The sequence below is a fragment of the Pollutimonas subterranea genome, from assembly GCF_002849655.1.
Classification (GTDB): Bacteria; Pseudomonadota; Gammaproteobacteria; order Burkholderiales; family Burkholderiaceae_B; genus Pollutimonas; species Pollutimonas subterranea.
The window spans coordinates 114,954-172,624 of sequence record NZ_PDNW01000001.1 but is presented as its reverse complement, the minus strand read 5'-3'; the positions used below and the strand labels follow the sequence as shown (position 1 = coordinate 172,624).

Here is a 57,671-nt window from a genome sequence, read left to right as displayed (position 1 = left end):
AGCGCCGTACCGATATTTCCGTTGCCTCCCGCGCGATTTTCGACGATAACAGGTTGACCAGTTTGGGCGCTGATGCTGTCGGCAAAAATTCGCCCAAGAGTATCGACCGCTCCGCCAGGCGGGAACGGTACCACCAGCGTAATCGGCTTTTCCGGAAATGCCGCACTGGCTGGCGCGACTACCGCCCCCAAGGCAATGACAGCCCCCATAGCCACCATACCCAACGTTCGACTGAAATTCATTTTCATTGTTATGTCTCCTCTGTGCTTTTGTTTACGGTGACGGCGTGCGGCTGCTTCAACACAGATGCTGCACCGGCCTGTGGAAGAATATTATTCCTTGGCGCGCTCCATTGAAAAGAGACATTTCCGCCTAGCTGTTATTCCAGTAAGGAATAGCGCCGCATGAATTAGACCGTACTCCAGAACGAAATGTGACTACCGCAGCTCAATCCCGTTTCGGCGTCGAGGCGTGCAGAAGTTCCTGCAGAAGCTCGGTGGTTCGCAAGACCAGCGTTGTCGGTGGGCGTTCGGCCGATGTGGCAAGTGCCAGAACACTACACATGCTGGGCCCGACAATACGACGCGTCATCACGTGGTCCAGGGCTTCAGCGGTAGTGATGGCATGCCGAGTTGCAATGGCATAGCCTTCGTTTTGGGAAACGAGACTCACAATGGTTGCGACCGCGTCAATCTCGACGGCAATCATTGGCTTGAGCCCCATATTGGCGAGCCGCGTCTCGATCATCATGCGCAAGGGATGCGGTCGGCAAGGAATAATCAGTGGCAACTCCGCAACTTTACGCATTGGTATGGAAGGCCCGCTGGCTGCCTGCGTACGCTTTTTGTACGCCAGCAACAGAAGGTCGTCTTCTCGGATGGGAATAATGTCCAGGCTGGGCGAAGGAACCGGGTCGTGTAGCAAGGCAATGTCGATACGTCCCGATAACAGCCATTCGTGCAAATGGACAGTCAGGCCTTCGGTAATACACAGATTCGCCTTGGGGTAGCGCCTGCGAAACTCTTTGACGAAGGGACTACTCAGTGATCGTCCGACAGCATAAGGGAAACCGATAGTCACACGGCCCAGAGGGCTGCCACGCGCGTCTTCCACGTCGTGGCGGGCATGTTCGAATTGCATCTGGATTGTACGACCATGGGCCAGCAGACGTTTGCCTGCCTCGGTCAGGAGTACGCCACGCCCATTGCGATAGAACAGCGTCTGCCGAAGTTCGACTTCCAGGCGTCGCACCTGCCGGCTTAATGCGGGTTGTCCCACGCCAAGCACCAAAGCTGCCTGCGTGAAGCTGCCCAATTCAGCCACGTAAATGAAGTATTCGAGCTGCCGCAAATCCATTCCACTGGCCTTTGAGGAGGATTATGGCGTACCTGGAACCATATTCGTCGTTGGTTGTTATAAGCCCCAAGGCAGGCAAGGCAGGATGAGCATCATCCACAATGCCAAACAAATTTGGCTGTGCCAAATCATAACGCAGGCCTATTGCTAGCAATAGTGAAATCGCTATTCACGACCGAGCTCAGGCCGGCCCGCATTCCATGATATTGTCGAATCCTTGCGTACCTGCCTTCCTGGATGCGTTCAACCCTAAATCCATCACCGCCTCTCGACTATGCAACCTGTCCTGCCCGCTTTCCTGATCGCCCGCTGGTTATTGGTACTGGTCGTACTCGCAGGCCTTTATTTTCTTAGCGGCTTCCTGGTTCCTGTGCTGGCGGCATTGATCGTGGGATTGGCAAGCTGGCCCCTGTACCAGCGCCTGCTGCGGCGCTGCAACGGACGCAACGCGATCGCCGCCTCACTGGCCCTGGCCATCGTCATCGTCGTACTCATCGCCCCCTTATCATTGGCATTGACCTATGCCATCCAGGAGGCGAGCAGTTTCATAGGCTGGGCTCTGGATGCCAATCGCAATGGCATGCCGACGCCTGACTGGATCCTGGCCCTGCCCCTGGTGGGCCCTCGCCTGGCGGATTATTGGGTCACCTATCTGGGTGAGCCTCATGCGCTGGGAACCGTCGTGGAAATGGTCAGCGGCGAGCATCTGGGCAATATCTATCGCATGCTGCTGGCCGCCACAGGCGATATCTTCCGGCTATTGCTGACGGTCGTCTTCATGCTGATTACCTTGTTCTTTGTCTACAAAGACGGCATCCGGATCATGGGTCAGCTGGACATCGTGGGCGAACGCATTCTGCCCACGCGCTGGAAACGCTTTTCACGTGTAGTGCCGGCAACGATCAACTCCACCGTCACAGGCATGGGCCTGATTGCCCTTGGTGAAGGCGTGGTACTGGGTTTGGCTTACTGGGTAGCCGGCGTGCCGTCGCCAGTGCTGCTGGGCGTCGTGACAGGCTTCATGGCTTTGATACCCGGTGGTGCCCCCCTTTCGTTCACCCTCGTATCCGTGTACCTGGTTGGCTCGGGTAATCCGATGGCCGGCCTGGGCCTGTTCGTATGGGGTGCGGTTGAACTGTTCATCGTCGACAAGACCTTGCGACCGCGCCTGGTCGGCGGTCCTGTCAAGCTGCCGTTCCTGCCGACCTTCTTTGGCTTGATCGGGGGCGTCAAGACCATGGGCCTGGTGGGTCTGTTCATTGGCCCGGTGCTCATGGCGCTGCTGGTGGCAATCTGGCGCGAGTGGATACTTGAAGACGACCATAATGCCACTACGCCGCGGACTCCACGGCGGCCTACCCCCGAGCAGCCGGCAGAGCCCACGTCGGCATTACTGGCGCATCCGCCCGGCAAATCAAGATAATGCATTCTCCGCCATATGGCCGAGCGAAGCAGTAAGCGACTTTTCCGTGCGAGCCTGAGTGCCGCCGCACACCGCGATCTACCTCTCTGTCGACAACAAAATGTACGCCAAACAGCCTAGCCTGAGCTCCCTAATTCTAGGAGCTTAACGCTTACGGCTGATGGCTGGCCGAAACTCAAATCTGCTACAAGTTGTACATATTTTGAACCTATGGTGAAAGGCGGGGCAACAGCCTCTGTGCGGGCCGAAACAGTACTCGATCGGCCCTCCAGTTCCCCTCCGTATTCGCCGACTTCAAAAAAAGAAAATCATTGCAGATTTGGGGGGAAGACACATGCATTGCCACGTCGACAAGTCGTCCGAGGTATCGGGCTCACCGTTCCATTTCGCGGGCGCCGATGACACACCGGAGAGCCCAGCGGCCTGGTACGTTGCCTACACGGAATCGCGGCTGGAACAGTTGGCTTCCTTAAATCTGCAGCAACAAGGGTTTCTGACGTACCTGCCTATGTATCGCGGCATCCCGAAACGTTCGGTGAAGTCCAAGGCAAGCATGCCCGGTAAAGCAGCTGCGAGCCTTGAACCGATGTTTCCACGTTACCTGTTTTTCAAACCCGCCAGCCAGAAGCAATCCATCAGCAGCGTCCGGTCTACGCGCGGGGTAAGCGCGGTCGTGAGGTTCGGCTCTTACTTTGCACAAGTTCAGCCCGAAACTCTAGCCGCCCTGCGGCATCACGAAGAGTTCGGCGCCCCGCAAGACCTCTCAGACCGCATGCTGCCGCAACGCGGCAGCCGCGTCAAACTCCTGGACCCGGCACTCAATGGCCTGGAAGGCCTTGTGGATTCAGTGTCGGCCCAACGAGTGATTGTGCTGATGGAAATACTGGGCCGACAGACCCGAGTCAGGTTACGACCGCATCAAGTGGAACCAAGCTAAGGCGTTTCAAAGATAGTGCTGGAAAAAAGGCCTCGCCGGGGTGAGCGAGGCGCGACAGTCCTACCCCACTGACCCCATGTTTCAGTCATTGCAGTAGTAGAAGACCAAGTGATCTTGCCTCTGTGGCAAGAACACTGCGGCAGCCTGTTCAACGTTTGTCAATGAAAAGTGGATCCGATGAAACAATGGCATATTTTTCCGCGCTGGCATGCAGTGCCGCGCCTCGCCTCCGTCAGTGCGATGATAGCCACCTTCGCGCTGCTGTCTGCATGCAGTATGTCGCCTGGCATGCATATGGGCAAACCACAGGATGTGGCCAAGGCTCTTGAAGAAGAAGGTGCGCCGCCGGGCGCGCTCATGACGATATCTCCACAGCTCATCGAGCAGCAGCGTTCCGTCCGCGACACGACGGTCAACCAGCAGATCAGGCAGTTCTTCGGTGCGCCGGAAGAATACAGGGTCGGACCGGGCGACATCCTGAACATTGTTGTGTGGAATCATCCGGAATTGAGCTTGCCAATGGCCGGCTCCAACGTATCCACCAACTCGCTCAACATCGCGGACGTAGGCAACGGCTACAACGTCAGCCCTGACGGACTTATCCAATTCCCCTTTGTAGGAGCAGTCAAGGTGGCGGGCCTGACCGAATATCAGATTCGCTCCATGCTGACCCGCCGGATGAGTCCCTACGTCAGCGAACCACAACTTACGGTCCGAATCCAGGCCTATCGAAACGGGCGCATCTATGTCGATGGTGAAGTGCGGACGCCCGGATTACTGACCATGAACGACATCCCCATGACCTTGCCAGAGGCGATCAATCGCGCCGGCGGGCTTACACCGGACGCGGACCGATCATCGATAGTCTTGACGCGCAACGGCGTGGCAACCCAGATCAGCATGCCGCAGCTGACTCGCAATGGCATCAATCCGGCGCAGATCTACTTGGCCGACGGCGACCTCCTGCGTGTCATCAACAAGAATGATTCAAAGGTGTTCATGCTGGGTGATGTACACAGTCCGCGTGCCCAGCCCCTGCAGGATGGCGAGCTGACACTGGCACAAGCACTTGGTGAGGCGAGCGGCATCAATCCGGAAACCGGCAACCCCAGGCAGGTCTACGTCATCCGTAAAGGCGTCCAGGGGAACGCCGAAATCTATCATCTCGACGCCAGTGTACCTACCGCCCTGGTCCTGGCTGCCGACTTCGAGCTGAAAGCCCGCGACATGGTGTTCGTCGACCCTGCTCCGATCGTGAGATGGAACCGCGTCATCAGCATGCTGCTGCCCAGTTATGGTGCCGTCAGCGCCACCCGGGACATGACACGATGAATCGCCCAGACATGAACAATCCCTACCCATTGGCTCCTGCCGGTCAGTCCTCGCCTATCATCTTTGCCCAACCCTACGGCGCCCAGAATAACAGTGAAGACATCAATTTCCTGGGCCTGCTCGATACCGCGAGGAACGCCCGATGGTTGATCATCAGCACGGTCATGACGGCCTTGCTGATCGGCGGGGCCTATGCGCTGTTCACCCAACCCATTTATCAATCCGACGCATTGGTCCAGGTCGAGCAGAATCGCAGCAGTCCGACCGGCACCAACCTTCTCAGCGAGCTGTCGTCTATTTTCAACGTCCAGTCTCCAGCGACCGCTGAAATCGAGATCCTGAGATCCCGCCTTGTTGTCGGCGAGGCAAGCGATAAATTGCAGCTGTATGTCGATGCAACGCCCAACTACGTGCCCATCGTCGGCCGATGGCTTGCCAAGCATGCCACCGACCTGTCGAACCCGCGGCTGTTCGAGATGGGAAGCCACGTTTTTGGCGGCTATGTATGGGGCAGGGAATCCATAAAAGTCGCCCAGCTTGACGTCCCTCCGAAACTGGAAAACAAGAAGCTCACGCTCACGCGTACCGCAACGGGCTATACCCTGCATGGACCGGAGGGCGAAATGCTTGCAGCGGGCACTATCGGAGCCGTCACGCTGATCAATGCGGGCGACCAGCAGGGCCGCATGGTGATCAGCGAACTGGCCGCCAAGGCAGATGCCCGCTTTACCTTGATACGTCGATCACGCCAGAACATCATCCAGGAACTACAGGACAAGCTGGTGATCGATGAAAAAGGCAAACCTTCCGGCGTGCTTTCCATGACGCTCAACGGAACGGATCCGCTGCGGATCACGAACATACTCAATGCGATCGGCGTCGCCTATGTGAAACAGAATACGGAACGCAAGGCCGCTGAAGCAGAAAAATCCCTGGACTTCCTGGAGGGCTTCCTACCCCAACTCAAGACACAGATGGACGAGTCCGACAACAAGTACACCGCATTCCGGGATGCCCATGGCACCTTCAATCTTGGGACAGAAGGCACGCTCTCTTTGAATACGTCGGTCGCCATGCAGACCAAGTTGTTTGAACTTCAACAGAGACGCAGGGAATTGAGCGCCCAATTTGGAGCATCGCACCCCACGATCCGATCCCTGGACGGACAAATCACAGCGCTGGAAGCCGAAGTCGCCAGGCTTACCGCACACATCAAGACACTGCCTGAGCTGGAGCAGCAGCTGCTCAATCTCATGCGGGATGTGAAGGTCAATGGCGAGCTGTACGCCAGCTTGCTCAATAGCGCGCAGCAATTACGGCTGGTCAAGGAAGGCAAGGTCGGCAACGTGCGTATGGTGGACACAGCAGTGGTGCCCGACCTGCCTGTGCGCCCTGACCGGCCCCTGATACTGGCCGTTTCGGCATTACTCGGACTCCTGCTCGGCATCGGCCTTGCCTTCCTGCGCAGCTTCCTTCGCAACGGTGTCAAGGCGCCCGGCGACATCGAGTCGACGCTGGGAATGAGTGTCTTCGCCACGGTACCTCGAGTGACGCCTGGCGCTGGCCGCCGATCAGGATTCAATGGGGGCCGAGGCGTCAAATATGTATTAGCCGAAAGCTCACCCGGCGATCCCGCGATAGAAAGCCTGCGCAGCTTGCGCACCGCCCTACGCTATGCGCTGCAGGATGCCGAAAACAACATCATCATGCTGACCGGGCCGACGGCGAATATCGGCAAAACATTCACCAGCGTCAATCTGGCGGCGGTACTCGGAGCTGCCGACAAGCGGGTACTGCTTATCGACGCGGACTTCCGCAGCGGCAGCATGCATCGATATTTTGAACTGGAGCGGTATAACGGATTCAGTGACCTGATTCACGGCAGTGCGACCCTGCCCGAAGTCTTGCACAAATCGGTCATGCCGAACGTCGACCTCATCACCACTGGCGTGCTCCCGCACAACCCCGCTGAAGTGCTGTTGTCTCCCAACGCAGTTCAGCTCCTGCACCAGCTGGCGGAACGCTACGACGTTGTCTTGGTGGATACCGCTCCAGTACTCCCGGTGTCCGATGCAATGGCGCTGGCGCCTCATGTGGGAACTGTCTTTATGCTGGCCCGGGCACAGGTGAGTACCTTGAGCGAGCTGGAGGAGTCCGCCAAACGCTTGAACCAGGTCGGTGCACAAGTCAAGGGCGTGATCTTCAACGATTTCGACGCGTCGAGCCAGCGCTTCAGTTCGCGCTACGGCAGTTATCAACATGGCTATGTCCCTTACGGGAGCAATGTCCCCCGATGAACGGCAATAAAGAAAAATACAAGAAGCTGTGCACCGAGGAGCCGTCCATTCCGATCTTTTCACAAGATTGGTGGCTTGACGCGACAGCAGGCTCCCATAACTGGGATGTTGCCCTGGTGGAGAACCGGGACAACATCGCTGCGTGCATGCCTTATGTGACGAACAAGCGGGCCGGCTTGAAGATATCCACGGTACCGCCATTGACATATTGCCTCGGGCCATGGCTGCGACCGGTACCCGCCAAACAGGTCAATTGCATCAGCAGACAAAAAGACGTAATGGAGAAATTGATCGAACAGCTACCCGCATTCGATCATTTCAAACAGCAATGGCATTACAGCCAAACAAACTGGCTGCCGTTCTACTGGCGTGGCTTTGAACAAACAACGCAATACACATACGTGCTGAGCCTGCAGTCCGATGCCAAATCCACTTGGCAAGGATTGCATGAAAGCACAAGACGGGAAATCCGAAAGGCCATGGGGAGGGGCGGCCTTTGCGTGCGCGATGACCTGTCAGTGGATGAGTTCCTTCCATTGCATCAGAAGGTTTATGAAAGGCAGAACCTGCCCATGCCCTACTCCGAAGATGTCGTCAAAATGCTTGATGAAGCGTGCGCACGCCGCAATCGCCGCAAGATCTTCATTGCAGAAGATCAACACGGCGCCCGACACGCCGGCGTCTATTTGATCTGGGACGATACCAGCGCCTATTACCTCATGGGCGGCAGTGATCCCGAATGGCGCAATAGCGGTGCGATGAGCCTGTGCATGTGGGAAGCCATCAAGTTTGCCTCCACGATGACGCTGCGCTTCGATTTTTGCGGGTCCATGATCAAGAGCATCGAACGTTTCGTGCAGGCATTCGGTGGACTGCAGACACCTTATTTCGCGGTTTCAAAGACACCGTCGAAGCTCGCGGCATCCATCCTGTTCATCAGGTCACTGGCAAACTCTCACGCAACACGATGACCAGCATGAATACCTTCACGTCGACACGGGAAAGCGCGATCTCATGGCTCAATACGATTCTGTGCGAACGCCTCAGCAAACACCTGAAGCTTTCGAAATGTAAGCCAGGGCACCTTCTTATAACGGTGCACGGTAGTGGGGCCGGCATTCGGATCAACTCTGAACCTGCGACCTTCTCGCAGGCGGGCTCCGGCTTACCCTGCGGCAGTTGGGATCCACAGGCTGAAGGCTGGCAATCCGCCCTGTGCCTGCCCTTACCCACCCCGGGAGCGACAACCATTTCCGGGCCGCTGATCGAGAAGACCGACACCGGCTATGTCATTCACTATGACATTCTGGGACTGGTTTACTGGATGCTGTCGCGCCACGAGGAAGTGGGCCGCATCGACCTGGACAAACACGGGAGATTCCCGGCGCGTTCCTCGCATGCCTTCAAGCACGGCTATCTGGAACGACCAATCGTCGACGAATGGCTCGCGATACTGGCTCAGGTGGTTCAGCGCACATGGCCGCAACTGGAACTCGTCAAGTCTGAATTTTCGGTAAGGGTTTCGCACGATGTCGATACGCCCGCCCGCTATGGTTTCTCCAGCATTGGAAGATTGCTGCGCACTATGGTCGGCGACGTACTGCGAAGGCGTGAGGTGCTCGAAGCGCTACGCGCGCCCCTGATATGGGCGCAATCGAAAGAGAAACTGCATAGCTCCGACCCCTTCAATACTTTCAACTGGATCATGAGCACTTCCGAGCGCTACAAGATCAATAGCGCTTTCTATTTCATTTGCGGCAAGACATATCCGGCTCGTGATGCGCGATATGACATCCGGCACCCGGCTATCCGGGAGCTCATGCGCCGTATCCACGTACGAGGTCATGAAATAGGCCTGCATCCCAGCTACAACACCTACAAGAGGCCCGACATCATTGCCTCGGAAGCGCGTGTGCTTATGAGGGCCTGTAGCGAAGAAGGCATAAAGCAGGCCAGCTGGGGAGGTCGCATGCATTACCTGCGCTGGCAGACTCCCGCAACGCTATACGGCTGGGAGCAAGCCGGCATGGCCTATGACAGCACGCTTACCTACGCCGACCGCCCCGGCTTCCGTTGCGGTACATGCCATGAGTACCCAGCCTTCGATCCGGTTGCCGGCACGGCGCTTCAGTTGCGCATCCGTCCACTGATCGCCATGGAATGCACCGTTCTCGCACCCCGCTACATGAACCTGGGTTCCGGCGACATTGCCCTGAAAAAATTCATTCAGCTGAAGCAGTCCTGTCGCGCCGTGAACGGCAACTTTACCTTGCTGTGGCACAACACCTTACTGGAGCGTCATCAGGAACGCACTCTTTACGAGCACGTACTGGCTGCGTAGACCACCGCGACTCCCTACACGAAACTCCGGCGCGGTTACCTGATTATGAGCACGGACATGAGCGAACGAAAGAAAAGAATTTTACTGATCAGCTGCTTTTTTTATCCGCAGAATCGAATACCCGTGCTCAGAATCGGGCAGTGGGCCAAGTATTGGGCTTCGGAAGGCCATGATGTCACGGTGTTGACGACAAAAAAATATGCCTTCATGGGTCCGTTTGGGCTGGATCCGAGTCTTCCTGAAGAAGTCCGGGTTGTCGAGGTCCCCTGTTTGCCGCAGTTTCTGGAACGCTCGGCCATGCCGGCCATTGGACACGGCAAGAAGCAAACCGCAGGAAAATCCATAAGTACCGAATCGAGCATCAAGAAGAAAGTACGAAGCCTGCGCGGCTATATCGGCTCCAACGTCGACATTCATGATTTCTGGGTCGGACCCGCCTATAGGGCCGGCATGCATCTACTTGCGGAAAACCGGTACGACGCCATAGTGAGTTCTTATTCGCCACCGGCCGCGCATCTCGTCGCCAGCAAGCTCAAGAAAAAACACCCCGACCTTATCTGGTTTGCCGACTTCCGTGACTTATGGGCAAACAATCACATTACGTCGGCGAAAGGCGTATTCAAATGGATGGAAAGCGCCAGGGAAAATCGCTGCCTGCGCGGGCGTGCCAACGCGATCATCACGGTATCGCGACCGCTCGCCATCGATTTGCAGGCACGCCATCCCGAATTGCCGGTCTGGGTCATTGAAAATGGCTTTGACCCCCAGGAGTTTCCCAGATGGATGCAGGTGGTATCCGCAGGGCCGCAACTGACGGGAAACATCACTATTTGCTATGCCGGTACGATCTATCCAAATCGGCGCGATCCCACGCCCTTGTTCAATGCCGTCAACGAACTGATCGACAGCGGAGAGCTAAGTCCCGAGAAAATCAAGATCGAATTCTATGGGCAAAACGAACAAGAGCTGTCTGAAATAATTCAGCGCACCCGCGCCAATCGGCACAATATCATCAAGATAAAGGGATTCGTCACGCGCCAGGTTTCCCTGGAAGCGCAACGCCGCAGCGACCTGCTGTTACTGCTGGAATCGGGCGAACCACTTGCCAAAGGCATGCTGACCGGCAAAGTGTTCGAGTATCTGGTCAGTGGCATACCCATTCTGGCCGTTGGCATCGACAACACGCATGCCGCCGGCGAGCTGCTGGAGAACACCGGTACCGGCTACTGCTCCAGTGACACGGACGAACTCAAGCGCCTATTGCTGGCAGCCATAGAGCTCAAGCATTTCAGCTTCTACCGACCACGCAAGGACCTTATTGCCAGATTTTCCAGACAGATACAGGCCCGCTCGATTATTGATCGCTTGGCAGCATTCCAGGGAGCGGCATCGTGTTGACCGGGCTGAAGGCGTACTACCTGTGCGCTTCGCTGCTGCTGTTTTTGTTCGCCATCTACTCGAATAAAAACGCCTTGCACGCTTTCGGCTATGGCGTCGCACTGAACATATTTCCCCTGGCCTTATTGCCCGAGGTATCGATGGATATAGCGCGGGTTGCAGGCATGCCACTGGCCTATCTGCCAGTCACCGCCGCAGGGCTCGCCTTGGCGGTACGCAACCATGCACGCCTGCCGCAATCCTACAGACTCTTGCTGACGCTTGCCTTCATCTATTGTGTTTACGCCTTTTTTACCACCTTGATCATCGGCGGAATGACGGTCGCGAACATGGCGTACTGGGCAGCATGGCCGCTGAACTTCCTTATCTTCTTTTCCGCAGCGGCGTTCTTTTCACGGACAGACATACAGACAGCAAATAAAGTCATCAAAGCGACGACTACCATTTTGGTGCTCGGTTGCCTGACGGGACTGGCGCGCTATGGCCTCGGTATTGCGCCAGACGCAAATTTCATGCCGCTGGTGAACCGCAACGGCACAGTCGTGTTCATTGTCATGGTGTTCCCGCTGCTTTTCTATACCTATAAAGAGCAGGAGAAAGCCAGGGGATGGCTGTTGTTCTGCATAGGCTGCATATTCGTCACGCTGGCCTTCACGTTCTCCAGATCGGGAATCATCGGTATGTTGGCGTGCATCCTGCTGTACTACATGCGGCTCACGCTCTCGGGCTTGGCAAAAACGGCAGCCGTTGTTCTTCTGATCGCGACCATTGCGTACAGCGGTGTGGCAGACAAATCACTGCAACGACTTGAACGTGTTCTCGTCACTTCGCAGATGTTGATACATGGCGAAAACCTGGATAGCAGCATGAACGACTACAACCGCGTGATGCTGCTGCAGGGCGCCATCGCCACGGCCAAAGACAATTTCTGGTTCGGAACCGGGCTGGGGCTGCAAAACTACCAGAAGGCCTTTCACAAAGTCAGCGATTACGGGCACGCATCCAAGGCTCACAACTTCTACATTTCTTACTTTGCCGAGCTTGGAGTGGTGGGCTTCTCATTGCTGATGCTCATTCTCTATCTGGTCTCGCGCAAGCTGTACCCACTCTCCAGCCGACACAAAGCATTCAAGGTTTCATTTCTCGCAATGGCGCTGATGATGACCATGAATGAGTACATCCTTATGCCCGAAATCTGGTTTTTCTACGGAATGCTGGCGGGAATGTCTCGCATCGGCGGCTACATGGCGGCGCCTTTCCAGTTCCGTCAATTGCCGGAACAGCTGTTCAATCGTGTTCCAAATCGGAGTCCCCATGTCTAAGAAGTATGGCTCGTTGGAGCGCAGGATTGCCAAATTCCTCGGGCAGTTTCCGCTATTGAAATCGGCCGTCAAGGCCGCCTATGGCCGCCTGGTCTTTCTGCGGAACAGGCCGGCCAGCAAGACGGTATCGGATCACCGGTTTCTACCGGTCGGCGACGGCATCCTGAATACCTTCTTCGGCTACTACGATAAAACGCCGCTATCCAGTGCGGGCTTCCTGCTTTGTCACTCAACGACCCATGCCACAGACCGCAAGCCGGACAGCAGCAAGACGCTGGATATTCTGGTTTTTTCGATCGATGACTTGAAGCAGCCGGTACTGAGTGTAAAGACCCGAGTCTATAACTGGCAGCAAGGCGCCCGCGCACATTGGCTGGATGCCGACGCCTTCATCTTCAATGACTTCGACGCGTCGAGTCAACGTTATATCAGCCGCGTCTTCTCGTTGAAGGAAAAAGGGGAAGTCAGGCGATTCGATTTTCCGGTACAGGACTCCTTTCGCGGCGACTACTTCCTTTCCATCAACTATCGGCGCATCCAGTCTTTGCGGCCCGACTACGGCTACCGCAACATGCCGGGCCTGGACGACCGCGACATGGCAGACCTTACACAAGACGGGATATGGAAAATCGACCAGGAGACCGGAGAATCGTCACTGTTGTATTCCATCGCCGATGTGTGCGAGATCGCACCCGATCCCCGCTTCAATGCCGCCAGGCACAAGATCAACCACGTCATGATCGCGCCGGGCGGCGACAGGTTCCTGTTCCTTCACCGCTATTTTCTGGGCAAGCGAAAGTACGACCGCCTGTTCCTCGCCGCTGCGCATACCCGTGACTTGAAGATACTGGCCAACTACGAGATGGTGAGCCACTGCTTCTGGATCAATGACCATTCCGTGATCTCTTTCATGCGTGGGCCATCGGGCCACGATGGTTACTACGTGCTCAACGTCGACGATGGCAGTATCAGCCCCTACTCCAACGGCAAGCTTGACTCCATGGGCGACGGCCATCCCCACGTCCACGATGACTGGTTCATTACCGATACGTATCCCGACAAGTCGCGTATGCAGCATCTGTTCAAGGCCAGCCTGTCTACAGGCGACGTGCAGGAAATCGGACAGTTCTTCCAGCCTTTTGAATTTCACGGGGAAACCCGCTGTGATTTGCACCCGAGGGTGTCGCCGGATGGCAGCAAAGTTTTTTTTGATTCCGTATTCAACGGGAAGAGAAAGCTCTACGTGTTGCAGCTTCATGCTTGAATCACGTCGCGCTTCCTGATTTCCACTACTCCAGTGGGGTTAAACCATGTCTTTCTCAGTTCTGATGTCGGTCTATCACGCCGAGAATCCCGAGTTCCTGCGCCAGGCGCTTCAGAGCCTGAACGACCAGACGCTCAAGGCCGGCGAAGTGGTGCTGGTGGAAGATGGGCCTTTGCCGGATGCACTGACCCATGTCATTGACGCCTTCCGCAGCGCGCTGAATATCCGCTCCGTTCAGCTTGCCACCAACGGTGGCCTCGCACGCGCCTTGAACGAGGGTCTGAAGCACTGTAGCCACGATCTCGTCGCACGCATGGACAGCGACGATATTTCGCTACCGGACAGGTTCGAAAAACAGATCGCTTTCATGCAGCGCAACACCGATATTGCAGCCAGCAGTACGGCGCTCGATGAATTCGATGAAAATGGCATTGTTTTCTCTTCGCGAATCTTGCCGCTGACCCACGAAGAACTCGCGAAGTTTGCCAAGACGCGCAGCCCCATCAGTCACGCCGCCGCCGTGTTCAGGAAAACGGCCATTGAGGCAGTGGGAGGTTATCCCCCGTTCAAGCGATCGCAGGACGTTGCGTTGTGGTCGCTGCTGATAGTGCGGGGATACCGATTGGCCAATCTGCCCGACAAGTTGTTCATGGTCCGGGCCGGTGCGGGATTCATGGCGCGCAGCGGACTACCTAGTTTCAAGTATGAATATGCGGTTATTTGCTATCAGAGGAAAATCGGCTTCCTTTCAATCTTCGATTTCGTCAAGAATACCGCCATCAGGTTCTTGCTGGCCGTCGCCCCCGCCCGCTTCAAGAAGGCGCTTTATTCGCATGCCAAGCTGGACCTTGGCGCCCTCTGGAAGGCGGCTCCGAAACGAACATTCGACCTCGTTTTCTCGTTCCTGGGCCTGGTTTTCCTATCGCCGCTGATCCTGTTGGCCTGGGTCGCCGCGACGCTGGACACCCGCAGCAATGGCCTTTTCGTTCAGGAACGTATCGGGCGCGGCGGCAAGAAGTTCAACATATACAAAATCAAGACGATGCGTGACCGGGCGGATCCGGGGACATCGATAACCACCTCGTCCGACCAGCGGATAACACGCAGCGGTGCTTTCCTGCGCAATACCAAGCTTGATGAGCTGCCGCAATTATGGAATGTACTGGTCGGAGACATGAGCTTTGTCGGACCGCGCCCCGACGTTCCAGGCTATGCCGATGACTTGCAAGGCGAGGACAGGATCATTCTTTCGCTGCGGCCCGGCATCACGGGGCCTGCGTCGCTGAAATACAAGAACGAAGAAGAAATCCTGGGCCAGCAAGCGGATGCCCTGCGCTACAACAGGGAGGTCATCTGGCCCGACAAGGTAAAGATCAACAAAGAATATATCCGCGAGCACAGCCTGCTTAAAGATATCAAATACATCATCAATACCGTTGCCCGGGGAACACCTGAGTAGTCGACCCTGCAACGCCATCCCTGTCCTGAAATGAGAAGGTGCGCCCATGCTTAACACCCCTTTTCCACCGTGGCCAAGCTTCACGACGGAAGAAGCCGATGCGGTTCGTGAAGTCATATTATCGAACAAGGTCAATTATTGGACCGGTCAGGAATGCCGCAAGTTCGAGCAGGAATTCGCCGCCTGGACCGGCTGCCAGCATGCCGTTGCGCTGAGCAATGGCACGCTGGCCCTTGATGCGGCCTTGAAAGCCCTGGGCATTGGACCCGGCGACGAGGTCATTGTGACGCCTCGTACCTTTCTTGCGTCGGTTTCGTGCGTTATCAATGCCGGCGCCAAACCCGTGTTCGCCGAAGTGGATCGCGACTCGCAGAACATTACCGCCTCCACCATCCAGGCCGTTCTCACTGAACGGACACGGGCCGTGATTTGCGTGCACCTTGCCGGGTGGCCCTGCGACATGGACCCCATCATGGCATTGGCCGACGAGCGCGGGCTATACGTCATTGAAGACTGCGCACAGGCACACGGCGCTCACTATAAGGGCAGGCCTGTCGGTTCAATAGGCCATATCGGCGCCTGGTCGTTCTGCCAGGACAAGATCATGACAACCGGCGGCGAGGGCGGCATGACAACCACGAACGATCAACGCCTATGGTCGAAAATGTGGTCGCTGAAGGATCATGGAAAGAGCTGGGATGCACTGTACAAGCAGCAGCACCCGCCCGGTTTCCGCTGGCTGCATGAAAGCTTTGGGACCAACTGGCGGATGATGGAGATGCAAGCGGCCATAGGTCGAATCCAGTTAGAGCGCATGCCCCGCTGGCATGCATCACGGCTCGCATTGGCCCGACAGATCTGGGCGACAGCGGAGCAACTGCCTGGCCTTCGGGCGCCCATGCCTCCGTCCGATATCACCCATGCCGCGTATAAATGCTATGTTTTCGTCGAGCCCGAAGCACTGGGACCCGGCTGGAGCCGCGATCGCATCATGGAAGAGATCAACGTGCAGGGAGTACCGTGCTACTCGGGATCGTGCTCGGAGGTTTATATGGAAAAGGCATTTGATGCCACCAATTTTCGTCCGGAGCAACGCCTGCCGATCGCCAGGGAGTTGGGGGAAACCGCAATGATGTTCCTGGTGCATCCGACGCTGGGTGAACAGGAAATCGAGAAAACGTGCAGCACGTTGACGCAAGTGATGCGGCAGGCGGTCGAAAAACATGTTTACGTTTAGAAAGTTCAATTTCAGAGGCGAATTCTTCAAGAACGTCATCACGCTGATGACGGGAACCATAGCAGCCCAACTGTTCACCGTTGCCGTCAGCCCTATCCTGACCAGGCTCTACACACCGGCCGATTTCGGGGTCCTGGCCTTGTTCACGGCCATGAACGCCGTACTGAGCATTGTGGCGGCCGCCCGTTACGAAACGGCCATCATGCTCCCGCGTGACGATGGCGACGCCCTGAATATCGTGGTGTTGTCGGGTGCCATTACGCTGATATTCGTTACTCTGCTGCAGGCGGGCATATTTGTATTCGAAGCGCAAATAGTGGCCGTCGCGGACACCCCTTTAATGGGTAAATGGATCCATGCCTTGCCATTAAGCGTGGCCCTGACCTCATGCACGCAGATTATGGTTTTTTGGAATAACCGCGGCAAGCGGTTTCGCCAGCTGGCCACGGCCCGGGCGCTTCATGGAATCGGCATTGGAAGTACGCAATGCCTGCTTGGATACGGAGGCGCCAGTTCAATCGGGCTGATTATCGGGCACATAACAGGACATGTACTGGGGCTGATCGCACTGGTCAAAGCGAATCTTGCATCCATGGCGGAACAGCGCCATTTCGTCAGTTCAACGGCGGTCAGGAGCAATGGCAAACGATATCGACGCTTTCCATTGTTCTCCATGTGGGGCGCACTGTTCGACAGCAGCGCCACACAAGTTCCGCTATTCGTTGTTGCCAGTTTTTATTCGGCGTCCGAGACGGGATTGTTTGGGTTCACCGTAAAGGTGCTGTCCCTACCACTGTTTCTAATTTCGAGCGCAATCTCCGAAGTCTTGTATCAGAAGACGACCCAATTGGACAGCACAAGTCCAGCGGCATTGGGTCGCTATATCGTCGGCATCTTCATCCTTCTAGGATGCATTGCAACACCGTTCTGCGCCCTATTCATGCTGTATGGCGTTGAAATATTCTCCTTTGTATTCGGCCAAAACTGGGCACGGGCCGGCGAGTTTGCTGGCCCGCTGTCGGTGGCGGCCGGGGTACGTTTCATGGTCAGTCCACTGAGCGTGGTGTTGAACCTAAACCACAACGTCAAGAAAGCGGTGGGATGGCAAGTCACTTACTTCTTCACGCTTACCGGAGTACTGCTTCTGTGTTCCCAGCAAAGCATCAGTTTCTTGCTGGATGCCTTTGTGGCACACGAAATCGTCTTGTTCGCCCTGTATTTTGGAATCATCCTCAGGGCAACACGGCATCGAAACACCGGTGAAAGCGAGACTCCCGCAGTCGATGTGCTTGCCACTGGTCAAGCCATGAGCAGCGCGTCGACGAAGTGAAAAAAACAATCACCAGAAACCCAATAGTTTTGGCACGGCCAAGGAGATATTTATGTGCGGCATCACTGGCGGCTGGTGGGCTGAACCACCGCGCGATCTGCATGGAAGACTGGCAAACTCGCTCAGCAAGCTCAAGAAGCGAGGCCCGAACGACGAAGGCAGCGAACTGTTCGACGTTTGCAACGGCCAATTGGCATTGGGGCACACCCGACTGTCGATCATTGACTTGAGTGCCGCGGGGCATCAACCCATGCGTACCCGAGGCGGACGATACAGCATCGTCTTCAACGGCGAAATATACAACTACCGCGAGCTCAGGCAGGAGTTGATCCTGCTCGGCCATGCCTTTCACTCCGACTCGGACACCGAGGTACTGTTGAAGGCCTGGCAACAATGGAACGTCGAGTGCTTGGTGCGCCTGGAAGGCATGTTTGCCTTTGTCGTCTACGATGCCAGCAAACGGACCTTGAGCTGCGCAAGAGATGCTTTTGGCATCAAGCCATTTTATTTCGAACAGAAGCCCGACTCTTTCCGTTTTGCCTCGGAACCCGCCGCGCTGTGCACGCTGCGGCAAGACAGAACCCAGGCGAACTGGCAACGTTGCTACGACTACTTGGTGCATGGCGACTTCGACAATCAGCAACAAACGTTCATCAACGGAATCCAGCAACTACTGCCGGGGCACTGGATGGAGGTCGACCTGAGCAACCCAGCCGCCAGTACGCAACAGACCTGGTGGCAGCCGGACCTCACCCAAACCAGCTCGCTTACTTTCGACCAGGCCGCAGAAGCTGTCCGCGAACAATTTCTTCACAATGTGCGGTTGCACCTGCGCAGTGATGTGCCCCTGGGCGCGGCGCTTTCCGGCGGCATCGACTCGTCGGCAATCGTCTGCGCAATGCGATACCTGGATCCCAGCCAGCCCATCAATACGTTCAGCTACATCGCACCGGGATACAAGCAATGCGAGGAAGGCTGGATCGACCGGATCAACCAGTTCACGGGCGCCAAGGCACATAAGGTGAGTGCCTCCGGTGAAGACCTGGCCCGCGACCTGGACAAATTGATTCATCTCCAGGGCGAGCCATTCACCAGCACCAGCGCCTACGCGCAGTATCGCGTGTTCCAACTGGCTCATGAGAACAACATAACCGTCACCCTGGAAGGACAAGGCGCCGACGAGTTATTGGCAGGCTATGCCGGCTACCCCGGACACAGGATGCTGAGCATGCTCGAGTGCGGCGACCTGCCTGGTGCCGAGCGCTTCGCCAGGAACTGGGCCCGCTGGCCGGGACGCAGCTATGGGCGGGCGTGGCAATACCTGGCAGCCATCACTCTGCCCGACAGCTTGTTCGGGGTCGCCAGCAAAGCGATGGGGCGCAGTTTCACGCCATCGTGGATCAACGCCGAGGCGCTTGCCGATGCGGGCGTCAGCATGGTGTTTGAACGTGAGAAAACGCTGCCCAGCGCCAAAGGCCGCCGCGTCATGGAACGACTCGCGAGTTCATTGACAAACCGGCATCTGCCGGGCTACCTGCGCGAAGGCGACCGCAATTCCATGCAGTTCTCCCTGGAGAGCCGCGTGCCGTTTCTGACCTTGCCCCTGGCCAACCTGTTGTTTTCACTGCCGGAGCATTATTTGATATCCCGCAGCGGCGAAACAAAAAGCGTTTTTCGTGCCGCCCTGCGTGGCATCGTGCCGGACGAGTTACTGGACCGCAAAGATAAGATAGGTTTCGAGACGCCGGAATCATCGTGGTTTATCGAAAAATCCGAAAGCGTTCGACAGTGGTTGCAAACGAGCCATGACATCCCCTTCCTGAATGCGCGGGCCTTGCTGAGTCAGTTCGATTCGATTGCCAGCGGTAAAGCGCCATGTACCACACAAGTGTGGCGTTGGGTCAATTTCCTTAAATGGTACGAACAATCGGGCTGCACCGAAAATGGCTGAGATATCCGTCCTCGACTACGGCACTGGAAACGTCAACTCTGTCATACGAATGATAGAACGGGCTGGCGGACAAGCACGCCGAATCTCTTCACCGGAAGAAGTGTCGGAGTCGGTAAAGCTGATACTGCCCGGCGTCGGCGCCTTTGATTACGGCATATCGCAACTTCATGCACGCGGCCTGATTCCGGCGCTGACCACGATCGCGCTGGAAAGGTCTATTCCAGTATTGGGAATATGCCTGGGAATGCAACTCATGTGCGCGGGAAGCGAGGAAGGCACCATGCCCGGCCTGGGCTGGATCGATGCCCGGGTTCGGCGTTTTTCATTCGCGGACGATTCCAGGCTACGCGTGCCGCACATGGGTTGGAACACCGTTCAGGTGCCCCGGGAAAATCCTTTGCTGGCGACGGACGAGGGCGAGCAGCGCTTCTATTTCGTGCATTCCTATTTTGTGTCGTGCAACGACCCGAACGACCCTATTGCCATCACAAATTATGGCAGGCAGTTCGTGGCGGCGTTTCAACGAAACAATTTGTCCGGCGTGCAGTTCCATCCTGAAAAAAGCCATCGTTTCGGACTAAGGCTAATCAGCGCGTTCGTGGGGCTTCCGCATGCTTAAGCACCGGGTGATACCGGCACTGCTCCTGCGCGATGGCGGCCTGGTCAAGACACGTAGATTCAAAGACGCCAAATACATTGGCGATCCCATCAACGCGATCCGCATCTTCAATGATAAGGAAGTGGACGAATTGATCGTGCTTGATATCGATGCATCGAGGCGCGGCCGTGTACCCGACTATGCAACGATAGAACAGATCGCGGGAGAGTGTTTCATGCCTGTTTGCTATGGCGGTGGAATCCGCTCGGTAGACCAGGCCGCACGGCTGTTCAACCTGGGGATAGAAAAAATATGCCTGCAGTCCGCGGTCTTTGATCAACAGGATCTCATCTCACGAATCGCCGATCGGTTTGGCAGCCAGAGCGTCGTCGTCTCAGTGGATGTCAAGCGTGACTGGCTAAAAAAGCCCATGCTGTATGAAAGCCGTAGCGGGCGCAAGCGCGAACAAGACTGGCTGGACTTCACTCAAGCCGCAGTCAAAGCGGGTGCCGGCGAAATACTTATTGCCGCAGTAGACCGTGAAGGCGCGATGACAGGCTACGACCTGGCATTGGTCCGGCAAGCCGCCGAAGCGCTGAAGGTACCGCTGATCGCCCTGGGCGGGGCGGGAAGCCTTGCTGACATCAAGGCAGTCATCGACGCCGGCGCCTCGGCGGCTGCCGCCGGATCGTTATTTGTACTTCATGGGCCGCACCGGGCCGTGTTGATTACTTACCCGCCCTATGCGGAGCTTGAAAAACTTCAGGAGCACTAGCAATGAGTCGACCGTACCAAGTATGTACCCGTTGTGTCATGGACACGACCGCGTCGGATATTAATTTCGATGCCCAAGGGGTCTGCAATTATTGCAGCCAATTTCTCGTCCTTTCCAAGGACGTCATCCATCAGGACCCAATCGCCAAGAAAGCGGAGCTGGACCACCTTGTCGCCCAGATCAAAGCGGCTGGGAAAAACAAGCGCTATGACTGCATCGTGGGCGTATCCGGCGGCGTAGATAGCTCATGGGTGCTGTATCAGGCTGTCAAGCTGGGATTGCGGCCTCTTGCTGCGCATATGGACAATGGCTGGAACAGCGAGCTGGCACAGCACAATATCGCAAACCTCGTGCAAGGCCTGGGTGTGGATCTGCACACTCATGTCATAGACTGGCCCGAATACAAGAAGCTGATGCAGGCGTTCTTCGACGCCGATGTCATTGATGTGGAGTTGCTCTACGACAATGCGATGCTGGGGGTGAATTATCGGCTGGCCGTCCAGCACAGCACTCAATACATTCTCGCGGGCACCAACCAGGCCACTGAAGGCATGCGCATGCCGCCGGGCTGGAACTGGTTCAAGTATGACAAGACAAACATCAAAGCGGTGGCCCGCAACTTCGGCAAAGTGCAGATGAAGACCTTTCCCGTGATCGGTACCATGGATTATGTGCGGTATCGCGTCTTGAACCGCATTCGATGGACATCATTCCTTGACATGATGCCGTTCAATAAATTCGAGGCGCTTACCGAGTTGACCGAGAAGTATGGCTATAAGCCATACCCTTACAAGCACTATGAATCCATATTCACCCGCTTCTACCAAGGCTATATTCTTCCGAACAAGTTCGGCGTCGATAAACGCCGCCTGCATCTGGGAACACTCGTGGCCGCGGGGCAACTCAGCCGCGAACAGGCACTCGAAGGTCTTGAAGGAATAGCGTATGCCAGCGACGCAGACCTGGAACGCGATAAGCAATACTTCATCAAGAAAATGGGCTGGTCCACGGCAGACCTGTCGGCCTACCTGAGTCGCGACCCAAAACCGCACAGCCTTTACGGAACCGAACAGCCATTGTGGAACTTGTTTCAGCGCAGCTATACAACGCTTTGCCGGGGCCAGGCACGATAATCCGGCGCACTTGGCGCCGGCTTCGTGCTTATGCGGTCACGGCCTGCACGCAAAACGTCTTCACCGCATCGGCAATATCCGCAAGCTCCTGTTCGGTCAAATGCTCACCGATCGGAAGGCTCAGCAGGTGGCCGTCGTTGCGATTGGCGAACATATGCTGGTCCGGCTCGCCCAGGTAGCGGTAAGCTTGAAGCTTGGGTAGTGCAATCGGATAATGTACCCCGGTCTGTATGCCACCCTCTTTCAGGAAAGCTGCCAACGCCTCACGCGATGGGGTACGCACGACAAATAGATGAAAGGCATGGCGGCACTGATCGGCGATACGAGGCAATACCAGGCCATCAATATTCTCGAGCTGAGCCGAATAAAACGCGGCCACCTCATTGCGACGATCTATCCATGCATCAAGATAGCGAAGCTTGACCGTAAGGATGGCAGCCTGGATTCCGTCCAGCCGACTATTGCGGCCCTCGAACTGGTGATCATACTTGTCGATACGGCCATGGTTGGCGATCATGCGGCACTGCCGCGCCAATCGTTCATCATTGCTCGTGATGGCCCCGCCATCGCCATAGGCGCCCAGGTTCTTTCCTGGATAGAAACTGAACGTTCCAGCATGCCCGATGGCACCGACACGCCGGCCCTTGTATTCGGCGCCATGCGCCTGCGCGCAGTCTTCGATAAGCTTCAAGCCCGACTCATGGGCCACTTCCATGAGCGCATCCATGTCACATGGATGGCCGTAGAGATGGACCGCGATGATGGCAACGGTTCGCGATGTAACGCGACTGCGCACATCGGCCGCGTCGAGGGTATAGGTGACGGGGTCCACATCCGCAAACACCACCTTGCATCCGCTACGGGTCACCGCCTCGCTTGTGGCGATAAAGGTGTTGGCGGGCACGATGACTTCGGCGCCGCGAGGAAAGTTCATGGCCTCGAGCACGATCTCGATGGCATCCGTGCCATTGCCCACACTGACGCAATATTCCGCCTGCTGATACGCGGCGAACTTGCGCTCAAACGTCTCCACCACCTCACCGCCTATGAAAGCGGAGTCCCGTATGACGCCTGCGATGGCCTCATCGATTTCGGACTGCATGTGTTTGTATTGGGAATGTAAATCAAGAAATTTGATCATGGAAGTCTCTTATCTTACGTGCGGGACTACCTGCATAAACGCCAGGCGCGACAATATCTCGTGTTACCACTGCACCGGCACCGACTACCACGTCATCGCAAATCTGTACCGGCAGTACGGTCGCGTTGGTGCCTATCGATACCCTGTTGCCTAAACGGGTCGCCATCCACAGCGCCTTGTTGCCGCGCGCAGGCCCGCCGTGGCTGAACAGGTCATTTACAAACTTGGCCCCGTGGGAAACAAAACAGTCTTCACCGATTTCAACCAGTTCACACACAAAGGCATGAGACTGTATGCGGCTCCGGTTGCCAATTTTGACGCCGCTCTGGATTTCGACGAAAGGGCCGACAAACACATCGTCGCCCAGCGTGCAGCCATAGAGATTAACTGGATTGACCAAGGTAACCCGGGCGCCGAACTTGACGTTGGCGACGGAGACGTTTCTTATGCTGGGCTCGTTCACTACGAGGCTCCCAGTTTCGAATATTTGGGACGAAAATGCAGTTTTACTTCACGTCCGGTTTCTATCGATTCGTAGATCGCATTAATGAGCTCCAGGCTTTTTCGTCCTTCGAGACCATCCACCATGTGTCTTTTCTGATTAACGATGCAATCGACGACGTGGCCGTAATAGGCCTGGTGGCCAAACCCATACACGTTGGGTGGGTTGACCGAATACTTTTCCATAACCTCATCGTCTTCAGGTTCCGGTTCGACAAAATTCCAGACCTTCATTTCGTTGACGGCAAATCCCCCGATTTCCACCGCGCCTTTTTCTCCGAGTATGGAAATAGAACCTTCAAGATCCTTGGGCCTTACCGCCGTGGTCGCTTCTATGCAGCCCAGCGCGCCATTGCGAAAATGCAGTATTACGACAGCGGTATCTTCCGCCTCGATATGGGCGAGTGCGGTGCTGCTCATGGCGACGACGCTATCCACCTCGCCCATCATCCATTCAAGCAGGTCTACATGATGGCTGGCCTGATTGGTGAGCACGCCGCCATCAAGCGCCCATGTGCCTCGCCACGCGTCCTGGTCATAATAGGACTGGGGACGACACCAGCGTACGCGTACGGTTCCCATTACGAGCTTGCCGAAACGGCCACGCTCCAGTGATTCCCGCAGTTTCATGACGGGTACATTGAAGCGGTTCTGCTTGACCACGAACAGCTTGATCCTGGCCCGGTCACACGCCTTGATCATGTCGTCGGCGTCGTCGAGGGTAAGGGCCATCGGCTTTTCCACGACAATATGCTTGCCATAGGGTGCAAGTTCCTTTACGTGCCGCGCATGATGTCCGCTCTCGGTAAGCACCACAACAACGTCAATGTCGATCTCGCGCATCATGCGATGCATGTCGATGAAACCCGGCACGTTGAAATGCTCGGCGGTGCTGGCCGCCCGCTCTTCGACAATATCGCAGACCGCCGCAAGCTCGGCGCCGGCAATCTGGTTCTTTCCCAATAATTCGGCGTGTCGCTTCGATATCCGGCCGCAACCGACCAATGCGAATTTCAGTGTCATGCCACCCTCTCGATAGTCAACTCAGTTGCCCGGGAAGCCCGGCCAATGCCGAAGTACTCAATGCCTTTCAAGCCATCATCATGCAGGTCGAAAATATTTCGGCCATCAAAAATGACCGGATTCCTGAGTCTTGCTTTAATTGCATCGAAGTCGGGGCTTCTGAATTCTTTCCATTCGGTTGCGATGATCAGGGCGTCCGAATCGTCCAATGCGACCATGGGGTGCGCGGCATAGGACAACTGGCCATCATGGTGACTAAATACCCGCCGGGCCTCGTCGATGGCTGCCGGATCGTAAGCAACAACCTTCGCCCCCAGCCGCAAAAGCGCCGCAATAATCACCCGGCTCGGCGCTTCCCGCATATCGTCGGTATCAGGTTTGAACGCGAGCCCCCACAACGCGAAAGTGAGGCCGGTCAGATCCGGGCCGAAACGCGCCACCACCTTGTCGACCAGGACGGATTTCTGCCGCTCATTTGCCTGTTCGACGGCGGTCAGCACCTTCAATTCCCCGCCAACCGCTGCCGCCGTACGAAGAAGCGCCTGTATGTCTTTTGGAAAGCAGGAGCCCCCATACCCGCAACCCGGATAGAGAAAATGCCATCCAATCCGCATATCTGAACCTATTCCCTGCCGGACCAGTTCAATGTCTGTGCCCAGCTTCTCCGACAGCAAGGCAAGTTCATTCATGAACGATATCCGGGTAGCCAGCATGGCATTTGCCGCGTATTTGGTCAGCTCGGCAGAGCGCGAATCCATAATGAGCAGGCGATCGTGCTTGCGCTGGAAAGGCGCGTAAAGGGTACGCATGATATGAATGGCATTCGGGTCATCGGAGCCGATAACGATACGGTCGGGGCGCATGAAATCTTCAATTGCCACGCCCTCTTTCAGGAACTCCGGATTCGACACGACGCTGAACTCGATGTCGGCGCTTCGGCGGTCCAGCTCTGCGCGGATCACCGCTTCGACCTTGGTGGCGGTGCCGACAGGCACGGTGCTTTTATCGACGACCACTTTGTAGTCGGTCATGTACTTGCCAATATTGCGGGCTGCACCAAGCACATACTGAAGATCGGCGGAGCCATCTTCATCGGGAGGTGTTCCAACGGCAATTAACTGCAAGGTGCCGAATTCGACGGCCCGCTTGACGTCCGTCGTAAAATTCAGCCTTCCGGCGGCTACATTCTTTTTTATGATCTCGTCGAGCCCCGGTTCATAAATGCATATACCGCCCGCCTCCAGCAAAGCGATCTTCGCGGGGTCGATATCAAGACAAAGAACATCATTGCCGACGTCGGCTAGACAGGCGCCCGTTACGAGCCCGACGTAGCCGCTGCCAATGACCGTAACCTTCATACGTTCTCCTCTCAACTCTGCGCGTGCGGCCGTTAGCGTTGGCGACCAGAGTCCCACCTTCTGTTCGTTAAGTATTTGATACAGACGTTATTGAATGCATCATAGAGAGGAACAATATGTACGCACATCAGGCCTTCGGCTTAATCCGCGCAGCGGTTCGGGAACTTGCCGCGGCTAGACGTCTTAGCCCGTCTGGCGTATGTCTTGCGGTTCACACACTACTTATTATTGGCGTATGAAAAAAGACGTTTCCGAACACCAGCCGGGAAACGATACGAACGAATAAATCAGGCGCAAGAAAAGGAGAGGGGAGGGATGAGCTACATCGCAACCGGCCGCGATCCTGCGGAGTTACTCCCTGCATCATCCAAGCGCAGCACTTTCCGTGGCCGCCTTCTAGCCTTGCCCCGGAGCCAAAAACGCGTCCTTCAAATGGCTGCGGACACTTTGCTTGTCTGGCTGGCCTTATGGCTTGCATTTTACTTGCGCCTGGACGACATGAGCGCCGCGCGGCCTTTCGGTGGACATGCATGGCTGTTCATTGCCGCGCCGCTGCTTACCTTGCCGGTCCTTGCACGATTCGGACTCTATCGCGCCGTCCTGCGCTACGTCGGCTATCAGGCCTTGTCAACCGTGGCCGTCGCGGTAAGTATTTCGGCTTCGTTGCTGGCCGTCGCGGTTTTCCTGTACCCGGACCCGCCCGCCCTTATTCCGCGCTCCATCGTTATCATCTACTGGATGCTCTGCATCATATTCGTCGCGGGTTCGCGCATCGCCCTGAAGCAGTACTTCCGCGGCAAGCCTTTTACTCTCTCATTCCGGCCTGATTCCATTCGTCACGTCGATCGCAATTCCGGCGGAAAAATCCGCGTTGCAATTTATGGCGCCGGCGATGCGGGCAACCAATTGCTGATGGCACTGCGGTTGGGCAATGAGCGGCATGCCGTTGCGTTCATTGATGACGACCCTGACCTGCAGGGCCGCATCATGGCCGGCGTGCCGGTATACGGAGCACAGCAACTCGATGCCTTGGTCAAGGAACGCCATGTACAAGAAGTATTGCTGGCCATTCCTTCAGCCTCGCGCGCAAGGCGCGCAGAGATTGTCGACCTGCTGGCTCCCTACCCTTTCAGTGTTCGCACGGTCCCGGGCTTCATGGACTTGGCCAGCGGCCGCGTAAAGGTACAGGACCTGCGCGACGTGGATATTTCGGATCTACTGGGGCGCAATCCTGTGCAGCCGGACGAAGAGCTTCTGGAGCGGTGCATACGCAACCAGGTCGTCATGGTGACTGGAGCCGGAGGCTCGATAGGAGCCGAACTATGCCGCCAGATAGTGCAAAGCCGGCCCACCACGCTGATCTTGTTCGAACAAAGCGAATTCAATCTGTACAGCATACAAAGCGAGCTGGAAGCTTTCATACATTATTCCGGACAGCCCGATATCAAGATAGTACCGGTACTCAGCTCCGTACGGAACCAGGATCGCCTTTTCGACGTCATGTCGATCTGGCATGTCGACACTGTCTATCATGCCGCCGCCTACAAGCATGTGCCCATGGTGGAGCGCAATATCGCCGAAGGTGTCATCAACAACGTTTTCGGCACCTTGTATTCGGCCCAGGCGGCGCTGAGAGCCGGTGTCAGCAATTTTGTGCTGATATCCACGGACAAGGCCGTACGTCCGACCAACATCATGGGCAGCACCAAACGGCTTGCGGAGCTGATCCTGCAAGCCTTGGCTTACGAGACTATGCCCCGCCCTTACGGGTGGGAGGACGAGCCGGCCATTCACAACCGGACTCGCTATTCGATGGTGCGATTCGGCAATGTGCTGGGGTCTTCCGGGTCGGTCGTTCCCCTCTTCCGCCAACAGATACGCAGCGGCGGTCCCGTCACCGTCACACATCCTGAAATGACACGCTACTTCATGACCATACCGGAAGCCGCGCAACTGGTCATCCAGGCGGGCTCCATGGGTGAAGGCGGCGACGTATTCGTACTGGATATGGGCGAACCCGTAAAGATTGCGGATCTTGCAAGAAAGATGATTGCGCTTTCCGGCCTGAACGTACGCAGTGTGCTCAATCCCGATGGCGACATCGACATCACGTTCGTGGGCCTGCGCCCAGGCGAAAAATTGTATGAAGAACTCCTCATCGGCGACAATGTGAGCCCCACTGAACACCCGATGATCATGCGCGCACACGAGAAACGACTGGATTGGGAGCAACTGAAGCCCATATTGGCCGATCTGGGTAACGCGGTGAAAAACGACAACTATCCGCGTATACAACAATTATTCGTCGAACTGGTTGATGGTTACGTGCCGGAAGACGCGATGGTGGACTGGATACACCTTCAGCATACCGCCGCGAGCCGCGTCACCATGGATAATCAAACTGTGCTGCAGCCCCTGCCGGCAGCCAATGCGCAGTTCGAAGCATGACCCGTGAGTAAAGGTAAGCAATACTGCGCCACGACAGCGGTTGGTTGCATTTGGATTCGTTTTACCCGGGCCAGCTAACAACTGTGAAACGGAAACCCGGACACAATGAGGCACTTAGATTAACAATAAGGTGCTGTCATGAAAAGACTGTTTTTGGCTGGAGCGGCTGCATTGGCAATGCTGGGTTCATCAGCAGCGATGGCGCGGGTCGATGTTGATATTTCCATTGGCGTGCCAGGCGTCATCTACAGCGATCCTGGCTACTATCACCCGCCAGTAAGATATGTAGAGCGCCCCCGCGTGATCGTCGTACCGGAGCGTAGATACCACCGACCGGTAACGGTATATGGTCCACGCCATTATCGGGACGATTATCGTGATGGCCGCCACTACAAGAAGCACCACCATAAACATCGTGGCAAGCACCACCATAAACGCGGGCATCGACATGATTGAACCGCGCCCGTGACAACAAAAAAGCCGCAGCTGCGGCTTTTTTGTTGTCACGAAACCGCCGGCCTTCAGGGCGTAAGGCTTGCCGCTCCACCCATATACGGACGCAGGACATCAGGAAGAGCCACACTACCGTCTTGCTGCTGGTAATTCTCGAGCACCGCGACCAGCGCGCGGCCGACGGCCAAGCCAGAGCCGTTCAATGTGTGTAAGTATTCCGGCTTACCCTTATCGGCACGATATCGGGCCTGCATGCGGCGAGCCTGGAAGGCTTCGCAGTTGGATACCGAAGAGATTTCCCGCCAGGTATTCTGGGCAGGCAGCCACACTTCCAGGTCGTAGGTCTTGGTCGCGCCAAAGCCCATGTCGCCACCGCAGAGCAATACTACCCGGTACGGCACGCCAAGACCTTGCAAGACGGCTTCGGCATGACCCACCATTTCTTCGAGTGCATCGTAAGAGCGCTCGGGATGCACGACCTGTACCATTTCAACCTTGTCGAACTGGTGCTGTCGTATCATCCCTCGCGTATCGCGCCCACCGCTACCAGCTTCGGATCGAAAGCACGGCGTATGCGCGGTCAATTTCACAGGCAGGTCTTGGACGGGGGTGATGGTACCCCGAAACGATCCAGCCAGCGTGATTTCGGAGGTGGAAATCAAATAGAGGTCTTCGCTGGGAACGGCATTGCCCTGCTCATCGAGATTCGGTTCGTTGTCCTGTCCGCCTTTGGTCACCCAGAACATGTCGTCCTTGAATTTGGGCAATTGCCCCGTGCCAAAGAGTGTGGAGCTGTTGACGATATACGGTGTATAGCACTCTTCGTAACCATGCTCGGTGGTTTGCAGATCCAGCATGAATTGAGCCAGCGCCCGATGCAGGCGGGCCATCGGTCCGCGAAGCATCATGAACCGCGCACCGGACAGTTTGCGCGCCGTTTCAAAGTCCAGGCCCAGGGGCTCGCCCAGGCTGACGTGGTCTTGAGGTTCGAACGACAAGGGTTGGGGATTGCCGTTAGCATCGGCCTGCACGTGGCTGGGCAGCCAACGTCGTACCTCGACATTGTCGTCGCTGGATGCCCCGGCCGGCACGCTCTCGTGAGGCAGGTTGGGCAGCGTCATCAACCATTCGCCGAGCTCGCCCTGTACGGCGGAGAGATCCAGTTCGAGTTGCTTGAGACGGACCGGAATTTCCTGCGACTCGGCCATTTCCTTGTTTGCATCTTCACCTTTGGATTTGAGCTGGCCAATCAGCTTGGATACCGCATTGCGGCGGGCCTGCAATGCCTCGGTCTCGACCTGCAGCGATTTCCGACGCGCTTCAAGCTGGCTGAAACGTTCAGTGTCGAACGAGACACCGCGAATGGCCAAGGCCTTGACAACCGAAGGCAGATCTTTACGCAACTGATTGGGATCTAACATAAACAACCAAATGTGGATTAAAAGGAATGGATGGTACCGGTCATAGACCGACAGCGATTTTACCTGCCCCGTACTATTACGCACGGGTGGCGATCATTCTTTGCCGTGATGCTTGTCCAGGTCACGCAGGAATGCAAGCTTTTCCGAGATTTTACCCTCCAGGCCGCGGTCGGTCGGCCTGTAGAACTTCGCCCGCACACCGTCGGGAAAATAATTCTCGCCCGCCGCGTAGCCATGAGGCTCGTCATGCGCGTAGCGATACGCCTTGCCATGGCCGAGTTCCTTCATCAACTTCGTGGGCGCATTGCGCAAGTGCACCGGAACGGGCGCGCTGCCGTGTTCCTGGACGTATCGGCGCGCCGCATTGTAGGCATTGTAGACAGCGTTCGATTTGGCAGCGCAAGCCATATAGACCAAGGCTTGCGCCAAGGCGAGCTCGCCCTCGGGCGAGCCCAGGCGCTCGTAGATGTCGGCCCCATTCAAGGCAAGCTCGGTAGCCCTGGGGTCGGCCAACCCTATGTCTTCCACCGCCATGCGGACAATGCGCCGCGCCAGGTATCGCGGGTCGGCGCCGCCATCGATCATGCGGGTGAACCAATATAGGGAAGCGTCCGGGTCCGACCCTCGCACCGACTTGTGCAAGGCACTGATCTGATCATAGAAGGCATCGCCGCCTTTATCGAAACGACGCAGGTCTTGCGACAAGGATGTTTCGAGCCAGGCGGCATCGACAACGGTACGCCCGGCGCCATGTGCCGATTCCGCCACGACTTCCATGGCATTGATGACGCGCCGCGCATCGCCGTCTGCCCAGCGTGCTAGCTGGTCACGCGCCGCAGGATCGAATTCCAATATGGCTTCAGGAGCCGCATCCGGTGCCGCCGCAAGCTTGGACTGGTTTGCAGCCGAGTTGGCATCTCGATTAAGAATGACGACGGCACGATCGATGAGTTCCAATAACTCATCGATCGACAGTGACTGCAGCACGTATACCCGCGCACGCGAGAGCAGCGCCGAATTGACCTCGAAGGATGGATTCTCGGTGGTGGCGCCTATAAAGGTAAACAAGCCGCTTTCGACGTAGGGCAAAAAAGCGTCTTGCTGGGCCTTGTTGAACCGATGGACCTCATCGACGAATAATATGGTTCGCCGCCCTTGCCCTTGGGCAACCTGGGCCGAGACCACCGCTTCGCGTATGTCTTTGACACCGCCCAATACCGCGGACATCGAAAGGAATTGAGCGTCGAAGCCAGCTGCCATCAAACGTGCCAACGTCGTCTTGCCGACTCCCGGCGGTCCCCAGAAGATCATGGAATGAGGCCGCCCGGACTGGAAAGCCACGCGCAAGGGCTTGCCGGGACCGAGCAGGTGGGATTGGCCCACCACTTCGTCAAGCGTGCGCGGCCGCATGCGTTCCGCCAACGGCGCATAGGACGGAGCACCTGTTGAAGAGGTGAAAAGATCGTGGGAGTTCATCAAGCGCCCATGCTTACTGCATCTTCACTACATCCACGCCATCGGGGGCTACAAACTGGAATTCGCCGGGTGGCAGGGTGGGATTGGCCACGATATCGGAGAGTTCGATACGCGTGGTCTGGCCAAATGAATCCAGCAATTCCAGGCGTGCCGGCAAACTGGCCTTCAAGCCTATGTCGACATGCGTAAACCCTGCGTCAGCGCTGCGAGGTGTGGCGCGCAGCCAATCCAGGCCGTCTTTGCCAGGCAATTCGGTAACGGAAAAAGCCTCGTCCAGCGAGCCGGAACCAAAGAGTATTGCCGCGGGCGATGCCCCAATGGATTGATCCACCTTGCGCTGTGTTACCTGGGCAAGGTCGGGATCGTACTGATAGACCATCTTGCCGTCGGACACGATCAATTGTTCGTAAGGCTTTTTCACGGCCCACTTGAACTGCCCTGGGCGCTTGAAGGCAAATTCACCAGACTGCGGCCGCTTTCCTCCGCCCTTGCTGTCTACAGTTTGCTGTGTGAACTGCCCCGTGCCGGCCTGGACCTTGGCCGCAAAATCGCGCAGTTGGGCAGGCGCGTCGGCCGCCCACGCGAAAACGGGCGCCGCGGCCAGCACGAGCGCGACTGCCGCATGCCGCAAGCGTGCAGCACAGCCGCCCGCAAACGCACCCAGTGCTTTATGACGCATCGAACCCGGACTATTCTTCATTGGAGGCATTTCCTGCTGGAACCAGAATTTCACGATTGCCATTGGACTGCATGGCGGAAACCAAGCCGGACTGCTCCATTTGCTCGAGCAATCGGGCCGCTCTGTTGTAGCCGATACGCAAGTGGCGCTGAACGGATGATATGGAAGCCCGGCGGTTTTTAAGAATGACTTCGACCGCCTGGTCGTAGAGAGGGTCGGACTCGGCATCGGCAAAGCCCGTTACGCTGCCCACGCCATCGCCCGTTTCGCCTTCAAGAGTGCCTTCGAGCAGGCCCTCGATGTAATTGGGCTCGCCCTGTTGCTTGAGCGACTCTACCACGCGATGCACCTCATCGTCGTGGACGAATGCACCATGCACCCGGGCGGGGAAGCCCGAGCCCGGAGGGAGATAAAGCATGTCGCCCTGCCCGAGCAAGGCTTCCGCCCCCATTTGGTCAAGGATGGTGCGGGAATCGATCTTGGATGACACCTGGAAGGCGATGCGCGTGGGAATATTCGCCTTGATCAAGCCGGTGATCACATCCACGCTTGGACGCTGCGTCGCCAATATAAGATGGATGCCGGCCGCTCGAGCCTTCTGGGCCAGGCGGGCGATAAGTTCTTCGATTTTCTTGCCGACGACCATCATGAGATCGGCGAGCTCGTCGATGACCACGACGATCATGGGCAAATGACTTAAGGGCTCTGGCGCATCCGGCGTCAGAGAGAATGGATTTGGAATGGGCTCTTCGCGCTTTATGGCGTCGGCAATCTTGGAGTTGTAGCCGGCCAGGTTACGTACGCCCATCTTGCTCATGAGGCGATAGCGCTTTTCCATTTCACCCACGCACCAGTTCAAGGCGTTGGCGGCATGGCGCATATCCGTTACGACGGGTGCCAGCAAATGCGGAATCCCTTCGTAAACGCTCATTTCGAGCATTTTCGGATCGATAAGAATGAGACGTACCTGGCTTGCATCGGCCTTGTACAACAACGACAGGATCATTGCGTTGATACCCACCGATTTCCCGGAGCCGGTAGTGCCCGCGACCAGTAGATGAGGCATCTTGGCCAGGTCGGCCACGACGGGGTTGCCCGCAATGTCTTTACCCAGCGCCATGGTAAGCATGGACGAGCCGGCGTGATAAGTCTGGGAACCTATTATCTCGGAGAGCTTGACCATTTGCCGTTTGGCATTGGGCAGTTCGAGTCCCATCAGGTTCTTGCCCGGTATTGTTTCGACCACGCGGATGCTGACCAGGCTCAAGGCACGGGCCAGGTCCTTGGCCAGGTTGACGATCTGGCTGCCCTTTACGCCCGTGGCCGGTTCGATCTCGTAGCGGGTAATGACCGGCCCAGCCTGAGCCGATACCACGACCGCCTTGACCCCGAAGTCCGAAAGCTTCTTCTCGATAAGTCTGGATGTGAACTCTATGGTCTCAGGCGATACGGTTTCGGGTTGCTCTACCGGCATGTCGAGAAGGCTTATAGCCGGCAAGTCGCCAGAGCCATGTGATTCGAGCGGCGCCGTGAACAAGGCCTTCTGCTTTTCTTTCTCGGCTCGCTGCGATTTGGGCACGGAAGTGATGGCCGGCTCGATACGGACTGGTACTTCGTGCACCAGTTGCTCCTGCTTGGCAACCACGGTTTCGTCGCGCACCGCCTTATTGGCTTCACCCAGGCGACGATCTTCGCGAGCGGCTTTCAGCTCGAGTATGCGGCGGACCGTCTTTTCGATGGCAGAACCGACTCGTTCGGACAGGTGCAACCAGGAAAAACCGAAAAACAGACTGGCACCGACTGCGACGAACACCAGCAATAGCAAGGTACACCCCGTCGTGCCCAGCGACATGGACATCAGGTCGGACAGCAGCTGTCCCAGCTGGCCGCCCGCACCCGCCGGTAGTGCGGCACCGAACTGCGTTAACTGCAGCGCCTCTATACCCATCGTGCCGACGAACAACAGGAAAAACCCAATACCGACCTCCCAATGAACCCGCGGCAGCGTTTCTGCCTGCGGCTTAGGCAACAGGACACTGGTGAGGCGATAAAAACCGATAGCGACGCGTTGCGCCAGCAACACCACCCACAGCCAGGCGGAATACCCGAACAGGAAAAGCAGGAAATCGGAAATATATGCGCCCAGCGTTCCGCCACGATTCAGCGTGTGGGTGGAGTGCACGGAATGAGACCAGGCGGGATCGGAAGGATCCCAACTGGCCAGCACCAGACCTAGCCATGCCGCCAGGGCGGCGAACAAGATCCAGCGCGCTTCACGCAGCAGACCCGACAGCCGCGACTGCAAGGGCGAAGGACCGTTGCGCACGTTGCGCGAGGACCGGGGGGAGGTAGCAGGTATTCTAGCCATAGACTCATTATAATTGGCTGTTCATGTATTTCGGATTATCTGTAATGACAACGCCCAAGCACGCCAAAGTTCTTATCCTGGGTTCAGGACCAGCCGGCTACAGCGCCGCCGTCTATGCGGCTCGCGCCAATTTGAAACCGGTGCTCATTACCGGACTGGAACAAGGGGGTCAGCTCATGACGACCACCGACGTCGACAACTGGCCAGCGGATGCGCAGGGAGTACAGGGTCCCGACTTGATGCAGCGCTTTCAAGCACATGCTGAACGCTTCAACACCGAGATGGTATTCGATCACATCGCCAGCGTCGATCTTTCAAAGCGTCCGTTCACCCTTACGGGCGACACCGGAGCGCAGTATACCTGCGACTCCCTGATCATTGCCACGGGTGCTTCGGCCCAGTATCTGGGCTTGCCCACGGAACAAAGCTTCATGGGCCGCGGTGTGTCGGGCTGCGCCACGTGCGACGGTTTTTTCTATAAGAACCAGGACGTTATCGTTGTGGGCGGCGGAAACACGGCGGTGGAAGAGGCCCTTTACCTGTCGAATATCTGCCGCAGCGTAACGTTGGTACACCGTCGCGACAAGTTCCGTTCCGAGCCCATCATCCTGGACAAACTGATGGAAAAAGTTGCCAACGGTAACATGAAGCTCAAGCTCTTCTACGAACTCGACGAGGTTCTTGGCGACGACTCGGGTGTAACTGGCGCCCGCTTGCGCAATAACCAAACCAATACCACCGAAGACCTCGCCGTAACCGGTGTGTTCATCGCCATCGGCCACAAGCCAAATACAGGCTTGTTCGAAGGTCAGCTCGCCATGAAGAATGGCTATATCGTGACCAAAAGCGGTCTGGACGGAATGGCCACCATGACGTCAGTACCGGGCGTCTTTGCCGCCGGCGACGTACAAGACCATGTTTACCGCCAGGCCATCACCAGCGCCGGCACAGGATGCATGGCCGCGCTGGACTCACAACGATGGCTGGAGAATGCGGGCGAGTAAAGCCGGGCGCAAGGGCGGGACTACGCAAACGCTCGCCGACTTGAAGCGCCTGCGCAAGGAAGCCGAGGCGGCGGCACACCGAGCCGCTGCCGAGGCAAGCAAAAAGGAAACGGCTCGCCGCGAAGCGTCGGCGCGTGGGGAATTTCCTGTACGCGCCAGCAGCAGTGTTAGCGCGATATCGCCAAGCCCTGTCCTGGACGAACAGGACAGGATCCTGTTCCGGCGCGCCGTAAAAAGCGTACAAGCTATAAAGGATACCCGTCGGGCTATCCTGCCGCCGGTCGCGCACGCTTCCAAAGCGATATTGCGTGAGCGCCGACAGCGGGCTGTGGGCGAAGATCCGGTGACATTACCCCGGGAGTCCGATCAGTACAGTCCCGCTGCCATGGATCAGGGAGACACCAGTTTCCTGCGACAAGGCTACGGACCTGACCTGATCACTGGACTGAAGCGCGGGAAGTGGTTGATAAACGCCAGCCTGGACCTGCACGGCAATACCATCGCCGAAGCCCATGAAAGGCTGGACCGCTTTCTCCTGTCGTGCCTGGAACACCATATAAAATGCGTGCGTATCGTGCACGGCAAAGGCTATGGTTCGAAAGACGGCGAGCCCGTCCTCAGACTGACCGTCAGGCGCTGGCTTAGCCAGATGACCGACGTGCTGGCCTATGTGGAATGCTCCGAGCAAGACGGCGGGGCCGGCGCAGTACAGGTTTTCCTGCGTAACACGCAATAGGGCTCCCTTGATGAACTACTGGAACACACCATGAGCTGGCTCTATCTTGCCATTGCAATTGGCGCGGAAATTATCGCTACTACCGCCCTGAAAGCGTCGGACGGCTTCACACGCCTGTATCCGGCAGTGATCACCTCGGTGGGATACCTGGTGTCCTTTTACTTCCTTGCCTTGACGCTGCGCGTCATTCCAGTGGGGGTCGCCTACGCCATATGGTCGGGAGCTGGCATCGTGGCGATTTCGCTGATTGGCTACGTGATGTTCAAGCAAACACTCGACACAGCGGCCTTGATCGGCATTGGACTGATCGTTGCCGGCGTGCTGGTCTTGAACATTTTTTCGAAATCGGCCATGCATTAAGACGGGCATAGCTTTGCAGACATGCGCCAGGAACGACAAAGGCCGACAATTTTGTTGTCGACCTTTGTACTTTTATATTTTTTATGGGACCTGCAACTTTCTTATGTACCGATTTATCGGCTTTGCCCATGCAGGGCTTTGTCTCCTCACCTGCATGGAACGCATTGTGCATGATTTTTCAAAAGCTAACACCTAGGGAATGCACTAAGTTAATGCGGATTTCATCTAAGCTGGGGCACGGTTCACCATTAAGGTGCGGTGCAGTATGAACATGGCGCGGACTGAACCGCTTACGCTGCTGGTCGTCGATGACGATCCGGTCACCTGTGCCAGGCACAAAGCCTATTTCGAGCGCCACGACTACATTGTCGTGGTCGCCAACAGTGGCGCGGAAATGTGGCAATGCATGCATCACCAGCCCATTGCGTTGATACTGCTGGACGTGGGCTTGCCGGGCAAAGATGGTCTTGAACTGGCACGGGAACTGCGCGCCCACGATGACTACCTGGGCATAATTCTTGTAAGCGGACGCGATGACGATATCGACAAAATTGTCGGCCTGGAGTCTGGCGCCAACGATTACGTCACGAAGCCATTCAACTCGCGCGAACTTCTCGCGCGCGTAAAAATCGTGCTGCGCCAAACTCATCGGCTACGTCCTCCGCTGTCACCGGAACCACGACGTGATCTCCGCTATTTTGGCGTCTGGACACTGGACGCGGGGTGTCGCCACCTTGAAGACAATACCGGAAACGAACTCGTCCTGTCCCGTGGAGAAATGGACTTACTGCTTGCCTTGGGGCGGCGACCGGGCATGGTGATAAGCAGGGACCTACTCATGCAGGCGATAAGCCAGCGCCCATGGGAAGCGAGTGACCGCACGATAGACGTGTTGATATCGAGACTCAGAAAAAAACTGCAGGACGACCCTCAGAAACCGCAGTTAATCGTTACCGTCCGCAGCGAGGGCTACGTTTTGGTGGGCCGACAGCAGCATTGACCTGAGTTCATCGCAGCTTTCATGGCATAACCGTGCAAGCTCCAAGATCAAATACTCGGCGACCGCCCTGCTGACTACAGGCATATTCGATGCCTTCTCCAGTTGACCTGCGGCATCGACAACCCATATCATGCCCAGGTTGCCGGCTGCGCTGCGCAGGCGATGCGCGTCAGCCGCGACACAAGCCCAGTCGTTGCGCGCTACTGAACGATCGATAGCGCTCAGGTCCGTAGCCACGCCCGCACGAAATATATTCAACAGTTCCAAAAGTATATCTACGCCCAGCTCTTGAATTTCGGCTTCTATCCATGCTGCGTCGAGAAGATTCCCCGCCTTCGCATGCCCGCCCGAATCCGTTGTCCCATCGAACGGCAAAGCCGCCACTTCTTTGTGCCCGGAGGTGACCGCCCTCAACGTCTCGTTCAGCTGTGCCGAGGTGAATGGCTTTCGCAGGAAACCTGACATCCCCGCCATCAGCGCGCGTTCCATGGCATTGCCGGACACATCGGCCGACACGATGATCACAGGCACGAGCTTCCACCTTCCTCCTTCGATCTCGCGTATCTGCGTGCCCAGGTCTATTCCCGAGATACCCGGAAGGTTTAAATCCATGACAATGGCATCGACGGATCGTTCGCTCGCCTGCAGGATATGCATAACTTGGCGGCCGTCGCCGGCGACCAGCGGATGATGGCCATTCGACGCAAGATAGCGCGTGCAAACAAGACGATTGATCTCGTCGTCTTCCACCAGCAAAACCGTCAACGAATGCGAATCGGCGACCGTTGGAGCTACAGACAACGTTGCGGCGGCCGACTCCCTGGCCGCGATACTGAACGGCAGGTGAAAGCGAATACAACTGCCTTCGTTCAGCTTGCTATGCAGACGTATATCACCGCCCATACCGTCGATCAGGCGTCGGCAAATAGCCAATCCCAGCCCCGTTCCGCCGCGACGGCCATGCTCCATGCCACCCACTTGCACGAAAGGCTTGAACACCTCGGCGCATTGCGCCGGGGGTACGCCTATTCCTGTGTCCGTAATTGAGAAATGCAACGTCACCTGCTCATCAGCTGACACGCAAGCTTTTACTGAAATCGTCACCGACCCTTCATCAGTAAACTTGATGGCGTTACCAATAATGTTAAGCAACACTTGATTGAGTTTGCGCCGGTCGCCGACGATTACGCTCGGAACATCGCGATCGATGTCCCGAATCAATGCAATACCTCGCTTTTGCGCCTGTATGGTCTGCAAGGAAAGCATATCGTCGATGACGGCATGCACGTCGAACGGAACGATCTGGGCTTCATACTTTCCTGATTCGATTCGTGAATAATTCAGCATATCGTCCAGCACCTCCAATAGCGTCGTGTTCGCGTAGGAGATCATCCGCGCGTACTCGCGCTGGCGCTTGTCCAGTCCGGTATCCTGCAACAATTGCACTGCACCACTGATTCCGCTTAGCGGCGTTCGAAGCTCGTGAGTCAGTGATGCCATGAATACATTCCCCGCCCGAGCCCTTTCCTCTATTCGCCTGAAATGGCAAACAAGGCGAAATGCGCAGTACATCCACACGGGAATGACAAACGCCATGGCCAACAATGTTATCCAGTAAAGCTTAGGAATGACGTTTTCCCTCCTTTAAGCGATAAAAGGCCCGGTTTGGTACCGGGCCTTCCGAATGACGGCACATCTCAGAATCGATTACTGGGTTACTGCATCCTTTGCATTTTTAGCCAGGAACTCCAGCACCATCTTGCGCTCGCCCTCGTCCAGGCCGGCACGCGGGAACATGCTTTGCGTAATGCCCATCCACTGACTCATTGTATAGTCGCCCGGCTCTCGCGCCACGTGACATAGGGTACAACGGCCATAGAACAGTTTTTCGCCCGGCGACATGGACCCCAGTGTCGCTCCCTTCAAGTTTTGCGCACGCGTAGCCAGATTCATCGACGCTATGTCCAGCGCCACACCTTTGTTCTGCTCTACGGCAGGCGGCTCGAATGCACGGTTCTCCGATTCTGGATCAACGCATTTCTTGATGCTCGCCACGCAGGTATTGGCGCTTGTAGCCTGGCTCAGTCCGCTAGCAGGAACGCTGGTGGTGATGACGTTGATCGATCCGCTGTTGCATCGTCCCTTTGAATCGAATTGCACCCACCCGCCCTCTTCCAGACTGACCACGCCCTTCATGATCTGGTCCGTGACACGCGCGCCGACAATAACGGCCCCCCGTTCGTTGAAGAGCTCCACTAGGTCGCCGTCCTTGATGCCATTGGCCTTCGCATCTTCAATGCTTACCAGGGCATGCTGGCGACCCTGGATGTGCTGATCATTGCGAAGATCAGTGTTCGCCATCTGGGAATGCAGGCGGTTGAATGGATGCGGGCTGACCACATGGACCTGGCCCGGTTTCGCATTCCCCAGATACTCGATGGGTTCGAGAAACTTCGGGATCGGCGGGCAATCGGCGACCTTGGCCTTGGCAATGACGTCACAATATAGTTCGATCTTGCCGGACGCGGTATGCAACGGCTTGTTGACCGGGTCGGTATAGAAATCGCCGTGACGCACCCATTGGCGCATTGGTTCCGGAACATCCAGCTTGACGTGTCCCTTCTCCCAGAACTCGTCGAACGGAATACCCGGGTTGGCATGCGCGTAGGCATTTTGCAGAATCTGCTTGACGGTCAGGCCTTCGGTGAACTGGAAGCCCACGCCCATCAGATCGCCAAGACGCTTGAAGATCTCGAAATCATCCAGGCTCTCGCCGTAAGGTTCGATCACCTGCCGCATGGCATAGATTTTGTCGTTGCTATAGGTGCCGCCGGAGCTGATGTCATCGCGCTCAAGCGCCGACGTAGCGGGCAATACGATATCGGCGAAACGCGACGATGCACACCACCACGGATCCTGGCAGATGAATGTCTGGACCTGCTGATTCAGTGCGCGCAGCAATTCATTGGTGTCCTGCTGGTGCGACATCACGTTATTGCCGGAGGTGTACACCAGCTTGACATCGGGAAAGGTATCTTCGGTGCCATCACGCGTGTATTTCTTGCCGGGGTTCAGCAGCATCTCGCTGATGCGCGATGCGGGGCAGCGCGACGTCAATGGATTACGCCCCTGCGGGATCCCGATGGGCATGACCTTGGTCGATTGCGGCATCCCGCCGCCACCATAGTGCCAGCTGAAACCGATACCTTCACCCGGCTTGCCGATTTTGCCCAGCATCGCGGCCAGATTGATGGCTGCCCAATGAGGCATCTCGCCGTGATGGGCCCGCTGCAAGGACCAGCCGATGGCAAACTGCGTACGCTTGGCGGCGAATAGCTCGGCCAATTCAACGATTTTTGCTGCGGGGATGCCGGTTATTGCCGCGGCCCATTCGGGTGTTTTGGCAGGCGTGCCATCGGCATCCTTGCCCAACAGATAAGGAAGAAACTTATCGAAGCCGACAGTGTACTTGTCCAGATACGCCTGGTCATGCTTGCCGTTGGTATAAACATGATAAGACATGGCCAGGAACAAAGCCGTGTCGGTATTGGGAACGATTTTGACCCAGTCCGAGCCCATGGCTACGTCGGTCGGCGTGTATTGCGGATTGATCGAAATGAACTTGACGCCCTTTTCCTTGATCTTCTTCCAGCGCGGGTACATCTGGTGATCGGCGACCGTGAATTCAACGCGATTATTCTTCCAGGGGTCGCAACCTACCCAGACCATGACTTCGGTCTTATCGGCAATGACTTCCCACGCCGTTTGTGGCGAATACACTTCCATATCGCCGATGATGTGCGGCAAGCTTATCTGCGACGCACCGGCTGAGTAGTCACCCGTGGTGACGGAATGGCCCCCTATCAGGTTGAACAAGCGGCCCTGCAGCACCTGTGGGCGCAGAAGTCCGGCATGCGACCAACCACCGTACGAGGCACTGAACAATGACTGATTCCCGTGCTTTTCAGCCGTAGTAAGGATCGCATTGGCCGTGATGGCCAGCGCTTCCTCCCAGCTGACCCGGACAAAGGGTTCTTTTCCCCGCAGATGCGGCTTGGTATCACCGGTAGGATCGGCCAGGTACGACTTGCGGATCATCGGGTACTGCACCCGGGTCTTATGGTAGACCCGGCCAAGCAGCCCTTCGGTAAGCATTTTGGTGGGCATGGCGTCCAGATCGGGGAGCGCCTGCACGCCGATCAGCACACCGTTCTGCACGACGGCCTTGAAAGGCCCCCAGTGACTGGCGCTGGGTATGGTGACTGTGTCGGCCGCGAACACGGCATTGGCGCCGAACCATGTGAGCCCGTTGGCGGCAACCGTCGATGCTACGGTGGTCTTGAGGAACTTTCTTCTACTGAATTGCATGATGCGCTCTCGCTTGATCTCGTTTACTTTACAACTGCCTGATCTAAAGTGTACGGATCGGTCGTGAACGAGGTATCTGTTCACGTTAACGCAGCGCAGAGATTTGTTAACAAGGTTAACGGGAACGAAGACAAGTCGCGGCGACACGGCTGCAGTGGCGTCATACGTCCCGACGCGTCCCGCCATGCCGTGGTAGCCGCCGCCAGAAAATGGCCGCAGCCACCAAACCAAATGCCCCTGTGGTGGCGATGCCGGCGCCCAGCGACACCAACGCAGTCAAAGCCGACAAAAGAATAGGACCCGCACTGGTACCAATGTCGGCGATCAGTCGCCACAGGCCAAGAAACTGAGTTCTGCCGACAGGCGGCGATGCGTCGGCGCCCAGTGTCATGACAATGCCGGACCCGATGCCATTGCCCAGACCCATCAGCATGCATACCAGCGAAAAGCTGAGCAGTGCACCGGTGAACGGCAAGGCGAATAGGGAGGCGGCCAGAATGAGCGAACAAGGTAGCGCCACCCAGAGACGGCCATAATGGTCCATGATCTTGCCGGCGGGGTAAAACACCAGCATATCGATGGAGGACACCAGGCCAAACACCACGGCGGTCATGGCAGGCGTCATGCCAATGGCATCCGCCCATAAAGGTATGGCCACCTGGCGTGAAGCACGCATTGCGCTGATCAACAATATCCCCACGCCGAGCGTGAGCAATACATGCCTGTGGGTCGAAGCGATGGCCATCATGCGCGACTTTGGCACGGTAGCCGCGTCAGTGTCGCCGCGCGGCTGCAACTCCGGCAAGGCGAACGACAAGGCGCCGGCAGCCACGAGCGCCGCAATTGCCACGTAATAGGCTCCCGTCAGTCCTATCATGTGCATCATGCCCGCTGCCGCAAACGGGCCTATGAACATGCCGATACGTTGCGTACCGCCCAGCGTTGAGAACGCGCGTGCACGCATGTGTACCGGCACCGCGTCCATGAGGTACGTTTGTCGCGCCAGGTAGAATACCGCCGTCGCGAGGCCCATGAGCAGCACGCCAATAGCCAGCAGTACCGGATGGCGAGCCATGGCGCATAGCGAGAGCGCAAGCACGCTTAACATCGCGGCACCGATCAGCGAACGCCGTTCACCGTGTTTCGACGTGATCATGGCCGCCGGAATGTTGCCGGCCAGGGAACCTAGGCCGACCAGGGCGGCAATGAAACCTGCTGTGGAAGGTGAGGCACCGATGTCGATGGCGCTTAGTGCAATTACAGGCAGAATTGCTCCGTTAGCTATGCCGAACAGCACCGAAGGCCCAAAGGCGGGAATTATTATTTTGTTCCAGCGGAACGGTGTATCGCTCATGTGAAGCTCAGTGACTTGCCGGCGACTTTCCGCGCTGACATCAGGAATGGGGAAAAATGCCCACGGATATCATTTTGCCACTAGTACGCGTCCTGCAACGCACGCCCAACTCAGGAACGGCACTTGCAGCGCGTTGCCGGAGGATGCAATGGCGTCTTCCGCTGCGCATCTGGCACTTAACACGAGGAGTCGACATGAAACGTACCATCATGGCCGCGCTGGTCTCGGGCGTACTGGCATCACCGGCGCTGTCAGAGCAACTGGTGGTCCCACCCACGGCGGGAAATGCAAATGACGAGATACAGCAACAAGACAATGCGCAACGCATGAGTCCAGCCGCCTTCATTACGCAGGCGACCAGCGGCAATATGCTGGAGATCCAGTCCAGCAAACTCGCCATGGACCGATCCAAACAAGATCAGGTCAGGCAATTCGCCGAAAGAATGATCAAGGACCACTCCGGCGCGGCCGAGCGCATGAAGTCGGCCGCAATGGGGCAGAACATCCCTGACGATATGTCGGCCTTGCACGCCAAGGCGCTGGAAGCACTGCGCCATGCCGACGATAAACAGTTTGACGCGCAGTACTTGCGGACGCAGTTGCAAGCGCATCAAGATGCGGTATTGCTGCACGAGCAATACGCTGCGACCGGCGAACAGGAATCGCTGAAGCAGTATGCCGAGCAAATGCTACCCATATTGCGAGAGCATTTGCAGTCGGTCGAAGCGATCATCAAGAAGGTAGCGCCCGACCAAATGGTGTATTTTCGATAGGTGCTAGTGTCTTGGCAGTATGGACGCCCTGCCGCCAGATACTTAGCATGGTCCTGTGCCTTGGGGACACAAGGTCAAAGTCGCAATTGCTGCGAACTTAATACACAGGAGACAAACCATGCAGAGCAAACTATGGAAATGTGCGGCGGCGTCCGTCGCCCTGTCGGCTGGCGCCGCCACGGTCCACGCCCAGAGCCTCACCAACGACACCCTACGTATTGGCGTACTGACGGACATCTCGGGTGTCTATGCGGATGTGTCCGGCAAGGGCGCGATCGAAGCCGTAAGGATGGCGGTTGAAGATTTTGGCGGGACCATGTTCGGCAAACCCATCGAGGTGCTGTATGCGGACCACCTGAACAAGCCCGACATTGGTGCCGCCAGGGCGCGAGAGTGGTTCGACCGGGATGGCGTGGATATGATTACCGACCTGGCCAATTCCGGTGTTGCGCTGGCCGTTGCAGGGGTCGCCAAAGAGAAGAAGCGCCACATCATCGTCAATAACCCCTCCAATATGGGGCTGACCAATGCTATGTGCTCGCCATATACCGTCCACTATACCTATGATGCCTATTCCCTGGCCCATGGCACTGGCCGTACTGTGGCCGAGCAACCAGGCGGAGATACCTGGTATTTCCTCACCGTCGATTTTGCCTTCGGCATCGGCCTGGAAAAACAAGTCAGCGATGTGGTGCGCGCGGCCAACGGCAAGGTGCTAGGGGCCGCCCGCCATCCGCTTGGCACCACCGACTACTCCTCATACATTCTGCAAGCACAAACATCGGGTGCCAAGATTATTGGCCTGGCCTCGACCGGACATGACACGGTCAACGCCATCAAGGCAGCCCGTGAATTCGGACTGACTCCGAAACAGAAACTGGCCGCCCTGCTTCTGTGGATCAATGATGTGCACTCTTTGGGCCTTGATGTCGCGCAAGGCTTACTGCTTACCAATGCGTGGTACTGGGATATGAATGACGGATCACGCGAATTCGCCAAGCGTTACTACGAACGCATGCAGAGCATGCCGAACATGGCTCATGCCGGCGATTATTCATCGACCATGCATTACCTGAAAGCCGTTGAAGCGGCAGGCACCGATGATCCGGATGCAGTGTCTTCCAAAATGCGCGAGACACCCATCAATGATTTCTTTGCCACGGACGGAAAAATACGTGAAGACGGCCGTATGGTTCATGACATGTATTTGTGGGAAGTGAAGTCGCCTGAAGAATCGAAGGCGCCATGGGACTATTTCAAGCTGGTCAAGACTATTCCCGCTGCGCAGGCCTTTGCGCCGTTGGCCGACAGCACTTGCTATCTTGTCAAAAAATAACGTGGTGGGCCGAGCTGTGGTTTCAATTGTGCCTGGCCTGTACCGAAAGCACTGTCCGGCGCTAAGGGCGCGGCCTGGAACGGTATTCAGATGGACGAAAACCGGTCAAGCGCTTGAATGTGTTGGAAAACGTGAACGGATTTACGTATCCGACATCACGCGCAATCGCCTCGATTTTCTTCGGCGTGGTCACAAGCTGGTGTGCCGCCTGGGCGATTCGCATGGTGGTCAGCTGCTTGCCGGGACTGCGGCCAAAGTTTTTCCAACACAGCCGACGCAAGTGCTCGGGGCTGATATGGGCCAGGCGTGCCAGCTCGTCAAGGCTCCACGTGCGTCCAATATCGGCAAGGACGACTTTCCACATATCGTTGAGCCGGGGCTCCCGCTGCCATGGGTCTATCATGCGCGCCACATAACGCTCGATGATGTCGACCCAGATTGCGCAAGTACCTGGATCGGCACCAAGGTCCATCTCGCGGGAGAGCCCAAGGATTGCATGCTCCAGCGGCCGGCCGTCGAACCGGGTAAGACCAGGCGCCATGGCGCTTGCAAGCGACCGAGGCGAAGTGGGCATGAAGCGCACCCAGCAAAGCTGCCAGCGCTGGCCGGGCAAGCAATGGAACGCATGCAGCACATGGGCCGGAGCAAAGCTGCCAACGCCCACGGTGTGCCTATGCCACTTGCCATCGAGCAACGTTTTGCCTTCGCCGCCCAAGCACACCTGCATGAAGCCTCCGCTGAGATGCGTGCGAACAATGGTGTAGGGAGCGGCGGCGTCAATGACCGCAACATGCGCTATGTGGCGTGCCGCCAGCGGCTCGCAATGTTCTGCGCGAACGGTGACGACACGCGTGTCGTCACCAAAAATGTGCGACTCGGTCAGCAGGTCTGGCGTTTCCATAAGTGAATGATCACACAAAAACGTTTAACAAAGGAGCAGTTATGGCAAGGCATGAGCGCCAGGCATTAATGAAGAGGTTTCAGGACATGGTCGCACGGGGCGAGCCCATCATCGGCGGCGGCGCAGGAACGGGAATTTCCGCCAAATGCGAAGAAGCCGCGGGGATCGACCTTATTGTGGTGTACAACTCCGGGCGCTACCGCATGGCCGGGCGTGCGTCGTCGGCCGGCTTGCTGGCATACGGAAACGCCAACGACATCGTGCTCGAGATGGCGGGTGAAGTGCTGCCGGTGTGCAAACACACACCCGTGCTGGCCGGCGTCAATGGCACCGACCCGTTCATCATCATGCCGGTATTCCTGAAGAAGCTGAAAGACCTTGGCTTTGCGGGCGTGCAAAACTTCCCGACGGTAGGCATCATCGATGGAACATTCCGTCAAAGCCTCGAAGAAACCGGCATCAATTTTTCGACCGAGGTGGATATGATCCGCCAGGCACACGAGCTGGATCTCCTCACCACCCCCTACGTGTTCAGTGCCGATGAAGCGGTAGAAATGGCAAAGGCCGGTGCAGACTTCATTGTTCCCCACATGGGCGTAACGGTTGGCGGAAGCATAGGCGCGAGTTCGTCAAAAACGCTGGAAGAATCGGTACGACTGATCGATGAATGGGGAGAGGCTGCGCGCAGGATACGCAAGGATATTATCGTCATCGCGCACGGCGGGCCCATTTCCATGCCCGACGATGTGCAGTATGTTTTGCGACATAGTGAACATTGCAATGGTTTCTACGGTGCAAGCAGCATGGAACGACTTCCCGTCGAGATCGCGATCGAAGCACACGTGCGTTTGTATAAGGCGCTATCACGATAAAGGGGGACAACATGGCTCGAGTCTATGTAAGCGCCGTTATGAATGCCACGCTCGATCAGGCGTGGGGGATGTTGCGTGATTTCGGCGACCTGGGAAACTATCATCCCTTTTTCGAAAACTCGTACATTGAAGAAGGCTGGGCGCCGGACCGGATTGGCTGCGTGCGCCACTTCACGGTTCGCGACGGCGGCGGCACACTGCGCGAACGGCTGCTCGATCTCTCGGATTACGAGCATCGATGCACGTACGAAATCTTGCACATCGGTGCCGACTGGCGCAACTACATCGCCCAAATGCACCTGCTGCCCATTACCGAAACTGGACAGTGCTTTGGCGAATGGTGGGCAACCTTCGACGTACCGGCTGACCAGGAAGCGGAAGCCGTTGAACGCGTCGCCGATACCTTCAGGATCTTCTTTGAATGCGTCAACCAACGCTTCGGCAGGTCTGGATGAGCGCCCGCCCGTGCGTATGGGTAGTCGGCACCTTCGACACGAAAGCCGAAGAACTGCAGTACCTGGCCACACTCATTGAGCAGGCCGGTGTACCTGTCTGCACGGTGGACGTCAGCACCCAGGACACCACGGTTCGGGCCGATATACCGGCCGCCGAGGTTGCCTCCTTCCATGAGTCGGGTGCTGATTCCGTACTTGACACCACAGATCGCGGCCAGGCCGTCATAGCCATGGGTCAGGCCTTGCGCCGGCTGGTCGAAACGCGCCATCAGAAAGGTCACATACTGGGGATCATAGGTATCGGAGGGTCGGGGGGCACGTCCATGATCGCACCCGCCCTGCATACGCTTCCTTATGGAATGCCCAAGTTACTGGTCTCCACCCTGGCGTCGGGCACCGTCACACCATTTGTCGATGTCTACGACATCATGGTGTTGAACCCGGTCACCGATTTCGCCGGCCTGAACCGCCTGTCGCGCCTGATACTGGCGAACGCAGCGCATGCCATCGCCGGCATGGTAATGCATGCCCTCCCTCAAGTAACCGAGGATGATCGTCCCGCACTTGGGTTGACCATGTTTGGCGTTACCACCGAGTGCGTCCAGGCTGTGTCGCGCTTGCTCAACGACAGATACGACTGCCAGGTCTTCCATGCAAATGGGATGGGCGGAAGAACGATGGAAGCACTCGCCCGGGCAGGAATGTTGCGCGCCATCGTTGACATCACCACGACGGAGGTTGGACAACACCTGGCGGGCGGCGTGTGCGATGCCGGGCCCGACCGCCTCGCCGCCGCGGCGGAACTTGGCATACCATGGGTTGGTTCGGTCGGCGCCCTCGACATGATCAATTGGGGTCCGCGCGACACAGTGCCGACCCAGTTCGGCGAGCGGCTGTTCCACGTGCACAACGCCCAGGTTACGCTGATGCGCAGTACGGCCGAAGAGCTGGCCCTTGCGGGCGAACGTATCGCCTCGCGGCTGAATCAGTCGCCTGGCCTAGTGCGTTTACTGCTTCCAATGAAAGGACTTTCGGCTATCGACAAGCCGGGCCAACCGTTCCATGATCCTGACGCCAACAAGGCCCTATGGCACGCCATCGATCAATACTTCATACAAACCCCGCTGCATCGCCTCGAAAAGTTGCCGTTGCACATCAACGATGCGGAGTTTTCCGCTGAGGTGGCAAAAACCGTGGACAGCATACTGACAACCGTATGAAGCGCCGTCGTCGTATGTGCCCGGACCCATCCTTGATGCGCGTTAAACGCTAGCGCGCCACGGCACGCAGGCAATGGGCATCCAGTTCGCCAAGCGAATTGATGCCCATCAGCGCCATATTGCGGGAAACCTCTTGCTTGAGCAGGTCGATGCCATGCAAGGCACCCGCCTCACCGGCAACAGCAGCCGCGAACGAAAACGGACGGCCTACGAACACGAATCGCGCGCCCAGCGCCAGTGCCTTCAACACATCCGATCCCCGGCGCACGCCGCTGTCGAGCATGACGGGAACCTCAGGGCAGGCGGCAACTACGTCGGGCAAGACACGCAGCGGCGCAACCGCCCCATCCAGCTGACGCCCGCCATGATTGGAAAGAATCAGTCCATTGACACCGGCATCAACCGCGATCCGGGCATCCCGGGCATCCAGTACCCCCTTCATGACGATGGGGCCGTTCCAGTACTCGCGGATCATGCGCAAGTGCCGCCAATTCAGATGGCCGCGATCGGAGAGCGAGCGCTCGACATTGGCCGACAGTATCGGCGCACCCCGCGTGGCGTAGCTGTTCTCGAAATGTGGCATGCCATGCTGCAGAAAGGTGCGCAGGAAGGTGCCAAACAGCCAGCGAGGATGTGTCAGGCCCTGCCATGCCAGGCCGACACTGGGCCGGACGGGAATCGTAAAACCGGCACGAACGTTGTTCTCGCGATTAGCAGCCACGGCGGTATCCGCCGTAATGACCAGGGTGCCATAGCCAGCGGCACGCACGCGCTCCAGCAGTGCCATGATGCCGTCATCGTTTCCCGGCAAATAGGCCTGGAACCAGCTCGCCGGATTCGCTTGAGCCACGTCTTCGAGGCGGATCAACGACGAACCGCTGACGACCATGGGGATGTTCTCTTGGGCGGCGGCGCTGGCCAGCGCTAGATCGCCGCGATAGGCCGATAAGGCCAATAGGCCCATAGGAGCAATGCCGAAAGGGGCATCCCAGCGGCGTCCGAACAAGGTCACGCCCGTATTGCGCTGGGTGATGTCCACCATGACCCGGGGCACGAACTCATAGGACGAAAATGCGCTGCGATTGGCATGATGCGAGCTGGATGTTTCAGCCGCATCGGCAACATAGCTGTACACCTGGCTGGGCAGGTGACGGCGCGCGGCGGCCTGGAAATCGTCAAGGCAAAGCAGGCCGGCGTATCTTGCCGGCAAGGCCGGACGCGCTACGGAGCCTTTCAAAACATCAGTGTTGACCGTCATGTGCAGCCCATATCAATGCGTCTTTTCCGCCGGTTTCCCGACCTCCAGGGCCACACCGCACCAGTCCCAGTCGCCCCGTTCATCATTGCACATGGCATCAAGCAGCCGTTCCGCGACCGGGGCAGCGGCCAGCTCCACACCAGAGGCGTGCGCCGTATCCAGGGCTAACCGCAGATCCTTGCGCATCAGGCGAGCACGAAAACCCGGCTCGAAGCTTTCCTGGATAATGCGCGGCGCATGTTTTTCCATGGGAAAGCTGCGGGCCGAACCCTGCAGCAATACATCGCGCATGATGTTAGGGTCCACGCCCTGGGCCCGGGCCAGCGCCAGGGCATCGGCCACGCCCAGCATGGCCGCTGCCACCGCGACCTGGTTGCAAGCCTTGACGGTCTGTCCGGCGCCCAAGGCGCCCACATGGGTGATGGCCTGGCAAAAGGCGGACAACACAGCATGGCAGGCTTGGACCTGTTGCGCTTCGCCGCCTACCATGCAGGCCAGCGTACCCGCCTGTGCCCCGGCCTGACCGCCGCTGACCGGCGCATCAAGAAAACCCACTCCTTGTTTCGCCAACCGCTCGCCGATGGCCTGAGCCGTGGTCGCCGCGACCGTGCTTGTGTCTATCACCAAAGCTCCAGGCCTCAGGCCTTGCGCCAGCCCATTGTTTCCAAAGAGGACGGCCTCGACCGCCGATGCATCCGACAGACTGAGCACCACGATGTCGCACGAACTGCCCAACGCCGCCGGGGTGTCATGGGCTGTTGCGCCCGCCTCGACGAAAGACGACAACACTTCGGGGCGCCGCGCATACACATGAACATAAAAGCCTTTGCGCACCAGGCAGTGCGCCATGCCTGCCCCCATGGATCCCAGCCCAATAAAACCGACCGTGGTATTTTCCTGCTTCACATTCATTTTGCAACTGCCTTTCCGATCATTTCGTAAGCTTCCACAACTTCCCGCTGGAATGTTTTCCCATCCTGGTAGTCTTCGGTCAGGCCCGACTTGGCCACCCACTCCTTCCAGCCCTTCGTCTGCATGCCTTGGTGGAAAGCGTCATGCAGATAACGCACCACGTCGTCGGGCATGCCGGCCGGCCCCATCAGCCCCTTCATGTTGTCAATCGCCACCGGCACACCCAACTCCGCCATAGTCGGCACATCAGGCAAGGCGGACAGGCGGCTGCCTGAAAACAGCGCCAAGGGACGCACGCGCCCGGCATCGATCAGGCCTTTCATCTCTTCATACGCACCGAACGCGCAGTCAATTTGCCCCGCCACCAGCGCATTCATGGCATTGGCCGCTCCCTTATAGGGAACATGCAGCAACTTGATGCCAGTCTCTTTCTCGAAAACCGTCGCGGTCGCATGGAAGATACCGCCCTCGCCAGTGGAGCCGTACGAGATATTCTCGGGCTGCTTCCGTGCCTCGGCCATCAGGGCCTTCATATCGGCAAAAGGCGCATCGGCGCGCACGGCAAGCACACTGGGCGCACGCGAAACCTTGATGACCGGCGTAAACGAAGTACGTGGATCGTAGCGCAATGAATTGAAATGCCCGACGGAGGTCGTTTCGCTGCCACCGCCGACAAACAAGGTGTAGCCATCAGGCTCGGCATCGGCCAGCATCTGTGCCGCGATCGTGCCAGCCGCACCAACCCGGTTCATGACGACGACAGGCACCGGCAGGATGCCCTGGACCGCAAATGACAACTGGCGTGCAATCTGGTCGGCAGAACCGCCGGGAGCAAACCCCACCAGGATATTGATCGGCTTGGTGGGCTTCCATGCGGCTTGCGACCAAACGGGCAAGGCCAGTGTTGCAAGTGCCATGGTCCCCAGCAGCTGCCGACGCATCGGAGAAGCCGGTGAATATATCTTTTTCATGTTTTGTCTCCTGTCTTATGTGCTTTTCTGGAATCTTGCCATTATGGAATGCCCATCTCAACAAGAAAAGTGATATATATGGAACATACTTCTACTCTTTTCCGATATGACTCTCAAACAGCTGGAAGCTTTTTACTGGGCAGCCACTGCCATCAGCTTTCAGATGGCCGCCGACCATCTGCATATTTCGCTGTCAGCACTCTCGAAACGTATTGGCGAGCTGGAAACCCACTTCGGCCAGGCGTTGTTCGACCGCAGCGGCCATCGGGCATTGCTGACTGACGCCGGCCAACGCCTGCTGCCGCTCGCCGCGCAAATACTGAAAATGGGCCATGAGATTGACAATCTGCTGGCCGATGACGCCGGCATGATTGGCCACTGCCGCTTTGGCGTCGGGGAACTTGCCGCCCTGACCTGGCTGCCGGATTTCATCGCCCATATCAATCACAAACATCCGAACCTGACACTGGAACCCTGTGTAGACCTGGGCTCATCACTGGAGCGACGCCTGCTCAGCGGTCAACTGGATTTCGCCGTGGTGGCGGGCCATTCCAGCCACAGCGACATTAGCAGCCACTTGATCGCCGACGTCGGTTTCGCCTGGGCCGCCGCACCATCGCTGGTAGACCATCAAACCGTCCTGAACGATGCGCTGCTTCAAACGCATCCTCTCATCACCATGCCGCACGGCGCCGGACCTACCCGCATGCTTGAACATTGGTTGACCACGCATGGCCTGGAAAGCCGCAACCGCCTGACCTGCAACAACCTGAGCGCCGTCGCCAGCCTGATCATTGCCGGCCGCGGAATCGGCCTGTTTCCCCTTTCATGGCTGGAGCAGCTGTCGCCGCGCGCGGTTGCCATCCCCGTGCGCACCCGACCGCGCCAGCTCTCCATGCCATACACTTTCCAGCATCGCCGCCATGACCCCCGACCGCTACTGGCCAGCCTGCACCGCTCCATACTCGATACCGCAGATTTCACCAAGCGCTGCCCGCTTTGGTGACGGGTGCGCCCTTGGCAGGGGATTGGTTATGCACGCAGTACAAAAGAAAAAACCCGCAATCCTAAGTGGAATGCGGGTTTCGTCAACTACCGTGTACGACGGTAGACAGACTTACATATTTTCGATCATGACCTGACCGAAGCCGGAGCACGAAACCTGAGTTGCGCCTTCGAGCAAGCGCGCGAAGTCATAAGTGACTTTCTTGGACAGAATCGATTTTTCCATGCTGGAAATGATCAAATCGGCGGCTTCTGTCCAGCCCATGTGACGCAGCATCATTTCGGCGGAAAGGATTTCGGAACCTGGGTTCACGTAATCTTTACCGGCGTACTTGGGTGCTGTGCCGTGCGTGGCTTCAAACATGGCGATGGAATCGGACAAATTGGCACCCGGAGCAATACCGATACCGCCAACTTGCGCGGCAAGTGCGTCGGAGACATAGTCGCCATTGAGGTTCAGCGTGGCGATGACATCGTATTCCGCCGGACGCAACAGAATTTGCTGCAGGAAGGCATCGGCGATCACGTCTTTAACCGTGATTTCGCGGCCGGTTTTTGGGTTCTTGAATTTGCACCATGGGCCGCCGTCGATGAGTTGCGCACCGAATTCTTTCTGTGCAAGCTCGTAACCCCAGTCGCGGAAGCCACCTTCGGTGAACTTCATGATGTTGCCCTTGTGCACCAGCGTGACCGACGACTTGTCGTTATCGATGGCGTATTGGATGGCCTTGCGTACCAGGCGTTGTGTGCCCTCGCGCGACACAGGCTTGATGCCGATGCCCGACGTTTCAGGGAAACGGATCTTGTTGACGCCAAGTTCATTTTGCAAGAAATCGATGAGCTTCTTGGCGTTGGCGCTTTCCGCTTCAAATTCAACGCCTGCATAGATGTCTTCCGAGTTTTCACGGAAGATCACCATATTGGTTTTCTCTGGCTCTTTGACTGGGGAAGGCACGCCCTTGAAATACTGGATGGGGCGCAGGCAGACATACAGATCGAGCTGTTGGCGCAATGCCACGTTCAGCGAACGGATACCGCCGCCGACCGGCGTCGTAAGAGGACCCTTGATGGAAACAACGTAGTCCTTCACCGCTTCCAGCGTTTCTTCAGGCAGCCAGACATCAGGGCCGTAGATTTTGGTGGATTTTTCACCAGCGTAGACTTCCATCCAGTGGATCTTGCGCTTGCCACCGTACGCCTTGGCAACTGCAGCGTCAACGACTTTGAGCATGACGGGCGTGATGTCGGCGCCAGTGCCATCGCCTTCAATAAAAGGGATAACGGGTTCGTCGGGGACGTTGAGCGAAAAATCGGCATTAACCGTGATTTTTTGGCCCGCTGCGGGTACCTTGATGTGCTGATAGGACATGGATGCTCCAGTTGTGCTCTATAAGGAGTAGGAATCGGATAAACGCCAAACTAAAATAGGCAGTCTTATATAAGAGTAGTTTATCCTAAATCGCGATCTGTTTTTAGCCCTAAAGCATACTGCGTCCCGCCTCGACATCAAAGAGGCTTTAAAATGGACGTTTTTACCGAGCAATGTGGTGGCAAACCACGGGATGTCTTATGTTCAATCCATCGCGCGAACAGGTGCGGCAATTTTTCACCGAGGCGTGGAGCAAGCGCAAGGCGGGTGGCGTCTTGACGCCGCTGGAAACCATGGCAATCGACCTGGTCGAATTGCACCCGGAATATCATGCAGACCTGAACAATCCCGAAATCGCGCAAGCTGATTTTTCAGTAGAAGGAGGCCGGACCAACCCGTTCCTGCATTTGTCCATGCACCTGGCCATCAATGAACAATTGTCCATAGACCAGCCGCCGGGCATCCAGAAGGCGTTCCAGGGCCTGCTGGCTACGCGCGACGGCCACGAGGCCGCGCACGTCATCATGGAGGCCTTGGGGGAAGTGATTTGGGAAGCCCAGCGCCTCGGTACACCGTTCGATAGCGACAAGTACCTGGAGCTGATTCGTCGCCATGCGACCCGGGGATAAGGGACGTAAAACAAGCCGGATTAGGGCAGAAGGCCCGTAATCCGGCAGCCCACTACTTGCGTATGGCCAATGGCGACTCGAGGCTGGACAGCCAAGCCGCGATGTTTGCAATATCCGTCGTCGAAAGCGGCGCCGCCATGGCGCCCATTACGGCGTTCTTGCGGATATTCGCCGAAGCCGGAGCGCCGCTTCCGCCGCGCTGGTACGAGCGCAACGCATGCCGCAGGTAATCTTCATGCTGTCCGGCCAGTATCGGATACGTCGGCAACACCGAAGTCTTGGCATCGGCACCATGGCAAGAGGCACAGGCGAATTTTTCGAAAGCCGCTTTACCGGCGGCAACATCGGCGGCAACCGCGCCTGACGCAAAGGTGAACATGGCGGAGGCCGCCAGAGCGAATGACAGTTTTTTCATGCAAGCCCCCGATTATTTAAGACTGGAGTAGTAGGCAGCCAAGTCGGCCATGTCTTGCGGCGACAGGCTTTGCGCGATGGCTTCCATGGTGGGGAACGAGCGGCCTCCGTTGGCATATTCATTCAGCGCGGCAACAATATATTCGGCGTTCTGGCCGGCAATCATGGGCACGTGATAAACCTCTGGGAAACTGGACTTGTAGCCCGGAATGCCATGGCAACCGATACACATGGAGACCTTCGACAGAGCGGCCTTCGCGTCGCCCACAGGCGCGGCATCCGCCGCGAGGGCTTGGCCCGCATACACACAGGAAGCCATAACGGCCAGCGCAGCAAAGGTGCGCGTCAGGGGGGTTCGCAGCTTCATAATAGCTCTTGTTAGACAGTGAATAACTGTTGATTTATGTCAAGCAACCAACGAAAAATGAAGATTGTACGATAATTGAAGCTAACGATACACGAATGTCCTTCGACTTGGTAATGCCGACTACATATCTGGAACGAAATAAATGACCTCTGCCGCCGTCCCTTCTCCTTCCGAACGCTTCACCGGCACCGAGCGCTATGTAGCGACTGCCGACCTTAAATTGGCCGTTAATGCCGCGTTGACGTTGCAACGTCCCTTGCTGATCAAGGGAGAACCGGGCACAGGCAAGACCATGCTTGCCGAGGAAGTTGCCGCGGCACTGGGCCGGCCTTTGCTGCAATGGCATATCAAATCCACCACGAAGGCGCATCAAGGCCTGTACGAATATGATGCCGTTTCACGCCTTCGCGATTCGCAACTGGGCGACGAGAAAGTACGGGACATCAGCAACTACATCGTCAAGGGGACGCTTTGGCAAGCCTTCGAGGCCGACGAGCCTGTGGTGATGCTGATCGACGAGATCGACAAGGCCGATATCGAGTTCCCCAACGATTTGTTGCGTGAGCTGGATCGCATGGAGTTTCACGTCTATGAAACCCGCCAGACCGTGCAAGCCAAGCACCGCCCACTGATCATCATTACGTCCAATAACGAAAAAGACTTGCCGGACGCCTTCCTGCGGCGCTGCTTCTTTCACTACATCAGCTTCCCTGAGCGCAGCACGATGCAGGAGATCGTGGCAGTCCACTACCCCTCAATTAAAGAAGATGTCTTGCGGGCGGCACTGGATACGTTCTTTGCGCTACGGGAGGCGCCCGGACTCAAGAAGAAGCCGTCCACGTCTGAATTCCTCGACTGGCTGCGCTTGCTCCTGAACGAAGCCGTGTCGGCTAAAGACATCAGCAGCACAACGGGCGACCTGCCTTTAATGGCCGGAGCATTGCTCAAGAACGAACAAGACATCACGCTGCTGCAACGCCTGGCGGCGATGACACGAGTCGGCCAGCGTCGTTGAACGTTGCCTACCTGCCCAGACCACTTTTCAAGATGGAACAACGCGACATGACTTTGAGCCCGAGCTTTCGTGAAGTGCCGATGCCTGTAACGCTGGAAGGCTACGGCGTTAAGCTCATTCCCATGCAAGAAGAGCACGCACCCAGCCTCGAACTCGCGGCGGCCGATGGCGAGCTGTGGCGGCTGCGTGTCACCTCGGTGCCCGAGCCCGGCGCGGCAGCAGCCTATGTAGACACGGCACTGGAGGGCCAGCGCGACGGCCACATGCTGCCTTTTTCAATCATCGAGCAGCAAAGCGGCGACATCATAGGCTGCACGCGCTATCACGATAT

51 protein-coding genes (2 of these 51 cut by a window edge) are annotated in these 57,671 nt (G+C 57.1%); 31 read left to right on the top strand and 20 right to left on the bottom strand.

The features are described from left to right. Together CR159_RS00780 and CR159_RS00775 are read right to left on the bottom strand one after the other, a co-directional pair. Nucleotides 1-248: the 5' portion of a Bug family tripartite tricarboxylate transporter substrate binding protein gene (locus CR159_RS00780; protein WP_102072094.1), read on the bottom strand. The gene continues 736 nt to the left of window position 1, outside the view; 248 of the gene's 984 nt are visible here — the first part of the coding sequence; the start codon lies at nucleotides 246-248; its stop codon lies beyond the left edge, outside the window. A gap of 199 nt (nucleotides 249-447) precedes the next feature. Further along, nucleotides 448-1,356 (bottom strand): LysR family transcriptional regulator, encoded by a 909-nt coding sequence (locus CR159_RS00775; protein WP_102072093.1) that lies wholly within the window; start codon nucleotides 1,354-1,356, stop codon nucleotides 448-450. 274 nt (nucleotides 1,357-1,630) lie between these two features. On the opposite strand from CR159_RS00775, the gene CR159_RS00770 reads away from it, so the two are divergent. From CR159_RS00770 to CR159_RS00695, 16 genes are all read left to right on the top strand, one after another. Beyond that, on the top strand, nucleotides 1,631-2,779 hold the full coding sequence (locus CR159_RS00770) for an AI-2E family transporter (RefSeq protein WP_102072092.1): 1,149 nt from the start codon (nucleotides 1,631-1,633) through the stop codon (nucleotides 2,777-2,779). 334 nt (nucleotides 2,780-3,113) lie between these two features. Next, entirely contained in the window at nucleotides 3,114-3,716 is a 603-nt protein-coding gene (gene nusG / locus CR159_RS00765) for a transcription termination/antitermination protein NusG (RefSeq protein WP_102072091.1), read from the top strand. Between the two features lie 177 nt (nucleotides 3,717-3,893). Then, the gene (locus CR159_RS00760; RefSeq protein ID WP_233208120.1) at nucleotides 3,894-5,048 is read left to right on the top strand and encodes a polysaccharide biosynthesis/export family protein; all 1,155 of its coding nucleotides are present in this window, start codon (nucleotides 3,894-3,896) and stop codon (nucleotides 5,046-5,048) included. Continuing rightward, on the top strand, nucleotides 5,045-7,345 hold the full coding sequence (locus tag CR159_RS00755) for a polysaccharide biosynthesis tyrosine autokinase (protein ID WP_233208119.1): 2,301 nt from the start codon (nucleotides 5,045-5,047) through the stop codon (nucleotides 7,343-7,345). The genes CR159_RS00760 and CR159_RS00755 overlap by 4 nt, the downstream gene beginning before the upstream one ends. Then, nucleotides 7,342-8,316: a GNAT family N-acetyltransferase gene (locus tag CR159_RS00750; RefSeq protein ID WP_102072090.1), complete on the top strand. Its 975-nt coding sequence runs from the start codon at nucleotides 7,342-7,344 to the stop codon at nucleotides 8,314-8,316. The genes CR159_RS00755 and CR159_RS00750 overlap by 4 nt, the downstream gene beginning before the upstream one ends. Nucleotides 8,317-8,321: 5 nt before the next feature. Beyond that, on the top strand, nucleotides 8,322-9,686 hold the full coding sequence (locus tag CR159_RS00745; protein WP_199173194.1) for a polysaccharide deacetylase family protein: 1,365 nt from the start codon (nucleotides 8,322-8,324) through the stop codon (nucleotides 9,684-9,686). A 57-nt stretch (nucleotides 9,687-9,743) separates the two neighbouring features. Next, a complete protein-coding gene (locus tag CR159_RS00740; protein WP_158238480.1) occupies nucleotides 9,744-11,084 on the top strand; it encodes a glycosyltransferase in 1,341 nt (446 codons plus the stop codon). Then, complete coding sequence (locus CR159_RS00735) at nucleotides 11,078-12,406, top strand: O-antigen ligase family protein (protein ID WP_102072088.1); 1,329 nt, start codon at nucleotides 11,078-11,080, stop codon at nucleotides 12,404-12,406. The genes CR159_RS00740 and CR159_RS00735 overlap by 7 nt, the downstream gene beginning before the upstream one ends. Next, entirely contained in the window at nucleotides 12,399-13,670 is a 1,272-nt protein-coding gene (locus CR159_RS00730; protein ID WP_102072087.1) for a TolB-like translocation protein, read from the top strand. Before CR159_RS00735 ends, CR159_RS00730 begins: the two co-directional genes overlap by 8 nt. A gap of 46 nt (nucleotides 13,671-13,716) precedes the next feature. Continuing rightward, entirely contained in the window at nucleotides 13,717-15,129 is a 1,413-nt protein-coding gene (locus tag CR159_RS00725; RefSeq protein WP_102072086.1) for a sugar transferase, read from the top strand. Nucleotides 15,130-15,175: 46 nt separating this feature from the next. Further along, nucleotides 15,176-16,366: a DegT/DnrJ/EryC1/StrS family aminotransferase gene (locus CR159_RS00720; protein WP_102072085.1), complete on the top strand. Its 1,191-nt coding sequence runs from the start codon at nucleotides 15,176-15,178 to the stop codon at nucleotides 16,364-16,366. Next, the gene (locus CR159_RS00715) at nucleotides 16,353-17,696 is read left to right on the top strand and encodes a lipopolysaccharide biosynthesis protein (protein ID WP_102072084.1); all 1,344 of its coding nucleotides are present in this window, start codon (nucleotides 16,353-16,355) and stop codon (nucleotides 17,694-17,696) included. Before CR159_RS00720 ends, CR159_RS00715 begins: the two co-directional genes overlap by 14 nt. A 52-nt stretch (nucleotides 17,697-17,748) precedes the next feature. After that, a complete protein-coding gene (gene asnB, locus CR159_RS00710; RefSeq protein WP_102072083.1) occupies nucleotides 17,749-19,647 on the top strand; it encodes an asparagine synthase (glutamine-hydrolyzing) in 1,899 nt (632 codons plus the stop codon). Further along, a complete protein-coding gene (gene hisH, locus CR159_RS00705; RefSeq protein ID WP_102072082.1) occupies nucleotides 19,640-20,266 on the top strand; it encodes an imidazole glycerol phosphate synthase subunit HisH in 627 nt (208 codons plus the stop codon). Before asnB ends, hisH begins: the two co-directional genes overlap by 8 nt. Next, on the top strand, nucleotides 20,259-21,020 hold the full coding sequence (locus CR159_RS00700) for an AglZ/HisF2 family acetamidino modification protein (RefSeq protein ID WP_102072081.1): 762 nt from the start codon (nucleotides 20,259-20,261) through the stop codon (nucleotides 21,018-21,020). Before hisH ends, CR159_RS00700 begins: the two co-directional genes overlap by 8 nt. A gap of 2 nt (nucleotides 21,021-21,022) precedes the next feature. After that, nucleotides 21,023-22,153, top strand: a complete 1,131-nt coding sequence (locus CR159_RS00695; RefSeq protein ID WP_102072080.1) for an N-acetyl sugar amidotransferase — start codon at nucleotides 21,023-21,025, stop codon at nucleotides 22,151-22,153. A 28-nt stretch (nucleotides 22,154-22,181) separates the two neighbouring features. Here CR159_RS00695 and CR159_RS00690 read toward each other — a convergent pair whose 3' ends face one another. The 4 genes from CR159_RS00690 to CR159_RS00675 are packed head-to-tail and all read right to left on the bottom strand — an operon-like array spanning nucleotide 22,182 to nucleotide 26,176. Next, nucleotides 22,182-23,294 (bottom strand): DegT/DnrJ/EryC1/StrS family aminotransferase, encoded by a 1,113-nt coding sequence (locus CR159_RS00690; RefSeq protein WP_102072079.1) that lies wholly within the window; start codon nucleotides 23,292-23,294, stop codon nucleotides 22,182-22,184. Further along, nucleotides 23,278-23,757 carry a DapH/DapD/GlmU-related protein gene (locus CR159_RS00685; protein WP_102072078.1) on the bottom strand — a complete coding sequence of 160 codons (480 nt, stop codon included), beginning with the start codon at nucleotides 23,755-23,757 and terminating at the stop codon, nucleotides 23,278-23,280. Before CR159_RS00685 ends, CR159_RS00690 begins: the two co-directional genes overlap by 17 nt. Beyond that, complete coding sequence (locus CR159_RS00680; protein ID WP_102072077.1) at nucleotides 23,757-24,818, bottom strand: Gfo/Idh/MocA family protein; 1,062 nt, start codon at nucleotides 24,816-24,818, stop codon at nucleotides 23,757-23,759. Before CR159_RS00680 ends, CR159_RS00685 begins: the two co-directional genes overlap by 1 nt. Next, the gene (locus CR159_RS00675) at nucleotides 24,815-26,176 is read right to left on the bottom strand and encodes a UDP-glucose dehydrogenase family protein (RefSeq protein WP_102072076.1); all 1,362 of its coding nucleotides are present in this window, start codon (nucleotides 26,174-26,176) and stop codon (nucleotides 24,815-24,817) included. Before CR159_RS00675 ends, CR159_RS00680 begins: the two co-directional genes overlap by 4 nt. Nucleotides 26,177-26,491: 315 nt before the next feature. Here CR159_RS00675 and CR159_RS00670 point away from each other — a divergent pair, with 315 nt between their 5' ends. Both CR159_RS00670 and CR159_RS21370 read left to right on the top strand, forming a co-directional pair. Next, on the top strand, nucleotides 26,492-28,624 hold the full coding sequence (locus CR159_RS00670) for a polysaccharide biosynthesis protein (RefSeq protein WP_102072075.1): 2,133 nt from the start codon (nucleotides 26,492-26,494) through the stop codon (nucleotides 28,622-28,624). Between the two features lie 138 nt (nucleotides 28,625-28,762). Then, nucleotides 28,763-29,080 carry a virulence factor gene (locus tag CR159_RS21370; protein WP_143705431.1) on the top strand — a complete coding sequence of 106 codons (318 nt, stop codon included), beginning with the start codon at nucleotides 28,763-28,765 and terminating at the stop codon, nucleotides 29,078-29,080. Between the two features lie 65 nt (nucleotides 29,081-29,145). On the opposite strand, the gene serS is transcribed toward CR159_RS21370, so the two are convergent. The 4 genes from serS to CR159_RS00645 form a co-directional block, all read right to left on the bottom strand. Then, on the bottom strand, nucleotides 29,146-30,498 hold the full coding sequence (gene serS, locus CR159_RS00660; protein ID WP_102072073.1) for a serine--tRNA ligase: 1,353 nt from the start codon (nucleotides 30,496-30,498) through the stop codon (nucleotides 29,146-29,148). Nucleotides 30,499-30,591: 93 nt separating this feature from the next. Beyond that, nucleotides 30,592-31,974 (bottom strand): replication-associated recombination protein A, encoded by a 1,383-nt coding sequence (locus tag CR159_RS00655; protein WP_102072072.1) that lies wholly within the window; start codon nucleotides 31,972-31,974, stop codon nucleotides 30,592-30,594. Nucleotides 31,975-31,987: 13 nt separating this feature from the next. Further along, entirely contained in the window at nucleotides 31,988-32,653 is a 666-nt protein-coding gene (gene lolA, locus CR159_RS00650; protein ID WP_102072415.1) for an outer membrane lipoprotein chaperone LolA, read from the bottom strand. A gap of 10 nt (nucleotides 32,654-32,663) precedes the next feature. Then, entirely contained in the window at nucleotides 32,664-35,021 is a 2,358-nt protein-coding gene (locus tag CR159_RS00645) for a DNA translocase FtsK (protein WP_102072071.1), read from the bottom strand. A gap of 44 nt (nucleotides 35,022-35,065) precedes the next feature. Between CR159_RS00645 and trxB the strand changes: the two genes are divergently transcribed. From trxB to CR159_RS00625, 4 genes are all read left to right on the top strand, one after another. Then, on the top strand, nucleotides 35,066-36,025 hold the full coding sequence (trxB, locus tag CR159_RS00640) for a thioredoxin-disulfide reductase (protein ID WP_102072070.1): 960 nt from the start codon (nucleotides 35,066-35,068) through the stop codon (nucleotides 36,023-36,025). Next, nucleotides 36,012-36,761, top strand: coding sequence for a Smr/MutS family protein (locus CR159_RS00635; protein ID WP_158238479.1), 750 nt, complete (start codon nucleotides 36,012-36,014; stop codon nucleotides 36,759-36,761). The genes trxB and CR159_RS00635 overlap by 14 nt, the downstream gene beginning before the upstream one ends. A 30-nt stretch (nucleotides 36,762-36,791) precedes the next feature. Continuing rightward, complete coding sequence (locus CR159_RS00630; RefSeq protein ID WP_102072068.1) at nucleotides 36,792-37,121, top strand: DMT family transporter; 330 nt, start codon at nucleotides 36,792-36,794, stop codon at nucleotides 37,119-37,121. Between the two features lie 265 nt (nucleotides 37,122-37,386). Further along, on the top strand, nucleotides 37,387-38,121 hold the full coding sequence (locus CR159_RS00625; RefSeq protein ID WP_102072067.1) for a response regulator: 735 nt from the start codon (nucleotides 37,387-37,389) through the stop codon (nucleotides 38,119-38,121). On the opposite strand, the gene CR159_RS00620 is transcribed toward CR159_RS00625, so the two are convergent. From CR159_RS00620 to CR159_RS00610, 3 genes are all read right to left on the bottom strand, one after another. Continuing rightward, nucleotides 38,065-39,621: an ATP-binding protein gene (locus tag CR159_RS00620; protein WP_158238478.1), complete on the bottom strand. Its 1,557-nt coding sequence runs from the start codon at nucleotides 39,619-39,621 to the stop codon at nucleotides 38,065-38,067. The genes CR159_RS00625 and CR159_RS00620 overlap by 57 nt on opposite strands. 207 nt (nucleotides 39,622-39,828) lie before the next feature. Further along, nucleotides 39,829-42,489, bottom strand: a complete 2,661-nt coding sequence (locus CR159_RS00615) for a molybdopterin-dependent oxidoreductase (RefSeq protein WP_102072065.1) — start codon at nucleotides 42,487-42,489, stop codon at nucleotides 39,829-39,831. Nucleotides 42,490-42,649: 160 nt separating this feature from the next. Continuing rightward, the gene (locus tag CR159_RS00610; RefSeq protein ID WP_102072064.1) at nucleotides 42,650-43,843 is read right to left on the bottom strand and encodes an MFS transporter; all 1,194 of its coding nucleotides are present in this window, start codon (nucleotides 43,841-43,843) and stop codon (nucleotides 42,650-42,652) included. A gap of 194 nt (nucleotides 43,844-44,037) precedes the next feature. Between CR159_RS00610 and CR159_RS00605 the strand changes: the two genes are divergently transcribed. Both CR159_RS00605 and CR159_RS00600 read left to right on the top strand, forming a co-directional pair. Next, complete coding sequence (locus CR159_RS00605; protein ID WP_158238477.1) at nucleotides 44,038-44,616, top strand: DUF4142 domain-containing protein; 579 nt, start codon at nucleotides 44,038-44,040, stop codon at nucleotides 44,614-44,616. Between the two features lie 118 nt (nucleotides 44,617-44,734). After that, nucleotides 44,735-45,952: an ABC transporter substrate-binding protein gene (locus tag CR159_RS00600; protein ID WP_102072062.1), complete on the top strand. Its 1,218-nt coding sequence runs from the start codon at nucleotides 44,735-44,737 to the stop codon at nucleotides 45,950-45,952. Between the two features lie 61 nt (nucleotides 45,953-46,013). Here CR159_RS00600 and CR159_RS00595 read toward each other — a convergent pair whose 3' ends face one another. Next, nucleotides 46,014-46,853, bottom strand: coding sequence for a helix-turn-helix transcriptional regulator (locus CR159_RS00595; RefSeq protein ID WP_199173191.1), 840 nt, complete (start codon nucleotides 46,851-46,853; stop codon nucleotides 46,014-46,016). Between the two features lie 41 nt (nucleotides 46,854-46,894). On the opposite strand from CR159_RS00595, the gene CR159_RS00590 reads away from it, so the two are divergent. Genes CR159_RS00590 through CR159_RS00580 form a run of 3 tightly spaced genes read left to right on the top strand, consistent with a single transcriptional unit; the run spans nucleotide 46,895 to nucleotide 49,400 of the window. After that, nucleotides 46,895-47,725, top strand: coding sequence for a phosphoenolpyruvate hydrolase family protein (locus CR159_RS00590; RefSeq protein ID WP_102072061.1), 831 nt, complete (start codon nucleotides 46,895-46,897; stop codon nucleotides 47,723-47,725). A gap of 11 nt (nucleotides 47,726-47,736) precedes the next feature. After that, nucleotides 47,737-48,180, top strand: a complete 444-nt coding sequence (locus CR159_RS00585) for an SRPBCC family protein (RefSeq protein WP_102072060.1) — start codon at nucleotides 47,737-47,739, stop codon at nucleotides 48,178-48,180. After that, on the top strand, nucleotides 48,147-49,400 hold the full coding sequence (locus tag CR159_RS00580; RefSeq protein WP_233208117.1) for a Tm-1-like ATP-binding domain-containing protein: 1,254 nt from the start codon (nucleotides 48,147-48,149) through the stop codon (nucleotides 49,398-49,400). The genes CR159_RS00585 and CR159_RS00580 overlap by 34 nt, the downstream gene beginning before the upstream one ends. A 49-nt stretch (nucleotides 49,401-49,449) precedes the next feature. On the opposite strand, the gene CR159_RS00575 is transcribed toward CR159_RS00580, so the two are convergent. Genes CR159_RS00575 through CR159_RS00565 form a run of 3 tightly spaced genes read right to left on the bottom strand, consistent with a single transcriptional unit; the run spans nucleotide 49,450 to nucleotide 52,541 of the window. Further along, complete coding sequence (locus CR159_RS00575) at nucleotides 49,450-50,658, bottom strand: alpha-hydroxy acid oxidase (protein ID WP_102072058.1); 1,209 nt, start codon at nucleotides 50,656-50,658, stop codon at nucleotides 49,450-49,452. Between the two features lie 12 nt (nucleotides 50,659-50,670). Next, nucleotides 50,671-51,570: an NAD(P)-dependent oxidoreductase gene (locus CR159_RS00570; protein WP_102072057.1), complete on the bottom strand. Its 900-nt coding sequence runs from the start codon at nucleotides 51,568-51,570 to the stop codon at nucleotides 50,671-50,673. Beyond that, entirely contained in the window at nucleotides 51,567-52,541 is a 975-nt protein-coding gene (locus tag CR159_RS00565; protein ID WP_102072056.1) for a Bug family tripartite tricarboxylate transporter substrate binding protein, read from the bottom strand. The genes CR159_RS00570 and CR159_RS00565 overlap by 4 nt, the downstream gene beginning before the upstream one ends. A 106-nt stretch (nucleotides 52,542-52,647) precedes the next feature. Here CR159_RS00565 and CR159_RS00560 point away from each other — a divergent pair, with 106 nt between their 5' ends. Then, complete coding sequence (locus CR159_RS00560; protein WP_102072055.1) at nucleotides 52,648-53,547, top strand: LysR family transcriptional regulator; 900 nt, start codon at nucleotides 52,648-52,650, stop codon at nucleotides 53,545-53,547. Between the two features lie 111 nt (nucleotides 53,548-53,658). Here CR159_RS00560 and icd read toward each other — a convergent pair whose 3' ends face one another. Further along, complete coding sequence (gene icd, locus CR159_RS00555; RefSeq protein ID WP_102072054.1) at nucleotides 53,659-54,915, bottom strand: NADP-dependent isocitrate dehydrogenase; 1,257 nt, start codon at nucleotides 54,913-54,915, stop codon at nucleotides 53,659-53,661. A gap of 200 nt (nucleotides 54,916-55,115) precedes the next feature. Here icd and CR159_RS00550 point away from each other — a divergent pair, with 200 nt between their 5' ends. Further along, entirely contained in the window at nucleotides 55,116-55,544 is a 429-nt protein-coding gene (locus CR159_RS00550) for a DUF1841 family protein (protein WP_102072053.1), read from the top strand. 52 nt (nucleotides 55,545-55,596) lie between these two features. Here the strand turns inward: CR159_RS00550 and CR159_RS00545 are convergent, their stop codons facing one another. After that, nucleotides 55,597-55,959, bottom strand: a complete 363-nt coding sequence (locus CR159_RS00545; RefSeq protein ID WP_102072052.1) for a c-type cytochrome — start codon at nucleotides 55,957-55,959, stop codon at nucleotides 55,597-55,599. Nucleotides 55,960-55,971: 12 nt separating this feature from the next. After that, nucleotides 55,972-56,325, bottom strand: coding sequence for a c-type cytochrome (locus CR159_RS00540; RefSeq protein ID WP_102072051.1), 354 nt, complete (start codon nucleotides 56,323-56,325; stop codon nucleotides 55,972-55,974). Nucleotides 56,326-56,467: 142 nt separating this feature from the next. On the opposite strand from CR159_RS00540, the gene CR159_RS00535 reads away from it, so the two are divergent. Both CR159_RS00535 and CR159_RS00530 read left to right on the top strand, forming a co-directional pair. Then, complete coding sequence (locus CR159_RS00535) at nucleotides 56,468-57,340, top strand: AAA family ATPase (protein WP_102072050.1); 873 nt, start codon at nucleotides 56,468-56,470, stop codon at nucleotides 57,338-57,340. Nucleotides 57,341-57,387: 47 nt separating this feature from the next. After that, nucleotides 57,388-57,671 carry the beginning of a GNAT family N-acetyltransferase gene (locus CR159_RS00530; RefSeq protein ID WP_199173189.1) on the top strand. 337 nt of this gene lie beyond the right edge of the window, so 284 of the gene's 621 nt are visible here — the first part of the coding sequence; its start codon is at nucleotides 57,388-57,390; its stop codon lies beyond the right edge, outside the window.

What these genes read in the sequence shown, in the direction of transcription:
- CR159_RS00635 (WP_158238479.1), top strand. Translation starts at nt 36,012, where the DNA reads ATGCGGGCGAGTAAAGCCGGGCGCAAGGGCGGGACTACGCAAACGCTC.
- CR159_RS00585 (WP_102072060.1), top strand. Translation starts at nt 47,737, where the DNA reads ATGGCTCGAGTCTATGTAAGCGCCGTTATGAATGCCACGCTCGATCAG.
- CR159_RS00540 (WP_102072051.1), bottom strand. Translation starts at nt 56,325, where the DNA reads ATGAAGCTGCGAACCCCCCTGACGCGCACCTTTGCTGCGCTGGCCGTT.
- CR159_RS00680 (WP_102072077.1), bottom strand. Translation starts at nt 24,818, where the DNA reads ATGACACTGAAATTCGCATTGGTCGGTTGCGGCCGGATATCGAAGCGA.
- CR159_RS00615 (WP_102072065.1), bottom strand. Translation starts at nt 42,489, where the DNA reads ATGCAATTCAGTAGAAGAAAGTTCCTCAAGACCACCGTAGCATCGACG.
- CR159_RS00755 (WP_233208119.1), top strand. Translation starts at nt 5,045, where the DNA reads ATGAATCGCCCAGACATGAACAATCCCTACCCATTGGCTCCTGCCGGT.
- CR159_RS00760 (WP_233208120.1), top strand. Translation starts at nt 3,894, where the DNA reads ATGAAACAATGGCATATTTTTCCGCGCTGGCATGCAGTGCCGCGCCTC.
- CR159_RS00655 (WP_102072072.1), bottom strand. Translation starts at nt 31,974, where the DNA reads ATGAACTCCCACGATCTTTTCACCTCTTCAACAGGTGCTCCGTCCTAT.
- CR159_RS00545 (WP_102072052.1), bottom strand. Translation starts at nt 55,959, where the DNA reads ATGAAAAAACTGTCATTCGCTCTGGCGGCCTCCGCCATGTTCACCTTT.
- CR159_RS00670 (WP_102072075.1), top strand. Translation starts at nt 26,492, where the DNA reads ATGAGCTACATCGCAACCGGCCGCGATCCTGCGGAGTTACTCCCTGCA.
- CR159_RS00605 (WP_158238477.1), top strand. Translation starts at nt 44,038, where the DNA reads ATGAAACGTACCATCATGGCCGCGCTGGTCTCGGGCGTACTGGCATCA.
- CR159_RS00535 (WP_102072050.1), top strand. Translation starts at nt 56,468, where the DNA reads ATGACCTCTGCCGCCGTCCCTTCTCCTTCCGAACGCTTCACCGGCACC.
- CR159_RS00600 (WP_102072062.1), top strand. Translation starts at nt 44,735, where the DNA reads ATGCAGAGCAAACTATGGAAATGTGCGGCGGCGTCCGTCGCCCTGTCG.
- CR159_RS00590 (WP_102072061.1), top strand. Translation starts at nt 46,895, where the DNA reads ATGGCAAGGCATGAGCGCCAGGCATTAATGAAGAGGTTTCAGGACATG.
- CR159_RS00560 (WP_102072055.1), top strand. Translation starts at nt 52,648, where the DNA reads ATGACTCTCAAACAGCTGGAAGCTTTTTACTGGGCAGCCACTGCCATC.
- CR159_RS00715 (WP_102072084.1), top strand. Translation starts at nt 16,353, where the DNA reads ATGTTTACGTTTAGAAAGTTCAATTTCAGAGGCGAATTCTTCAAGAAC.
- CR159_RS00620 (WP_158238478.1), bottom strand. Translation starts at nt 39,621, where the DNA reads ATGGCATCACTGACTCACGAGCTTCGAACGCCGCTAAGCGGAATCAGT.
- icd (WP_102072054.1), bottom strand. Translation starts at nt 54,915, where the DNA reads ATGTCCTATCAGCACATCAAGGTACCCGCAGCGGGCCAAAAAATCACG.
- CR159_RS00695 (WP_102072080.1), top strand. Translation starts at nt 21,023, where the DNA reads ATGAGTCGACCGTACCAAGTATGTACCCGTTGTGTCATGGACACGACC.
- CR159_RS00700 (WP_102072081.1), top strand. Translation starts at nt 20,259, where the DNA reads ATGCTTAAGCACCGGGTGATACCGGCACTGCTCCTGCGCGATGGCGGC.
- CR159_RS00595 (WP_199173191.1), bottom strand. Translation starts at nt 46,853, where the DNA reads ATGGAAACGCCAGACCTGCTGACCGAGTCGCACATTTTTGGTGACGAC.
- CR159_RS00725 (WP_102072086.1), top strand. Translation starts at nt 13,717, where the DNA reads ATGTCTTTCTCAGTTCTGATGTCGGTCTATCACGCCGAGAATCCCGAG.
- CR159_RS00740 (WP_158238480.1), top strand. Translation starts at nt 9,744, where the DNA reads ATGAGCGAACGAAAGAAAAGAATTTTACTGATCAGCTGCTTTTTTTAT.
- CR159_RS00565 (WP_102072056.1), bottom strand. Translation starts at nt 52,541, where the DNA reads ATGAAAAAGATATATTCACCGGCTTCTCCGATGCGTCGGCAGCTGCTG.
- CR159_RS00745 (WP_199173194.1), top strand. Translation starts at nt 8,322, where the DNA reads ATGAATACCTTCACGTCGACACGGGAAAGCGCGATCTCATGGCTCAAT.
- CR159_RS00750 (WP_102072090.1), top strand. Translation starts at nt 7,342, where the DNA reads ATGAACGGCAATAAAGAAAAATACAAGAAGCTGTGCACCGAGGAGCCG.
- lolA (WP_102072415.1), bottom strand. Translation starts at nt 32,653, where the DNA reads ATGCGTCATAAAGCACTGGGTGCGTTTGCGGGCGGCTGTGCTGCACGC.
- CR159_RS00570 (WP_102072057.1), bottom strand. Translation starts at nt 51,570, where the DNA reads ATGAATGTGAAGCAGGAAAATACCACGGTCGGTTTTATTGGGCTGGGA.
- CR159_RS00770 (WP_102072092.1), top strand. Translation starts at nt 1,631, where the DNA reads ATGCAACCTGTCCTGCCCGCTTTCCTGATCGCCCGCTGGTTATTGGTA.
- nusG (WP_102072091.1), top strand. Translation starts at nt 3,114, where the DNA reads ATGCATTGCCACGTCGACAAGTCGTCCGAGGTATCGGGCTCACCGTTC.
- CR159_RS00730 (WP_102072087.1), top strand. Translation starts at nt 12,399, where the DNA reads ATGTCTAAGAAGTATGGCTCGTTGGAGCGCAGGATTGCCAAATTCCTC.
- CR159_RS21370 (WP_143705431.1), top strand. Translation starts at nt 28,763, where the DNA reads ATGAAAAGACTGTTTTTGGCTGGAGCGGCTGCATTGGCAATGCTGGGT.
- CR159_RS00675 (WP_102072076.1), bottom strand. Translation starts at nt 26,176, where the DNA reads ATGAAGGTTACGGTCATTGGCAGCGGCTACGTCGGGCTCGTAACGGGC.
- asnB (WP_102072083.1), top strand. Translation starts at nt 17,749, where the DNA reads ATGTGCGGCATCACTGGCGGCTGGTGGGCTGAACCACCGCGCGATCTG.
- CR159_RS00720 (WP_102072085.1), top strand. Translation starts at nt 15,176, where the DNA reads ATGCTTAACACCCCTTTTCCACCGTGGCCAAGCTTCACGACGGAAGAA.
- trxB (WP_102072070.1), top strand. Translation starts at nt 35,066, where the DNA reads ATGACAACGCCCAAGCACGCCAAAGTTCTTATCCTGGGTTCAGGACCA.
- CR159_RS00645 (WP_102072071.1), bottom strand. Translation starts at nt 35,021, where the DNA reads ATGGCTAGAATACCTGCTACCTCCCCCCGGTCCTCGCGCAACGTGCGC.
- CR159_RS00625 (WP_102072067.1), top strand. Translation starts at nt 37,387, where the DNA reads ATGAACATGGCGCGGACTGAACCGCTTACGCTGCTGGTCGTCGATGAC.
- CR159_RS00580 (WP_233208117.1), top strand. Translation starts at nt 48,147, where the DNA reads ATGCGTCAACCAACGCTTCGGCAGGTCTGGATGAGCGCCCGCCCGTGC.
- CR159_RS00690 (WP_102072079.1), bottom strand. Translation starts at nt 23,294, where the DNA reads ATGATCAAATTTCTTGATTTACATTCCCAATACAAACACATGCAGTCC.
- CR159_RS00575 (WP_102072058.1), bottom strand. Translation starts at nt 50,658, where the DNA reads ATGACGGTCAACACTGATGTTTTGAAAGGCTCCGTAGCGCGTCCGGCC.
- CR159_RS00630 (WP_102072068.1), top strand. Translation starts at nt 36,792, where the DNA reads ATGAGCTGGCTCTATCTTGCCATTGCAATTGGCGCGGAAATTATCGCT.
- CR159_RS00610 (WP_102072064.1), bottom strand. Translation starts at nt 43,843, where the DNA reads ATGAGCGATACACCGTTCCGCTGGAACAAAATAATAATTCCCGCCTTT.
- CR159_RS00550 (WP_102072053.1), top strand. Translation starts at nt 55,116, where the DNA reads ATGTTCAATCCATCGCGCGAACAGGTGCGGCAATTTTTCACCGAGGCG.
- hisH (WP_102072082.1), top strand. Translation starts at nt 19,640, where the DNA reads ATGGCTGAGATATCCGTCCTCGACTACGGCACTGGAAACGTCAACTCT.
- CR159_RS00775 (WP_102072093.1), bottom strand. Translation starts at nt 1,356, where the DNA reads ATGGATTTGCGGCAGCTCGAATACTTCATTTACGTGGCTGAATTGGGC.
- serS (WP_102072073.1), bottom strand. Translation starts at nt 30,498, where the DNA reads ATGTTAGATCCCAATCAGTTGCGTAAAGATCTGCCTTCGGTTGTCAAG.